Annotated in this window: 44 protein-coding genes and 1 pseudogene; 22 read left to right on the forward strand and 23 right to left on the reverse strand. The window is 62.4% G+C overall.

The genetic code is table 11. The features are described from left to right. Nucleotides 1-188: 188 nt before the first annotated feature. The 9 genes from proX (at nt 189) to QIW53_RS19695 (ending at nt 9,836) form a co-directional block, all read left to right on the forward strand. Nucleotides 189-1,217, forward strand: a complete 1,029-nt coding sequence (gene proX / locus QIW53_RS19655; RefSeq protein ID WP_371051301.1) for a glycine betaine/L-proline ABC transporter substrate-binding protein ProX — start codon at nt 189-191, stop codon at nt 1,215-1,217. 72 nt (nt 1,218-1,289) lie between these two features. Beyond that, entirely contained in the window at nt 1,290-2,609 is a 1,320-nt protein-coding gene (locus QIW53_RS19660; RefSeq protein ID WP_371051302.1) for an NAD(P)/FAD-dependent oxidoreductase, read from the forward strand. A 41-nt stretch (nt 2,610-2,650) separates the two neighbouring features. After that, a complete protein-coding gene (locus tag QIW53_RS19665; RefSeq protein WP_371051303.1) occupies nt 2,651-3,553 on the forward strand; it encodes a dihydrodipicolinate synthase family protein in 903 nt (300 codons plus the stop codon). Nucleotide 3,554: 1 nt separating this feature from the next. Beyond that, complete coding sequence (locus QIW53_RS19670; RefSeq protein WP_371051304.1) at nt 3,555-5,045, forward strand: aldehyde dehydrogenase; 1,491 nt, start codon at nt 3,555-3,557, stop codon at nt 5,043-5,045. A 259-nt stretch (nt 5,046-5,304) separates the two neighbouring features. Next, nucleotides 5,305-6,270, forward strand: coding sequence for an amino acid ABC transporter permease (locus QIW53_RS19675; RefSeq protein ID WP_192307984.1), 966 nt, complete (start codon nt 5,305-5,307; stop codon nt 6,268-6,270). Between the two features lie 15 nt (nt 6,271-6,285). Next, nucleotides 6,286-7,044, forward strand: a complete 759-nt coding sequence (locus QIW53_RS19680; protein ID WP_192307985.1) for an amino acid ABC transporter ATP-binding protein — start codon at nt 6,286-6,288, stop codon at nt 7,042-7,044. Nucleotides 7,045-7,116: 72 nt separating this feature from the next. After that, nucleotides 7,117-7,956 (forward strand): transporter substrate-binding domain-containing protein, encoded by an 840-nt coding sequence (locus tag QIW53_RS19685; RefSeq protein WP_371051305.1) that lies wholly within the window; start codon nt 7,117-7,119, stop codon nt 7,954-7,956. Between the two features lie 81 nt (nt 7,957-8,037). Next, nucleotides 8,038-9,339, forward strand: coding sequence for an NAD(P)/FAD-dependent oxidoreductase (locus QIW53_RS19690; RefSeq protein WP_371051306.1), 1,302 nt, complete (start codon nt 8,038-8,040; stop codon nt 9,337-9,339). A 26-nt stretch (nt 9,340-9,365) separates the two neighbouring features. After that, the gene (locus QIW53_RS19695; protein ID WP_192307989.1) at nt 9,366-9,836 is read left to right on the forward strand and encodes an Lrp/AsnC family transcriptional regulator; all 471 of its coding nucleotides are present in this window, start codon (nt 9,366-9,368) and stop codon (nt 9,834-9,836) included. 16 nt (nt 9,837-9,852) lie between these two features. Here the strand turns inward: QIW53_RS19695 and QIW53_RS19700 are convergent, their stop codons facing one another. Next, a complete protein-coding gene (locus QIW53_RS19700) occupies nt 9,853-10,926 on the reverse strand; it encodes an NAD(P)-dependent alcohol dehydrogenase (RefSeq protein ID WP_371051307.1) in 1,074 nt (357 codons plus the stop codon). 278 nt (nt 10,927-11,204) lie between these two features. Here QIW53_RS19700 and QIW53_RS19705 point away from each other — a divergent pair, with 278 nt between their 5' ends. After that, nucleotides 11,205-12,125 carry a universal stress protein gene (locus QIW53_RS19705; protein WP_371051308.1) on the forward strand — a complete coding sequence of 307 codons (921 nt, stop codon included), beginning with the start codon at nt 11,205-11,207 and terminating at the stop codon, nt 12,123-12,125. 25 nt (nt 12,126-12,150) lie between these two features. Here QIW53_RS19705 and QIW53_RS19710 read toward each other — a convergent pair whose 3' ends face one another. The 7 genes from QIW53_RS19710 to QIW53_RS19740 are packed head-to-tail and all read right to left on the reverse strand — an operon-like array spanning nt 12,151 to nt 18,445. Then, a complete protein-coding gene (locus QIW53_RS19710) occupies nt 12,151-13,518 on the reverse strand; it encodes a sensor histidine kinase (RefSeq protein WP_371051309.1) in 1,368 nt (455 codons plus the stop codon). Then, the gene (locus QIW53_RS19715; protein WP_201192377.1) at nt 13,515-14,177 is read right to left on the reverse strand and encodes a response regulator; all 663 of its coding nucleotides are present in this window, start codon (nt 14,175-14,177) and stop codon (nt 13,515-13,517) included. The genes QIW53_RS19710 and QIW53_RS19715 overlap by 4 nt, the downstream gene beginning before the upstream one ends. A gap of 11 nt (nt 14,178-14,188) precedes the next feature. Then, the gene (locus QIW53_RS19720) at nt 14,189-14,833 is read right to left on the reverse strand and encodes a tetratricopeptide repeat protein (RefSeq protein ID WP_371051310.1); all 645 of its coding nucleotides are present in this window, start codon (nt 14,831-14,833) and stop codon (nt 14,189-14,191) included. After that, a complete protein-coding gene (locus QIW53_RS19725; protein WP_371051311.1) occupies nt 14,830-15,639 on the reverse strand; it encodes an SDR family oxidoreductase in 810 nt (269 codons plus the stop codon). The genes QIW53_RS19720 and QIW53_RS19725 overlap by 4 nt, the downstream gene beginning before the upstream one ends. Continuing rightward, nucleotides 15,626-16,300, reverse strand: coding sequence for a TenA family transcriptional regulator (locus QIW53_RS19730; protein ID WP_371051312.1), 675 nt, complete (start codon nt 16,298-16,300; stop codon nt 15,626-15,628). Before QIW53_RS19730 ends, QIW53_RS19725 begins: the two co-directional genes overlap by 14 nt. Further along, nucleotides 16,297-17,778 (reverse strand): AMP-binding protein, encoded by a 1,482-nt coding sequence (locus tag QIW53_RS19735; RefSeq protein ID WP_371051313.1) that lies wholly within the window; start codon nt 17,776-17,778, stop codon nt 16,297-16,299. Before QIW53_RS19735 ends, QIW53_RS19730 begins: the two co-directional genes overlap by 4 nt. Beyond that, nucleotides 17,768-18,445, reverse strand: a complete 678-nt coding sequence (locus QIW53_RS19740; RefSeq protein ID WP_371051314.1) for a thermostable hemolysin — start codon at nt 18,443-18,445, stop codon at nt 17,768-17,770. The genes QIW53_RS19735 and QIW53_RS19740 overlap by 11 nt, the downstream gene beginning before the upstream one ends. A 201-nt stretch (nt 18,446-18,646) precedes the next feature. On the opposite strand from QIW53_RS19740, the gene QIW53_RS19745 reads away from it, so the two are divergent. Continuing rightward, complete coding sequence (locus tag QIW53_RS19745; protein ID WP_371051315.1) at nt 18,647-19,189, forward strand: cytochrome b; 543 nt, start codon at nt 18,647-18,649, stop codon at nt 19,187-19,189. A 72-nt stretch (nt 19,190-19,261) separates the two neighbouring features. Further along, a pseudogene (locus tag QIW53_RS19750) lies at nt 19,262-19,384 on the forward strand (DNA-binding response regulator); the annotation flags it as partial. Nucleotides 19,385-19,476: 92 nt separating this feature from the next. On the opposite strand, the gene QIW53_RS19755 reads toward QIW53_RS19750, so the two are convergent. After that, nucleotides 19,477-20,493, reverse strand: a complete 1,017-nt coding sequence (locus QIW53_RS19755) for a DNA-binding protein (RefSeq protein ID WP_371051316.1) — start codon at nt 20,491-20,493, stop codon at nt 19,477-19,479. A gap of 176 nt (nt 20,494-20,669) precedes the next feature. On the opposite strand from QIW53_RS19755, the gene QIW53_RS19760 reads away from it, so the two are divergent. Continuing rightward, the gene (locus QIW53_RS19760) at nt 20,670-21,620 is read left to right on the forward strand and encodes a site-specific integrase (protein ID WP_371051317.1); all 951 of its coding nucleotides are present in this window, start codon (nt 20,670-20,672) and stop codon (nt 21,618-21,620) included. Nucleotides 21,621-21,627: 7 nt separating this feature from the next. On the opposite strand, the gene QIW53_RS19765 is transcribed toward QIW53_RS19760, so the two are convergent. Continuing rightward, on the reverse strand, nt 21,628-22,092 hold the full coding sequence (locus QIW53_RS19765; protein ID WP_371051391.1) for an MEKHLA domain-containing protein: 465 nt from the start codon (nt 22,090-22,092) through the stop codon (nt 21,628-21,630). A gap of 142 nt (nt 22,093-22,234) precedes the next feature. On the opposite strand from QIW53_RS19765, the gene QIW53_RS19770 reads away from it, so the two are divergent. The 4 genes from QIW53_RS19770 to QIW53_RS19785 all read left to right on the forward strand — a co-directional run bounded on the left by QIW53_RS19770 (nt 22,235) and on the right by QIW53_RS19785 (nt 28,816). After that, the gene (locus QIW53_RS19770; RefSeq protein ID WP_371051318.1) at nt 22,235-22,801 is read left to right on the forward strand and encodes a hypothetical protein; all 567 of its coding nucleotides are present in this window, start codon (nt 22,235-22,237) and stop codon (nt 22,799-22,801) included. A 309-nt stretch (nt 22,802-23,110) separates the two neighbouring features. Further along, nucleotides 23,111-24,196, forward strand: coding sequence for an efflux RND transporter periplasmic adaptor subunit (locus tag QIW53_RS19775; RefSeq protein ID WP_371051392.1), 1,086 nt, complete (start codon nt 23,111-23,113; stop codon nt 24,194-24,196). Further along, nucleotides 24,193-27,378, forward strand: a complete 3,186-nt coding sequence (locus tag QIW53_RS19780; RefSeq protein WP_371051319.1) for an efflux RND transporter permease subunit — start codon at nt 24,193-24,195, stop codon at nt 27,376-27,378. Before QIW53_RS19775 ends, QIW53_RS19780 begins: the two co-directional genes overlap by 4 nt. Nucleotide 27,379: 1 nt before the next feature. Further along, nucleotides 27,380-28,816: an efflux transporter outer membrane subunit gene (locus QIW53_RS19785; RefSeq protein WP_371051320.1), complete on the forward strand. Its 1,437-nt coding sequence runs from the start codon at nt 27,380-27,382 to the stop codon at nt 28,814-28,816. 90 nt (nt 28,817-28,906) lie between these two features. On the opposite strand, the gene QIW53_RS19790 is transcribed toward QIW53_RS19785, so the two are convergent. From QIW53_RS19790 to QIW53_RS19820, 7 genes are all read right to left on the reverse strand, one after another. Beyond that, nucleotides 28,907-30,205 carry an MSMEG_0569 family flavin-dependent oxidoreductase gene (locus QIW53_RS19790; protein ID WP_371051321.1) on the reverse strand — a complete coding sequence of 433 codons (1,299 nt, stop codon included), beginning with the start codon at nt 30,203-30,205 and terminating at the stop codon, nt 28,907-28,909. Between the two features lie 49 nt (nt 30,206-30,254). Continuing rightward, nucleotides 30,255-30,584 carry an MSMEG_0570 family nitrogen starvation response protein gene (locus tag QIW53_RS19795; protein WP_201192319.1) on the reverse strand — a complete coding sequence of 110 codons (330 nt, stop codon included), beginning with the start codon at nt 30,582-30,584 and terminating at the stop codon, nt 30,255-30,257. Between the two features lies 1 nt (nt 30,585). Continuing rightward, nucleotides 30,586-31,617 carry a sll0787 family AIR synthase-like protein gene (locus QIW53_RS19800; protein ID WP_371051322.1) on the reverse strand — a complete coding sequence of 344 codons (1,032 nt, stop codon included), beginning with the start codon at nt 31,615-31,617 and terminating at the stop codon, nt 30,586-30,588. Further along, nucleotides 31,610-32,170, reverse strand: coding sequence for an MSMEG_0567/Sll0786 family nitrogen starvation N-acetyltransferase (locus QIW53_RS19805; RefSeq protein WP_371051323.1), 561 nt, complete (start codon nt 32,168-32,170; stop codon nt 31,610-31,612). Before QIW53_RS19805 ends, QIW53_RS19800 begins: the two co-directional genes overlap by 8 nt. Nucleotides 32,171-32,184: 14 nt before the next feature. After that, a complete protein-coding gene (locus QIW53_RS19810; RefSeq protein ID WP_371051324.1) occupies nt 32,185-33,267 on the reverse strand; it encodes an MSMEG_0568 family radical SAM protein in 1,083 nt (360 codons plus the stop codon). Further along, nucleotides 33,254-34,231, reverse strand: a complete 978-nt coding sequence (locus QIW53_RS19815; RefSeq protein WP_371051325.1) for a Nit6803 family nitrilase — start codon at nt 34,229-34,231, stop codon at nt 33,254-33,256. The genes QIW53_RS19810 and QIW53_RS19815 overlap by 14 nt, the downstream gene beginning before the upstream one ends. 84 nt (nt 34,232-34,315) lie before the next feature. Then, the gene (locus QIW53_RS19820; RefSeq protein WP_192308038.1) at nt 34,316-34,798 is read right to left on the reverse strand and encodes an MSMEG_0572/Sll0783 family nitrogen starvation response protein; all 483 of its coding nucleotides are present in this window, start codon (nt 34,796-34,798) and stop codon (nt 34,316-34,318) included. A 241-nt stretch (nt 34,799-35,039) separates the two neighbouring features. Between QIW53_RS19820 and QIW53_RS19825 the strand changes: the two genes are divergently transcribed. Continuing rightward, entirely contained in the window at nt 35,040-36,941 is a 1,902-nt protein-coding gene (locus QIW53_RS19825) for a sigma 54-interacting transcriptional regulator (RefSeq protein WP_371051326.1), read from the forward strand. Nucleotides 36,942-37,001: 60 nt separating this feature from the next. Here the strand turns inward: QIW53_RS19825 and QIW53_RS19830 are convergent, their stop codons facing one another. The 5 genes from QIW53_RS19830 to QIW53_RS19850 form a co-directional block, all read right to left on the reverse strand. Next, nucleotides 37,002-37,910 (reverse strand): LysR family transcriptional regulator, encoded by a 909-nt coding sequence (locus QIW53_RS19830; protein ID WP_371051327.1) that lies wholly within the window; start codon nt 37,908-37,910, stop codon nt 37,002-37,004. After that, nucleotides 37,910-38,830 (reverse strand): LysR substrate-binding domain-containing protein, encoded by a 921-nt coding sequence (locus QIW53_RS19835; protein WP_371051328.1) that lies wholly within the window; start codon nt 38,828-38,830, stop codon nt 37,910-37,912. The genes QIW53_RS19830 and QIW53_RS19835 overlap by 1 nt, the downstream gene beginning before the upstream one ends. Before the next feature lie 170 nt (nt 38,831-39,000). After that, nucleotides 39,001-39,630: a glutathione S-transferase family protein gene (locus QIW53_RS19840; protein ID WP_371051329.1), complete on the reverse strand. Its 630-nt coding sequence runs from the start codon at nt 39,628-39,630 to the stop codon at nt 39,001-39,003. 190 nt (nt 39,631-39,820) lie between these two features. Beyond that, the gene (locus QIW53_RS19845; RefSeq protein ID WP_371051330.1) at nt 39,821-41,872 is read right to left on the reverse strand and encodes a 2Fe-2S iron-sulfur cluster-binding protein; all 2,052 of its coding nucleotides are present in this window, start codon (nt 41,870-41,872) and stop codon (nt 39,821-39,823) included. Between the two features lie 187 nt (nt 41,873-42,059). Continuing rightward, a complete protein-coding gene (locus tag QIW53_RS19850) occupies nt 42,060-42,755 on the reverse strand; it encodes a tRNA (adenine(22)-N(1))-methyltransferase (RefSeq protein ID WP_371051331.1) in 696 nt (231 codons plus the stop codon). Nucleotides 42,756-43,033: 278 nt separating this feature from the next. Here QIW53_RS19850 and QIW53_RS19855 point away from each other — a divergent pair, with 278 nt between their 5' ends. After that, on the forward strand, nt 43,034-43,777 hold the full coding sequence (locus QIW53_RS19855; RefSeq protein ID WP_371051332.1) for an SDR family NAD(P)-dependent oxidoreductase: 744 nt from the start codon (nt 43,034-43,036) through the stop codon (nt 43,775-43,777). Between the two features lie 118 nt (nt 43,778-43,895). Here QIW53_RS19855 and QIW53_RS19860 read toward each other — a convergent pair whose 3' ends face one another. Then, nucleotides 43,896-44,924 carry a methyl-accepting chemotaxis protein gene (locus QIW53_RS19860; RefSeq protein ID WP_371051333.1) on the reverse strand — a complete coding sequence of 343 codons (1,029 nt, stop codon included), beginning with the start codon at nt 44,922-44,924 and terminating at the stop codon, nt 43,896-43,898. Between the two features lie 496 nt (nt 44,925-45,420). Between QIW53_RS19860 and QIW53_RS19865 the strand changes: the two genes are divergently transcribed. The 3 genes from QIW53_RS19865 to QIW53_RS27300 form a co-directional block, all read left to right on the forward strand. After that, entirely contained in the window at nt 45,421-46,026 is a 606-nt protein-coding gene (locus QIW53_RS19865; RefSeq protein ID WP_371051334.1) for an SCO family protein, read from the forward strand. Beyond that, nucleotides 46,026-46,514, forward strand: a complete 489-nt coding sequence (locus QIW53_RS19870; protein ID WP_371051335.1) for a copper chaperone PCu(A)C — start codon at nt 46,026-46,028, stop codon at nt 46,512-46,514. Before QIW53_RS19865 ends, QIW53_RS19870 begins: the two co-directional genes overlap by 1 nt. Before the next feature lie 296 nt (nt 46,515-46,810). Further along, the coding region (locus tag QIW53_RS27300) for a hypothetical protein (RefSeq protein WP_442439653.1) at nt 46,811-47,379 on the forward strand (569 nt) is incomplete at its 3' end.

The raw sequence follows: 47,379 nt of genomic DNA on the forward strand, positions 1-47,379 counted from the left end.
CCTGACCCAGGCGATGGGCGCACGAACCAACGCCGACCCGAGCCGGCGCTGGTACCACACCGGCCCCGTGGGCGTGGCGCTGCGCCTGGTCGGCAGCAAGCCGGCCAGCGCGCCGGGCAAGACTGCGTGAATGTTTTCCTTTTTGAATCTGCCGTACACCCATAACAACCACTAAAAGGTACGTGATGATGTTGAACAGCAATTTCACCCGCAACCTGCTCCAGTGCGCTGGCGCAGTGACCCTCACCCTGGCTTCGCTCACCGCTTTCGCTTCGGCCGACAAGCCTGGTCAAGGCGTCAAGGTCACGCCGATCTTCCCGTCGATTGCCGAGGAACGTTTCCGTGGCGAGGTGGCGATGGAAGGCCTGCGCGAGCTGGGCTACAACGTGCAGGAACCCAAGGAGACCGAGTACGGCGTGATGATGATGGCGCTGTCCGGTGGCGACGCGGACTTCACCGTGCACTTGTGGGACCAGTTGCATGACGAGTTCTACCAGAAGGCCGGTGGCGACAAGACCATGGTCAAGGCCGGCGACATCCTGCCCGGCGTGTTGCAGGGTTACCTGATCGACAAGAAAACCGCCGATCAGTACAACATCAAATACATCACCGACATGAAGAAGCCGGAAATCGCCAAGCTGTTCGACACCGACGGTGACGGCAAGGCGGACATGACCGGTTGCAACCCGGGCTGGGGCTGCGAACTGGTGATCGCTCACCACATGAAGGCCTACGACCTGGGTGGATCGATCAACGTCAACCAGGGTTCCTACTTCGCACTGATGGCCGACACCATCACCCGCTACAAGGAAGGCAAGCCGATCTTCTACTTCACCTGGGTGCCGCAATGGATCGCCAGCGTGCTGGTCGAGGACAAGGACGTGGTCTGGCTGGAAGTGCCCAAGACCGACCTGCCGGGCGGCAAGAACGACGTCAACACCATGTACAAGGGCAAGAACCTGGGCTTCGCCGTGGACAAGGTCGAGGCGGTGCTGAACAAGGACTTCGCGCAGAAGAACCCGGCGGCCCTGAAGTTCCTCTCGCTGGTGCAGATCACCTCGGACGACGAGAGTCAGCAGAACCTGAAGATGCAGGAAGGCGAGAAAAAGCCCAAGGACATTACCCGCCACGCCAAGGAATGGGTACAGGCTCACCGCGCCCAGTTTGACGAGTGGCTGAAGGCTTCACGGGCTGCTGCGATGCAAGCCAGCCAATAACCACCTCCCCGCGCCCTTTCCTGAAAGTCTGTTGCAGCCGGTGATGCCGGCTGCGACGGAGAAGGTTGGATCATGACAAAAATAACTTCGTTGCCGGCCGATGACGACAGCTGTGGCTGGTTCCTGACCAGCCGCCAGCGCACGCCGACTGCCGCTCACCAGGGCAATACGGTCGCACGTTGGGTCATCGTCGGTGCCGGCTTCACCGGCCTGGCAGCGGCGCGCCAGTTGGCCAGCCATTTTCCTGACGAGCAGATCATCCTGCTCGACGCACAACAGGTGGGCTTCGGCACCTCGGGACGCAACGCCGGGTTCGCCATCGACCTGCCCCATGACATCGGTGCCGAGGACTACATTGGCGACATCACCCTCGCCCGCAAGAACATGCAGCTCAACCTGAGCGGCAAGAATGCCCTGAAGGCGCTGGTCGAACGCTTCGACATCGATTGCCAGATGAAGCACTGCGGCAAATACCAGGCCGCCGTCGAGCCCCGTGGCATCGCGGTGCTGGACGCCTATCGCAGTGGCCTGGACAAGCTCGATCAGCCCTATGAAATGATCGAAGGCAGCGACCTGCCCGATCACATCGGCACCACCTTCTATCGCAAGGCGCTGTTCACGCCGGGCACCTCGCTGATCCAGCCGGCCGCGCTGGTCAAGGGCCTGGCCGACAGCCTGCCGGCCAACGTCACGCTGCATGAAAACACTGTGATCACCGATGTGGAATACGGAAGCCGCACCGTGCTGCGCCACGCCGGTGGCTCGATCACTGCCGACAAGCTGCTGCTCACCAACAACGCCTTCGGGCAGCACTTCGGTTTTCTCAAGGGGCGCATGCTGCCGGTCTTCACCTATGCCAGCCTGACCCGGCCGATGACCGAGCAGGAACAGGCGCGTCTGGGCGGCAAGCCGTACTGGGGCGTGATTCCGGCCGACCCGTTCGGCACCACGGTGCGGCGCACCCCGGACCATCGGCTGCTGATCCGCAACAGCTTCAGCTTCAACCCCGACGGACGCAGCCAGCACAAATACCTGGAACGCTTCGCCGCTCGCCATCGCGCCTCGTTCGACCGGCGTTTCCCGATGCTCCCTGAGCTGGCGTTCGAATACACCTGGGGCGGCGCCCTGGCGCTGTCGCGCAACCACGAAGGTTATTTCGGCCAGCTCGGGCCTGACGTCTACGGCGCGCTGTGCTGCAACGGCCTGGGGGTGACTCGCGGCACCGCCACCGGCCAGTTGCTCGCCGACTGGCTGGCTGGCGAGCGCAATGAGCTGATCGAGTTCCTGCTGAACTCGCCGGGCCCGAATGCCAACCCGCCACAACCCTTTCTTTCGATCGGCGTCAACCTGAACCTGGCCTGGGGGCAACTGCGCGCCGGCAAGGAAGGTTGATTCAAGTCGTTAACTCACCATCACCGCACTGAGGCTCACTCATGAAATTCGAAGGTATCTACACCCCGGCCATCACCCCCTTGGCGGCCGATGGCAGCATCGACAAGGCCGCGTTCGCCAACGTTCTGGAATACCTGGTCGAGTCCAGGGTCCACGGCGTGATCATCGGCGGTTCCACCGGCGAATACTACGCGCACTCCGCCCAGGAGCGCTTCGAGCTGGCCGCCCAGGCCAAGGACGTGCTCAACGGCCGCCTGCCGCTGATCGTCGGCACCGGTGCCATCCGCACCGAGGACTCCGTGGCCTATGCCGCTGCCGCCCGGGAGATCAAGGCCGATGCCCTGCTGGTCGGCACCCCGCCGTACGCGCTGCCGACCCAGGAGGAAATCGCCCTCCACGTCAAAGCCGTGGATCGCGCCGGCGGCCTGCCGATCATGCTCTACAACTACCCGGGCCGCATGAGCGTGAGCATGGGCGAAGCGTTCTTCGATGCGGTCGCCGATGTGAAGAACATTGCGGCCATCAAGGAAAGCTCCGGTGACATGGCCCAGTTGCACCGCCTGGCCATCCAGCGCCCGAACATCGCGCTGTCCTGCGGCTGGGACGACCAGGCCCTGGAATTCTTCGCCTGGGGTGCCACGAGCTGGACCTGTGCCGGCTCCAACTTCATTCCACGGGAACACATCGCCCTGTACGAGGCCTGCGTGATCGAGCAGGACTTTGCCAAGGGCCGTCGGATCATGGCCGAGCTGATGCCGCTGATGGACTACCTCGAAGGCGGCAAGTTCGTGCAGTCGATCAAGTACGGCAGTGAGCTTCAGGGCCTGCGCAGCGGTGGCGTACGCGCCCCGCTGCAGGGCCTGAACGACCGTGAAAAAGCCGAACTCAAGGACGTGATCACCACCCTCAAGCGCAATATCGCCCAGATCACCGGAGGTGCATGAAATGGCTGAATTGTTGAGCAAGGAGCAATACGCGGCGTTGGCCTGCCAACTGAAATTCCGTACCCAGGCCTTCATTGACGGTGAGTTTCGCGATGCGATCTCGGGCAACACCTTCGTCACCACCAACCCGGCCACCGGCCAGAAGCTGGCCGACGTCGCCGCCTGCGACGTGCAGGATGTCGATGTCGCCGTGGCGGCCGCCAAACAGGCTTTCGAAGATGGCCGCTGGGCAAAACTGTCGCCGGGCGAGCGCAAACATATCCTGCTGGACTTCGCCCGCCTGCTGGAAGAGAACGCCCATGAACTGGCCGTGCTGGAAAGCCTGGACAGCGGCAAACCGGTCAGTGAATGCCAGAACGTCGATGTACCGGAAACCATCCACACCCTGCGCTGGCATGCCGAGCTGATCGACAAGATCTACGACAGCACCGCGCCTACGGGTTCAGCGGCGGTGACCCTGGTGGTGCGCGAAGCCATTGGCGTGGTGGGCCTGGTGCTGCCGTGGAACTTCCCCCTGTTGATGCTGGCGTGGAAGATTGCGCCGTCGCTGGCCGCCGGTTGCTCCATCGTGGTCAAACCGGCCAGGGAAACCACCCTCAGCGCCCTGCGCGTGGTCGAGCTGGCGCACCAGGCCGGGGTTCCGCCAGGGGTGTTCAACATCGTGCCCGGTGGTGGTCGCGAGGCCGGCGAAGCCATCGGCCGGCACATGGACGTGTCCATGGTCAGCTTCACCGGGTCTACCGAGACCGGGCGTCTGTTCCTCCGGTACGCCGCCGACTCCAACCTCAAGCGCGTGGTGCTGGAGCTGGGTGGCAAGAACCCGGCCGTGGTCATGAACGACTGTGAGGACCTGGACGAAGTGGCCCAGTTCGTCACCGCCGGCGCCTTCTGGAACATGGGCGAAAACTGCTCGGCCTCCTCGCGCCTGATCGTTCACAAGGACGTGAAGGACGACCTGCTCGGGCTGATCGCCAAGCACCTCAAGGACTGGAAACTGGGCGATCCGCTGGACCCGGACAATCGCCTGGGGGCCATGGTCAGCAAGGCGCATTTCGACAAGGTCAGCTCGTATCTTGAGCATGCGGCTGAGCACAAGCTCAAGGTGGTCGAGGGTGGTTCGACCGAATCCGGGGTATTCGTGCAACCGACCATCATCGATGGCGTGGGCCGCGATGATCGACTGTTCGTCGAGGAAATCTTCGGCCCCGTGCTGAGCGTGACCTCGTTCTCGACCCTCGATGAAGCGATCGAACTCGCCAACGACACGGTCTATGGCCTGGCCGCCTCCGCCTACACCGGCAGCCTGCGCAATGCCCTGCGTCTGTCGCGGGAGATCCGCGCCGGCGTGGTCACGGTCAACTGCTTCGGCGAAGGCGATGCCTCGACACCGTTCGGAGGCTACAAGGAATCGGGCTTTGGTGGACGTGACAAATCGATCTGGGCCCACGATCAGTACACGGAGTTGAAAACCATCTGGATCAACGCTTCGTAGGGAGCCTGAACTTCCATCGCGGGCAGGCTCGCGCCCCACTGGGGCAATACCTGCCCGCGTTGGACGTCACGCGGCAACGCATGGCGAGCAACACGAAAGGTTCAGGCTGTCGACCCTTTCCCCCAGTTGTAGAGGCTTGACCCCTACATCTGCGTCAACTAACCCGCTACTCCACCATTTCGCCGGGTCCCGCCCGGCATTCTGCGCGCACATAATGGACTTACAACAATAAAGGGGATCCCCCTAAGGCGTGTAAGCCATGTACAAAGACCTTGTCGTCAAACCACGCAGGACCGATAGCGCCGTCTTCATGGGATCGGTCGCTGTCGTGATTTTCGTCATCACGCTGGCCTGCGGTTTGGGCGAGGGTCGCCTGTCCCAGTTGATGGGCCCCATCGTCCTGGATCTGCAGGCCCCGCTGGCGCGTGACATCGCCGTTGGCTTCACCTTCACCCTCACGGTGGTGTTGAACCTGTTCATTCTCGGCCGGCTGCCGTTGCGCACGCAGATCATCACGGTCTGGTGCGAATTGCTGGCACTGTTCCTGTTGTTCTTCGACACCTTCAACCTCTCCTACAGCTTCATCGCCACCAAAGTCGGCTTCATGATTACCCAAGGGGTATTCACCACGGTCTACGTGTCCGCGATCTCGATTGCCATCGCGTTTGTCCTGGCGTTGCTGGGGGCGACGGCGCGGTTGTCTTCCAATGGTTTCGCCATTGCCATCGCCAGCTTCTACACCTCGTTCTTCCGTGGTGTTCCATTGCTGATCCAGATCTACCTGATCTACCTGGGCATTCCTCAGCTCGGCTATGTGGTCGGGGCCGTACCTGCCGGGATCCTCGCGCTCTCGCTGTGCTATGGCGCCTACATGACGGAGATTTTCCGTGCCGGCATCAGCAGTATTCCGCGCGGCCAGTGGGAAGCCTCACGGGCGATCGGACTCAATCCGTTCCAGGCCATGACCCGGGTGATTCTCCCGCAGTCCATGCGCCTGATCATTCCGCCGACGGGCAACCAGTTCATCTCGATGCTCAAGGACAGTTCGCTGGTGTCGGTGATCGGGGTCTGGGAGCTGATGTTCCTGGCACGGACACAAGGCCGCGCCGAGTTTCGTCACCTGGAAATGCTCATCACCGCCGCCGTGCTCTATTGGCTGCTGTCGATCGTGCTGGAAACCGTCCAGGCGCGCCTGGAAAAGCACTTCAACCGTGCCCACCGTTGAGTCAGGAGCCTTAGGATGAATCAGCTTGCAACCGCGCTCTGCCCTGCCGTTTCGATCAACGACATGCACAAGTGGTATGGGGAATTTCATGTGCTCAAGGGCATTGACCTGCACATTGCCAGCGGCGAAATCGTGGTGGTCTGCGGGCCGTCCGGCTCCGGCAAGTCCACCTTGATCCGCTGCCTGAACCTGCTGGAAGACTTCCAGAAAGGCAGCGTGTTCATCGAGGGCGTCGAGTTGACCCGGGAAGCCACCCGCGTGGCCGACGTCAGGCGTCAGGTCGGCATGGTGTTCCAGCAGTTCAACCTGTTTCCGCACATGACCGTGCTGGAAAACCTCATGCTGGGGCCGCGCCTGGTGAGCAAGCTCAGTGAGGCCCAGGCCCGTGAACTGGCCTGCGAATACCTCGCCCGGGTACGCATCGGCAACCAGGCAGACAAGTATCCCGGCCAACTCTCCGGGGGCCAGCAGCAACGTGTGGCCATCGCCCGCGCCCTGTGCATGCGCCCGCGCATCATGCTGTTCGACGAACCGACCTCGGCGCTGGACCCGGAAATGGTCAAGGAAGTGCTGGATGTGATGGGCGAGCTCGCCCAGGACGGCATCACGATGGTGTGCGTCACCCACGAGATGGGATTCGCCCGGCGCGTCGCCGACCGGATCATCTTCATGGACCAGGGCTGCATCATCGAACAGGCCAAACCCAAGGAGTTTTTCGACAACCCGCAGCACGAACGCGCCCGGGAGTTTCTATCGCAGATTCTCAGCCACTGAGAAGCATCAGCCGTACCGCCCCAAGTCATCGACAAAAACAACAACAAAACCCGCGCCCCTGGAGGCTTACCCATGATCTCGCTTACCCGTTTCTTCGCAGTCGCCGCTGTCGCCACCGCCGTCACGACCACCGCAGGTGCTGCCTGGGCCGGCGCGACCCTCGACCGCGTGCATGACACCAAAGTGATAAAAGTCGCCACTGCGGCGAACTGGCCACCGCAGTCGTTCCTCGGTCCGGACAACAAGCTGCAGGGCTTCGATATAGACGTCGCCACCGAAATCGGCAAGCGCCTGGGAAGCAAGGTCACCTTCGTCACGCCCGAATACGGCATCATCACCGCCGGACGCTGGTCGAATCGCTGGGACCTGTCGGTCGGCTCCATGACCCCCACGACCGAGCGCAGTCGGGTCCTCGATTTCCCGGCGATCTATTACTACACCCCTTATGTCTTCGCGGTGCACAAGGATGCCGCCGGGGCCAAACCGGCGGACCTGAACGGCAAGGTGATCGGCGTCGAAGCCGGGACGACGTCGGAGGATTACATCAACCGTCGCCTGAAAATCGACGCGGCCGATGTGCCGGCCTTTACCTACGACGTCACGCCCGGTGAAATCCAGACCTACGGCGACAGCATGGGCCCGCTGGATGACCTGCGCATGGGTAACGGGGTGCGCCTGAATGCCACCTTGTCCGCGCTGCCGACCATCGTTGCCGCCGTCAAGAATGGCTATCCGATCGTGCAGGTCGAAGGCAAGCCTGCCTACTACGAACCGCTGGCCATCGCCGTCGACAAGGGTGACGACGCCTTCAACAGTGCGCTGACCAAGATCGTCGCGGACATGAAAACCGACGGCACCCTCAAGCAACTGTCGGAAAAATGGTACGGCGCCGACCTCACCCAGGTGCAATAACCCCTCCATGCGTTGCCGGGCGCCCGTCTTGAACGCGGCGCGCGGCTTGCCTGTGCCGTGAAAATAAGGACAACGCACTTCATGTACATCAACAACTATTACACCGCCACCATGCAATACGCGACCGAGCACGCGGCGCTGACAGGTGCTGCGAAAGCCGACGTGTGCATCGTCGGCGCCGGACTCGCCGGTCTCAGCACCGCCTGGGAACTGCTCTCGCGTGGCAAGTCCGTGGTGCTGCTCGACGCCGGTCGCGTGGCCTGGGGAGCTTCCGGGCGCAACGGCGGTTTCGTCCTGCAGGGTTGGTCCGAGGGCCTGTCGTCCATCGAGCGTCGGTGCGGCAAGGCGAACGCCGCAGCGCTGTTCAAACTGTCCCTCGAAGGGGTCGACACAGTTCGCGACATGATCGCCCGGCATCAATTCCCGGGCTGCGCGCCAACGCCTGGAAAACTCAGCGTCGTGCGCTATGAGGATGGCGACAACCTGCAGCGACTGCGCGACAAAATGGCCACCGACTTCGATTTTCACCTCGAGTACCTGGATCGCCAGGCCGTGCGCGAGCGCTTGAAGACCGACCGCTATTTCCAGGCGCTGCGCGATGTCCACGGCTTTCATTTCCACCCGTTGAATTATTGCCTGGGGCTGGCCCAGCTCATTGCGCGCAACGGCGGCAGGATCCATGAGCATTCAGCCATGGTCCGGGTGCAGAGCGAGCGCGGACGGCACCGGGTGATCACCGATCAAGGCAGCGTCGATTGCGCCCATGTCGTGTATTGCTGCGGTGGCTACGGTGGCCCCGAGTTCGGCAAGCTGCGCCGCGCCTTCCTGCCGATTGCGACCTACGCCGTTCTCACCGAACGCCTGGGCGAGCGCCTGGCGGACACAGTCGCGACCACCGACGCGGTGGGTGACAATCGCCGGGCCTCGGACTATTACCGGATTGTCGACGGTGACCGCCTGCTCTGGGGCGGCCGGATCACCACCCGCAACCTGCAGGATGAAAAGCGCCTGGGCCAGTTGCTGACCGACGACATTCTCGATGTCTATCCGCAGTTGCGCGGCATCCGGATCGATAAGGCCTGGTCCGGGCTGATGGGCTATGCGCGGCACAAAATGCCGCACATCGGCCCCATGGGTCAGGGCTTGTGGACATGTACATCGTTTGGCGGCCATGGTATGAACACCGCGCCGATTGGCGCACGCGTCATTGCCGAAGCCATCTGCGGCGAGACCGATCGCTACCGCCTGTTCGATGCCTATGGCCTGCAATGGAACGGTGGCCCGCTCGGCCCGGCAGCCGCACAAACGGTTTACGCCGGCCTGAAGATGATGGATATGTTCCAGGAAACCCGTTCGCAACGCCGAGCGGCCGTTAAAAACTGAAGCCTCGCGAGGTCAAGCCAGTGTCCATGGATGTGCAGCGTTCCGGTCCCCTGTTCAACCTGACCGACAAGGACAGGCAATTGCTCGGCCTCTTGCACGCCAACGCCCGGGAGCCCACCGCTTCGCTGGCGCGCAAGCTCGGGGTGTCGCGCTCGGCGGTGCAGGAGCGAATCACCCGCCTGGAAAAAGCAGGCGTCATCACCGGCTACAGCGTACGCATCGATCAGGACCGGCTGCAGCAGACCATCAACTGCTTCACCATGACGTCCTGCACCAACAAGAGCTACACCGATGTCATGACCTCGCTGCGCAAGATGGAGGCGGTGCAGGCCGTGTACGCGGTCTCGGGCGAGTCGGATTTCATCATCCACCTGGTCACGGCGACCCTGAGCGAACTCAACGCCGAGCTGACCCGGATCAACATGATCAAGGGCGTGGCGCACACCGCCTCGCACATCGTGATGGAAACCAAATTCAGCCGGAAGTTGACGCTGTAGGCCCTGGCTTATCGCCTCACGGTGTAATCGCGATCTTCATCACGCCATCGCGTTGATGCGCGAACAACTCGTAGGCCGCTTCAATATCGTCGAGTTTGAAACGGTGGGTCACCAGTGGCGACAGGTCCACGCCGCCACTCTGGACCACCGCCATCAGGCGCCGCATGCGCTCCTTGCCACCCGGGCACAGGGTGGAAACGATGCTGTAGTCGCCCAGGCCGGCGGCGAAGGCATCCAGGGGAATGCGCAGGTCGCTGGAGTAGACGCCAAGACTGGACAGACGACCGCCCGGGCGCAGCACCCGCAGCGCAGATTCGAACGTACTCTGGGTGCCCAGTGCCTCGATGGACACATCGACGCCACGGCCATCGGTGAGCGCCATGATCTGCTCCACCACGTCGCCGTCCTTGAAATTGACGACATGGGTCGCACCCAGCCGGCGAGCCACGCTCATGCGCTCGGCCACGGCATCCACGCCGATGATCATGGTCGCGCCCTTGAGTCGCGCTCCTGCAACCGCGCACAGGCCGATGGGGCCCAGGGCGAACACGACCACGGTATCGCCGATGTTCACCTCGCCGCGCTCGGCCCCGGAGAACCCGGTGGACATGATGTCCGGACACATCAGCACCTGCTCGTCACTGAGCCCGTCGGGAATCGGGCACAAATTGGCCAGGGCGTCCGGCACCAGCACGTACTCGGCCTGGCAGCCGTCAATGATGTTGCCGAATTTCCAGCCACCGGTGGCACGAAAGCCATGGCGCGTGTCGGGTCCATCCTGGGAACCACAGCCACACAGGCAGGCATAGCTTTGCCCGCTGGGCGTGATGGCCCCGGCAATCACCCGCTGTCCTTCAACAAAACCCCGCACCTGCGAGCCCAGTCGTTCTATTACACCCACCGGCTCGTGGCCCACGGTCAGCCCCTTGGCCACCGGGTACTCGCCACGCAGGATATGCACATCGGTGCCGCAAATGGTCGTGGTGGTGATCCGGACCAGTGCATCCAGCGGTCCGACTTCAGGAATGGGTTTGTCTTCCAGCACGATCCGGTTCTTTTCGACGAAAACAGCCGCTCTCATGGTTGCCATGGTGCTCACTCCTTTTAGCGTGCGTAAACCAGCGTTCGGCACGAATCCGCAGACTGCGCCGTGGACCCGGACGAAGGATTGATAATGGTCAACAAATGCGTCACTGGCTGGCCTGCGAACGACCGCACGTCGGACAGCCAGGTGATTCCCTCACCGGCTTGACACGGATCAAGCCCGGCGACCGCCACAGGGACAGGCTGAAGACGAGGCTTCAAGACCCGGGAATGCCGGGACCATTGGAGCCTGTGATTGCACGGTCACCTAGCGGAGATTGAATCATGTCTGATCAACCACGTTTCATGCTGGTCGTCCCGCCCCTGATGGAAAACAGCCCCGCCTTCGACCGGGCGGCCGCCCTGGCCAAGGCGGCGGGTGCTGCCCTGCACATCGTGGCGTTTGATTATCTGGAAGGCCTGGCAACGGCCGCACTGGTCAACGAGCAGGCGCTGGAACAGATGCGGCTGGGATACGTCGAGCGTCATCGCCGATGGCTCGAAGACCAGGCCAGGCCGTTGCGCAAGATTGGTGTTGCGGTGACGACGGAAGTGGTGTGGGTAGAGGCGCCGTTAGAGGAAATACTCATCCACCTCCAGGAACAGCCGATGGCGGCCCTGATCAAGGCGCTGGAGCACGAATCAAGGCTCTCCCGCCTGTTTTTCACGCCCCTGGATATCCACCTGCTGCGCGAATGCCCGGTGCCCGTGCATTTTGTCAGCCACCTGCACAACGCCCTGCCACGCAAGGTCGTTGCCGCAGTCGATCCGTTCCATGCCTATGGCCAATACGAGGACCTCAACGACAGGATCCTGCGCGAAGCCTGCAAACTGGCGAGCACCTGTGATGCAGAACTGGATGTGATCTACGCCCACGATCTTTCCAGCATCAGTGCGGATGAAATCGGCTTCGGCAATGGCTCGGCATTTTTCACCTCGACGGCCGCCAGCACCCTGTACGACGCGCAGGCCGAGGCCTTTCACGAACTCGCCGAACGCAATGGCATCCCTTCGGAACGCCGGCACATGATCATGGGCAGCCCGGCGAGGGTGCTGTCCAGCTACGCCGCGGCCCATGACACCGATGTGATTGTCATGGGCCGCGTTGGCCACCGTGGCGTGGAACGGCTGGTGGGCAGCACGGTGGAACATTTGTTGTACAAGCTGCCCTGCAGCGTGTGGGTGGTCTCCCCGGAGCCGTCCTGAGCCGTCACGGCGGTCGCTCACGGCATCAAGAGCGACCGATTTCCAACGACGCACGCAACCCGCGAGGCGAACGGTTTTCCAGCCTGACCTGCCCACCGAAGCGCTCGGCAATGGTCTGCACGATGGTCAGGCCCAGTCCAGCGCCGTGGTCATTGCCTCGGCTGTAGAAGCGCTCGAACAGCCGGTCCCGGTCCTGCTCATCGATGCCCGGCCCCTCGTCCTCGACGATCAGCTCGTAGCCTCTTTCTGTGCGGGCCAGCCTGATGGTGATGACCCCGTGGGCGGGAGAGAAGTTGGCCGCGTTGGTGACAAGGTTGTTCAACGCAATGTCGATGGCTGCCGGGTCGACCCTGACAAGGCCGATGTCGTCAGCGACATCGAGCACCGGCTCGATGTCCTTGCTCAACAACCAGGGCGTCAGCTGAATCAGGCTGCCGCGAACCGTCGCGGCCAGGTCAATGGGCTCAGGCGGCTTGCTGTCCGCCCGGGGTTCGATGCGCGCCATGGTGAGCAACTGGTTGACCAGCCGGGTAGTCCGGTCCACGCCGGCAATCAAGTGTTCAAGCGATGCCCGACGGTCCTGTTCACTGCCCTGCTCCAACAGGTTCTGGGCATGCACCCGGAGCACGGCCAGGGGCGTTCGCATTTCATGGGCGGCATCGGCGATGAAGCGCCGCTCACGACCCATCACCTCCTGGATTTGCGCCAGCATCCGGTTGAGCGCTGCCTGCATGGGTTCAAGCTCGGTAGGCAGTGGCGTCAACTGCAGGGGTTCGAGGGAGCCGGGAGGCCTGGCCCGCAACGTAGCGGCCATATTGACCAAGGGTTTCAACCCCAGGCCGATGGCCAGCCAGATCATTGCCGCCAGCAGCAAGCTGCCCAGAATGTTGGGCCACAGGGTGTGACGCACGATCCGGTCCACCAGGTCGGCGCGCACATCGTCGCGCTCCCCCACCCAGATGCGCAGGCCGTTGTGCCGGTCTTCGAGGAGGAAGGCCCGCCAATGACGATTGTTCAGGTCGACGAGGTCGCTGAAACCTGCCGTTCGCGGCGGGGTCTTGAACGAAGGCGCACTCGCGGTGTGCACCAGCACTTCATCCTTGGGATCCCAGACCTGGAACGCGATCTTCGTTTCATAGGGATGCCCGTCAACCTTGGGCTCCGCTTCGCTCAGGGCCTGGTTGAAGGCCTGATACAGGTCGGCGTGCTCCTTGCCGGTCAGGGGCATGCGCATGATGCCTTGCAACAGGCGCGCGTTCTGCGCCAGTTGTGCGTCATAGACTTCGGCGATTTCGTGGTTGCTGTCGTGCAGGTTAAGGACACTGATGAGGGTCAGTCCGACCAGCATCAGGCCGATGATCAGGGTCAGCGTGCGGCGTCTGATCGAGGTCAATGGCGCTCCTCCACCAGGTATCCGACCCCGCGAACGGTACGGATGAGGTCAGCGGAAAATTTCTTGCGCAGGTGGTGGATGTGCACCTCCAGGGTGTTGCTCTCGGCCTCCTCGCTCCAGCCGTACAGCAATTGCATCAGATGATCGCGGGTCATGATCCTGCCCGGTGGCGACAGCAGCTCGTGCAGCAACTGGTACTCCTTGGGCGTCAGCGCCACCGGTTCGCCGTTGTAGCTGACCTGCTGTGTGCCAGGGTTGAGGCGGATCCCGGCGTGTTCGATCAGCGCCTGGGCGCGCCCGGCGCTGCGCCGCAGGAGCGCGCGGATGCGGGCCTTCAGCTCGGCCAGGTCGAACGGTTTGATCAGGTAGTCATCGGCCCCGGCGTCCAGGCCGGCAATGCGGTCTTCGGTGGCATCGCGCGCGGTCAGGATCAGCACCGGCAGAGTGGAGCCGCTGCTGCGCAGGCGCCTCAGCACGTCAAGGCCGTCCATGCGCGGCAGGCCCAGATCGAGGACCGCCAGATCAAATATTTCACTGAGCAACGAATGCAGGGCGCTGCTGCCGTCCAGCAACCAGTCGACGGTATAGCCTTCACGGCTGAGGGCCTGATGAATGCCCTCGCCCAGTGCCGTGTCATCCTCTATCAGTAGTAAGCGCACACGGACTCCTGTCAGCCGAGTTTTTTGTTCACATCCACCAGCAACGCCTCGATCTCCTTGCGGCGACCGGCATCGGCCGTTTCGCGACCGGGACGAGGGGCTGCCGTCAGGGCTTTTTGCAGCGCCGTCCTGGCTTCAGCGTAGCGCTTCTGGCGGTAGAGGTGGTCGCCCCAGAAGTACAGGCTGTCGATGCCGTCGGGGTTTATTTGCAAGGCCTCCTTGAGCAACTGCTCGGCCTTGTCCGAGTCACCGAAGCCGATAGGCCAGCCGGGCACGCGATCATACAACGCGGCGAGACTGGTGTAGGCAGAACCTTGCAGGGCCCTGGGGTCCAGGGCCAGGGCTTTTTCCAGGTCCGCCCTGGCCGCCTTGACCTTGCCCAGCGCACCGAGGCCGCCCTGTGCACCGGCCCAGCTGCTGTTGACGATACCGGACCAGATCCAGGCCTCCGCCACGTTCTGGCGTTCCTGGGTGAAACTGGAGGCTTGGGCGGCCAGTTTTTCGAAGGCTGCGGTGCGTTGCCCCTCAGGCAATTCGTACTGGATGTGTGCCCAGCTCTGCTGGATGGCACTGAGGCGTTGCTGGTCAGCGGCCTCCAGTGCCCAGGCGCCCTGCCCCAGGGCCCCCAACAACAGGAAAGCGGCGATCTTCTTCATGGCTTGGGTTTCTCCGGGTCGGTTTTCTGGCTCAGGCGGCGGATCAGTGGCAGTTGTTTGCGCAAGCCACGGTCCACCAGATGGGGCAGCAGGCTGTTGAGGCGTACGAAAAAGCGCTCCGGCCAGCCCAGGTACACATCGCGTCGATCGACGGCAATCGCGTGAATCACGGCGCTGGCCACGGTGTGCGGATCGTCGACATTCGCCTTCAATGCGTCGTTCAGGGCCTGGGCCGCCGCGCTGTTCATGGTGGTGCGGGTGGCACGCGGGGCGACATAGAGCACACTGACCCGGGTGTCCGCCAACTCGCGGCGCAGGGCTTCGGAAAACCCGCGCAGGGCGAATTTGCTGGCGCAATAACTGGCATAGCCGGGGTAGCCAATCGAGCCATACGTCGAGCCGACATTGACCACCATGGCACTGTCCGCCTGTTTGAGCAGGGGCAGCAGCAACCGGGTCAGGCAGATCGGCGCACTGATGTTCACGGCCAGCAAAGCGTTGATCTCACTGTCGTCCAGCTGTTCGAGCATGGCGAAATGATTGACCCCGGCGGCATTGATCAGCAGGTTGATGCCGCCAAGGGTGTTGGCTTGTGCGTACACTGCGCGACGCTCGGCGGCCACCGTCAAGTCGGCGCCAATCCAGCTCAGGTGCTGCGGATAGCGCTCGAGCAGCGGCGCCAACGGCTGTCGATGCCGGGCCACGGCCAGCACCCGGGCACCACTGGCGCACAGGGCGGTGGCGATGGCCAGACCGATGCCCCCGCTGGCGCCGGTCAACACCACGCGCGCGTCAGACAGGCGCATGCGCGATCTCCCCGTTGCGCGGCAGCTCGCGGAACATGTCGCTGTAAAGTCGGTACACCACCTTGGACGCATGGATGACCGCAGCTTGATCGTCCGGGTTGTCGAGCTTGTCCATCAGGGCGCGGTAGGTCTGCATGTGCTCGATATCCAGCGAACCATGGGAGCTGAGATAACTGAAGGCGGTTTCCGGCAGTGCCAGACGCTCGCGAATGCTGCCAGCGGCGTGGGTCGCCAGGGCAATGCTGGTGCCCTCCAGCACGTTGACCATGCCGAACAGGCCCACCGGGTTGCTCCTGGCAATCAGGTCATAGAGGTAGCTGACCATCAACTCGATGGGCAGGCACGGCTGACCGTCGCGCACACTCGCCCGCTCACCGCCGCAGGCCTCGATGTCGTTGAGGATCCATTGTTCGTGGCCATATTCGTCTTCGATGTATTCGCACACCGCCTTGCGCAACCATTCCAGTCGCGATGGCAGGCGAGCACCGCAGGCCATCATCAACGGCACGGTATGACGGACGTGGTAATAGGCCTGCGCCAGGAATGCGCGATAGCTTTCCAGGCTGACAACGCCCGCCAGCGCATCGCGGATGACCGGCAAGTTGAACAACTCGATGCGTTCCTGTTGCGTAGCCGCTTGCAGCCTGTCAAAAAAACTCATGGTGCGGTTTCCTCGGGAAGTGGGGAGTCGGTCAGTTGCGCCCGATAGCGCTCGATAATGGCGTCACGGCGCGGTCGCCCATTGGCGGTCAGCAAACCGTTGGCGGAGGTGAAGGGTTGATCGAGCCGGGTCCAGTGATGGACCTGGGCATAGTCTGGCAACGCCTCGTTGGCCTGGCGGATGGCGTCGGCCAGTTGTTGGTCCGTGCAGTCCGCGCGGTGCGGCCAGAGCAGCGCATGGTTGTGTGGCATCGCCTCGCCGTAAACGAAAGCCTGAGCGATGTGGTCGCGCTGGGTCAGTTCGGCCTCCACCCACTCCGGGTTCACGTTGCGCCCGAAGCTGGTCACGAACTGATGTTTCTTGCGCCCCTTGAGGTAGAGAAAACCCTCGGCATCGAACTCACCGATGTCACCGCTGGGCCACCATGGATCGGCGGTTGGCGGCTCACCCAGGTAGCCCAGCAGGATCGAGCCCTTGATCAGCACTTCACCGTCCGGCGCCAGGCGCACCTCAAGATGGGGCAACGGCCGTCCGACACTGCCGGGGCGCTGCGCCTGCGGACGATTGAGGCACACCACCGAGGCGCATTCCGACAGGCCGTAGCCCTCGAAAACCGGCAGCCCTACCCGTTCTGCGCGATGCAGCAAGTCTTCGGACACCCGGGCACCGCCCACAGCGGCAAACCGCAGGCTCCGTGGATCGAAGGCCTGGTGTTCGGCCGCGCTGACCAGCATCAGCAACAACTGCGGCACCAGGATCAGGCTCTGGGGCGCCCGACTGGCCAGACAGCCCAGCAATTGCGGCACATTCACGCTGCTGGCTCCTTGAATCCCCAAGGTGTTCTGGCTGGGCAGGCTCAGGGTAGCGCCGGCATACAACGCGGCATAACACCCAATGTTCTCCAGCAGGATTGCCAGGGGCAGCAGCGCCAGATGGTGGTGCGGCTGGGTGGGCTCACTGGCCAGAAACAACTCGCGGGTGACACGCAAGAGGCTGTCGGCACTCAGGCAGACCCCCTTGGGCGTCCCCGTGGTGCCCGAGGTGAAGGTCAATTTGGCGGTGCCCTCCGGCATCCGGCTCGTGCCACTGAAGGTGCGGCACCAGAACCCGCCGTCCCACTCATAACCCGCCGTTTGCAACTCATCGTGCAACGCTGGCTCGGCGATCACCCGCTCGGCCTGACTCTGTTCCAGGCAGTGCTGACGTTGCGCCGGACTGAAAAACGGCGGCAAGGTCACACAGGTCAGGCCTTCGAACAAGGCGGCCAGGTCCCAGAGCATGGCTTCGACACCATTGTCCAACGCCAGCGCAACCACCCTGACCTGCTCATCGCGCAGGCGTTGCTGGCGATAGCTCACTTCGGCATGCAGCGCTGCGTAATCCACCTTGAGTCGATCGCCCCACAACGCCACGGCATTGGTTTTGCGCTCAGCGTGGTTGCGCAGTGCCTGCTTGAATCCTTCCAGTTCAGGCGACATGGCAGGTCCCCTCGATGGACGTCGCCAGGCCCAGGCGGCCGAACAGGCCGATGTTGCCCAGATGGAGGAATCCAGCGCGGATATTGCCCACGTGCACCCAAGGCTTGCTTTCGTAATAGCTGCCCCAGGCATGGCGATCCTCGCCCAGGCGCGCGGGGTCGGCGGCGCACAGGGAAACCGGCTTCAACCCCAGGCGATGAAAGCTGTTCACCAATCCCAGGTTCCCGGTAAAGGCCACCCACTCCAGCCCGCCCATGGCCAGCAGGTACGTCATGGCAATGATGCTCATCCGTGCACTCCCGGTATCGCTGGCCGCCAGATTGCCGACCTCCACGACGGCAGACCGCGCCACGCACTGGCCGGCGGCAGCACTGATCAGCGGATCGATCGCCTCGTCCAGGTAACCTTCCAGAAACAAGGGCCCGGAACTGGCCAGGCGTACGCCCACCACGGCGCTCAGCGCCCCGGACGCATCGCTCATGCCGAACAGCTGCGGCATGAAATGGCGAATGTCCGCACCGTGAGCCGTCCGAAACCGTTGCTGGATAAAGGATTCGAAGACGCCGCGCTCGGCGTCGCCCGGCAATGCTCTGACAAGCTGCAGCTGCGGTGCTTCGGCCTGGCCAAACTGCAGCGGCAGCTGCACGTTCCAGTTGTAGTCGGACATTGGAAAACACCTCCCCGGATCAATTGGGGAGAAGTATCAAAGGGATTTCTTAACGAAGTCTGAAGGTGGGGAAAAACAGGGGCATCGCTGATCTTCAGATTCGCTTAAGGCTCGGCGGGCAATGTGGCCGGCGCCGGTTCAGAGACAACCGGACCCGGCTGTCCGAATGAGTCGGCAGCCAACGACCGCAAGAGGCCCCCAATGACCCGCGACAACACCCCGCAGCACTACGGGAAGCTCTCGATAACCCTGCACTGGCTGATGCTGGCACTGTTTGTCGGTGTGTATGGCTGTATTGAAATAAAAGGACTGCTGCCGCGAGGCGATAGCACGAGGAGCCTTTTCCTTGGGCTGCACGGTGTGTTCGGCCTGGGCATTTTTGCCCTGGTGTGGCTGCGTTTGCTCGGGCGCCTGACGCCGCGTCCCCCCATCACGCCGAAGCCACCCGCCTGGCAGACCGGTGTTTCGCACCTGATGCACCTGGCGCTCTATGGTCTGATGATCGGCACACCGGTGCTGGCCTGGTTGATGCTGGCCGCCGGGGGCAAACCGGTGCCCTACTTCGGCTTCAGCCTGCCGGCACCGATAGCGCTTGACCCGGATTTGGCCAAGCAGCTCAAGTATTGGCACGAACTGCTCGGCAGTACCGGTTACTGGCTGATCGGTCTGCACGCGGCGGCTGCGTTGTTTCACCATTATTATGTTCGCGACAACACCTTGCGCCGGATGCTGCCGAGAGGTTGAGGTTACGACCTGCTGAAACAGCAACAGCCTCAATGCCTGTTCAAACAGGGCCTGCCCGACACTTTGCTCTTAGTCCTGACGGGTGGCCCACGTCACGTGAACAAACACCTTGAGCATATCTACATCAAGCTGGGTGTGGAGACACGGACGGCTGCAACTTCGGTAGCGCTGGCCGCGATGACGAGAGAGGGTTGATCAGGGCGCCGCTCGAGAGCATTTCAACGATGCGCTCATGAGCGGATTTCAGACTCGATCGCTGCTCCGACACCTCACTACCCTGCACACTTTTATTCGTCATTGGTTTCACCTGGTTGGGATTGATTCATGAGTTGCTGCAACGTCGCGACCTCGGCGCGGGATTGCTCCAGCGCGCGCTCGGCCTCGATCGCTTGTTGATGTGCCTGTCGATGCGCCTGGGCGACAGCGCTTTCGAGCTGTTTGATGTCCTCGCGTGACGCAGCGACCTGCCCTTGCAGCAGGTCCCTGGCCCCTTCGGCCCGGGCGAGTGCCGTCTTGAGGTCGGCGTGTTCGTCCGCCAGGCGCTGCATTGAATCGGTTTGGCTGGCCATGGCCTTCGCCTGTTGTCGGGCTTCGCTGAGCAAGCGCTCGTTGTCCCGGTTCAGTCGGGTCAGCTCGTCCTGCTTGACCATCAAGGTCTGCTGCAACTGGCGCAATTCGACCTGAACCTGCTGCAACTGACCTTCGTGCCGACGCTGCTCCTGATCGCGCTGTTCCTTGACCGCGTTGCGGTAGTGCTCCAGCGCCTCGCGGGCGTGCAGGTGTTTTTCTTCCAGGGAGCGGATCTGCTCGTCCTTCTCCTGCACTCGCAGCTCCAGGTCGATGCCGTGCTGACTCAGGCGGGCATTGCGGGTGATTTCAGTCTGCAGGCTGGTCTGGCACAGCTGCAGTTCCTCGGCCTGAGCCGCCAGCGCACTTTTCTGGATATCGGATTCACGTTGCAGGGCGGTGACCTGCGCCGCCGCCGCTGCAAGCTGTTGCTCCAGCGCTTCGCGTTGCTCATCGAAATCCGCCCTGGCCTGGGCGATCTCGACCTTGCCCTCCTCCGTCAGACGTTCGAGCAGGCGGGCGACCAGCGCCGTCAGTTCTTCACTCAAACGCTGCTCAGTCGACTGGGGCCGAGGATCACCCTCATCGATCTCCCGCAAATAGCGGTGAATGGTGGTCTTCGAGCCGGTGTTTCCCAGTTCGATGCGCACTGCATCGATGCTCGGGTTTTCCCCGCGTGCCAGCAACGACTCCCGCGCCTTCAGCACAACCACCTTGTTTACACCACCGCGTGCCATGTTCACTCCTACGATTTCATACTGTACTACGTAACACGTAAACACATACTACGTTGCGTATGAACTTAGCACAAATGAATGCTTCGTCTTTGGTAAGATAATTGAGCGTTATCGCATCAGATGAGCGTTTTTCGTCTTTCAACATCCGCCGACGGCAAGCTTGCAGGCATATCGAAATGAACAAGGTTGATCGCTATCTCCAGGCCGGCACTCGGGAAAACACCCGACGCAGCTACCGTGCAGCGGTGGAGCACTTCGAAGTGACCTGGGGCGGGTTCCTGCCGGCCACCGGCGATGGCATCGTGCGCTACCTCGCCGAGTACGCGGACAAGCTGGCTATCAGCACGTTGAAGCAGCGGCTGGCGGCGCTGGCCCAGTGGCACATCACCCAGGGCTTTCCGGATCCGACGAAGACGCCCACCGTCAAACAGATGATCAAGGGCATCCGGGCGTTGCACCCCGCCCAGGAAAAACAGGCCGCCCCGCTGCTGCTGGTTCATCTGGAACAAGCCGTGGCCTGGCTGGAGCGAGAGGCAGCATTGGCGGCCGAACGCGGACACTGGCCCGGCGTGTTGCGCCATCGTCGGGACATCGCGCTGGTGCTGATTGGATTCTGGCGCGGATTTCGCGGGGATGAACTGGCACGCCTGCAGGTCGAACACACCCAGGCCCAGGCCGGCGCCGGTATCACCTTTTACCTGCCGCAAACCAAAGGCGATCGACAACACCTGGGGGCGACTTACCAGACGCCGGCCTTGAAAACGCTATGCCCCGTTGAGGCCTACATCAACTGGATCACCGCTGCCGGCCTTGCTCGTGGACCGGTGTTCAGGAAGATCGATCGCTGGGGCAATCTTGCCGAGGACGGTATCAACGCCAACAGCCTGATCCCCCTGCTTCGGCGCATTTTCAGGCAGGCGGGCGTTCCGGCCGACCTCTACAGCAGCCACTCGATGCGTCGCGGCTTTGCGACCTGGGCCTCGGCGAACGGTTGGGACATCAAGGGCCTGATGAGCTATGTGGGTTGGAAGGATGTGAAATCGGCGCTGCGTTATGTAGACTCTACCGCGTCATTTGGCGGGTTGGCGGTTCAGGTGTCCGCCACACCGCCGCGAATGATCGGTTGAACGCGCTTCAGCAGTCCTGTAACCGGCCCACCGGCGCAGGGTGTGGCCAGAACAAAGCCGCCTGCCCCTGCCGCACACCCTCTGCGTCCAGCACTTCCCAGACAATGCCGTCATGGATCATGAACGGTTGGCCATGGCGGTCTACCCGGTAGCCGGTGTAGCCCGAGGCAATGCCCTTGGCCGTCACCACCTCCAGCAGGGTCTGGCGCGCCGCCCGGTCAAGGCTCGAGGCGCTGAACCGCGAAGGCATGGCGCAAAACACCTCTGGTTCATATTTGAAACAGCTCAAGGCGCATGCATTGGTGTAGATGAAATGCGGGTCGGCATCATTATTGTGCGCTACCAGGCTGTAGGGCGCTTGGTCATGTATCCATTGCTCGCGCGAACCCTCGAAGGACTCGGAACAGGGCAAACCCTGCCCTGTCCATCGGCGGTAGGAATCGTCCAGTTGCTGAATGATGTGGGTCGGAATCAAAACGTGCACTTCCTGTAGATGGCCTGCGGTGGCACATGATTAACCACATCGGAGATCCATGGCTATGCTTTGACGACTGCGCCCTGTGTCCTGCATTCCATTGCGCAGTCCTTCTTCCCTCACATGGAAACGCAGGCCCATGAAACCTATCCGTTTTCTCACCTATGCAGCGGCTCTCGCCTCAATTGTCAACCTGGCCCACGCCGCCGAAATCCCGCTGGAAAGCAAAACGCTGGAGGGCCAGATCAGTACCCGGGTGCTGGCCGTTGATCCGGCCAACTACCAGGTGACCATCGAAGACGCCCAGGCCAAACCGCTGACCCTTCAGCTCACTGATCAGGCGAAAAACCTGCACAACCTGAAAGTCGGCGACCAGGTCGATATCCAGGTGCTGCGTTCGGTCGCCTACGTGCTCGACACCAATGTCGGCGAACAACCGGGCGTGACCCATGAAGCCATGGTTGCCCGCGCCACCAAGGACAACCCCAACCCCGGCGGCGAGGCCGTTCGCCAGGTCAAGGTCACGTCCAAGATCACGGCCATCGACCTGAAGAAGCATGAAGTGACCTTGCTGCCTCCCGACGGCCCCGTTCGGGTCGTCAAAGTCGAAGACCCCGAGCTTCAGACCCGGATGAGCAACCTCAAGGTCGGTCAGACCGTGGATGCCATCTTCACTGAAGTCCTGAACGTCAAGACCTCACGCTGATCGACGCTTTTCCTGTGGCAGCGCGCCTGCTCGCGATGCGGTACCTGACGATGCGTGCGGCCATGGTTAGCGCAACGGCGCAGATTGTAGGGACTGCGCCGGGTTTCACGGTTGTTAGCGCCGCGCAAATTTTGTGACTACGCTTGCTTTCGGGGACCTTCAAGGAGCGGGCAGATGAGTGTGAATTCATTCGTTGTCAGGCAGCGCTTGAGCGTGCCGATTGTCGTTCTGACAGGTCTTTCGAGCCTGCTCGCCGGGTGCGGGAAAGAACCCGCCGCCCCGGTTCGCCAGCCTCCCGACGTCACCGTCATGACCATCAAGGCCTCCGACACCCCGGTGACCTTCGAATTCGTCGCCCAGACCCAGAGCTCCCGTGAAGTGGAGATCCGTGCGCGGGTCGCCGGCTTCCTCGACAAACGCCAATACACCGAAGGCGACCTGGTGAAAACCGGCCAGGTCCTGTTCCAGATGGATCGCAAGCCGTTCGAGGCGGCGCTCGCGTCGGCCCAGGGCCAGATGGCCCAGCAACAGGCGCGCTGGGAAGTGGCCAAGGCCACCCTCGCCCGCGTCCGTCCGCTGGCGGCGCAGAATGCCGTGAGCAAGATGGACCTGGACAACGCCGTCGGCGCGGAGCGCGAGACCAAGGCCGCCGTGCTCGCGGCGGAAGGCGCGGTGCGCACCGCGCAGTTGAACCTGAGCTACACCACCATCACCTCGCCGCTCAATGGTCTGTCCAGTGACGCGAAAAAACAGGAAGGCAGCTACGTCACGCCCGGTGAATCGGGGCTGCTGACTTCGGTTTCGCAGATGGACCCGATGTACGTCAACTTCAGCCTGTCGGAGAACGAAAACCTCAAGTACCGCGATGAAATCGCCGCCGGGCACCTGAAATTTCCGCCGACAAGCGACTTTGTCGTGGAGGTGATACTGGCTGACGGCACTGTGGTGCCCGAGAAAGGCAAGGTGAACTTCCTGGCGCCGTCCTACAGCCAGGAAACCGGGACCTTCCTGGTTCGCGCCGTGCTGGCCAACCCCAACGGCCTGCTGCGCCCTGGCCAGTTCGTGCGCGCGCTGGCCAAGGGCGCGTCGCGACCGGATGCGATCCTGGTGCCGCAAAAGGCCGTGCTCGAAGGTGCCAAAAGCCAGTTTGTCTGGGTCGTCAATGGCGAAGGCAAAGCCGAACAACGGGTGGTCGAGGTCGGCGAATGGCAAGGCGACAACTGGTTCATCAACAAAGGGCTGCGCGCTGGCGAACGTATCGTGGTCGACGGTACCCTCAGGGTTTCGCCGGGCGCCGCGTTGAAAATCGCCGAAGCTTCGACTCCCGCGCCCGTGCCCACTGGATCCGGCCAGACGATAAAGGCCGGGACGCCAGCGGGCGGTAAAAGCCCATGAGCATCTCCCACTATTGCATCGACCGGCCGATCTTCGCCTCGGTCATTTCCATCGTCATCACCCTGGCCGGTGCGGTGGCCATGCTCGCGCTGCCCGTCGCCCAATACCCGGACATCACGCCGCCGCAAATCACTGTCGCGGCGACCTACCCCGGCGCAGATGCGCAGGTGGTGGCCAACAACGTCGCCGCACCCATCGAGCAACAGGTCAACGGCGCCGACAACATGATCTACATGAACTCGTCGAGCTCGGCGACGGGCAACATGACCCTCAACGTGTTCTTCGAGATCGGCACCGACCCGGCACTGGCCCAGGTCGACGTGCAGAACCGGGTCAACCTGGCGTTGCCGCAACTGCCGTCCGCCGTGCAGAGCCAGGGCATTCAGGTGCAGAAGAAATCCTCGGCCTTCATGATGGTGCTGGCGGTGTACTCCGCCGGCGACCGCTACGACAGCACCTACGTCGCCAACTACGCCAACCTCTATGTGCTCGACGCACTCAAGCGCATTCCCGGTGCCAACCAGGCCAGCATCTTCGGCACGCCGGATTATGCGATGCGCATCTGGCTCAAACCCGATCGCATGGCGCAGCTGGGCATCACCGCTGCCGACGTGCAAAAGGCCGTGGCCAACCAGAACCAGCAGTTCGCCGTCGGCCGTGTCGGCCAATCGCCGACCGGCGCGCCGGTGGAGCAGTCGTTTGCGGTCACGACCCAGGGCCGCATGACGGAACCTGCCGAGTTCGAGAACATCATCCTGCGCGCCAGCAACCAGGGCGCGGCCATCGTGCGTCTCAAGGACGTCGGCCGCGCCGAGCTGGGGCAAAAGGACTACTCGCTGCGCAGCACCTATCAGGGCAAACCGGCGACGCTGATCGCCGTGTACCAGCAACCCGGCGCCAACGCCCTGGACGTATCGGCGGCGGTGACCAAGACCCTGGCCGACATGAAGGCGACCTTTCCCGAGGGCATCGAATACAAGATCGTGATGGACACCACCGCCTTCACCCGCGCGTCGATCAACGAGGTGATCCACACCTTTTTCGAAGCGCTCGTCCTGGTGGTGATCGTGGTGTTCCTGTTCCTGCAGAGCCTGCGCGCCACGCTGATTCCGGTGATCGCGGTGCCGGTATCGATTGTCGGCACCTTCATCGGCATGCTCGCGCTGGGCTTCTCGGTGAACATGCTGACGCTGTTCGGCATGGTGCTGGCCATCGGCATCGTGGTCGATGACGCGATCGTGGTGATCGAGAACGTCGAACGCAACATGCACGTGCACAAGATGACGCCCAAGGATGCCGCCAAGCGGGCGATGGACGAAGTGGCGGGCCCGGTGGTCGCGATCGTGCTGGTGCTGTGCGCGGTGTTCATTCCGGTGGCGTTCATGGGCGGCATCACCGGCCAGCTGTATAAACAGTTCGCGATCACCATCGCCATTTCCGTGGTGATTTCCGGTCTGGTGGCCCTGACCTTGTCACCGGCCCTCGCGGCGTTGCTGCTCAAGCCGCAGCAGGGCGAAAAAAATGCATTTTTCCGTTGGTTCGAACGCAGTTTCGAACGCATGACCGAGGGCTATTCGCGCGCGGTGGCGTTCATGATCAAGCGCTTCGTGGTCGCGTTGCTGCTGTTCGCCGGCATGATCGTGCTGATTTTGCTGATGGCCCAGCGCATACCCAGTGCCTTCCTGCCGCCCGAAGACCAGGGTTATCTGCTCGGCGCGGTGATCATGCCCGACGCCGCCAGCCTGGATCGCACCGGCGCGATGGGTCAGGTGGCCAGTGATTTCTTCATGAACGATGCTTCCGTCGAAGGCGTGGCCATCGTCAACGGCTACAGCCTGCTGGACGGCCAGAACAAGAACAACGCCGCTGCGTTCTTCGTCGGTTTCAAGGATTTCGAGGAGCGCTACAAGGACTCGGACACCATCCGCCAGCAAAGCGCCCCGGCGGTGATCCAGAAAGCCGCGCATGCCTTTTCCACTGTCCAGGAAGGCATCATCCTGCCGGTCAATCCGCCGTCCATTCCTGGCCTGGGCACCACCGGCGGCATGGAGGTGTGGGTGCAAAGCAAGGGCGATGCGGGGGTCGATCAGTTGGCGGAAATGGTCGGCACCCTGATTGCCAAGGCCAAGGACCGCCCGGAACTGGGGGCTATCACCTCGACCTTCAACGTCCATTCCCGGCAACTGATGGTCGATGTCGACCGGGAAAAGGCCGAGTCGCTGGGGGTACCGGTCGAAGATGTCTACAGCGCCATGCAAACCATGTTCGGCTCGTTGTACGTGTCGCAATTCAACAAGTTCAGCCGGCTGTGGCAAGTGATCCTGCAGGCCGAACCGTCCTATCGCCTCAAGGCCGAAGACTTGCAGCAAATTTACGTGCGCAACCGAAACCTCGACATGGTGCCACTCAAGGCCGTGCTGACCTCCCGCTACGTTACAGGTCCCGACCTGCTGACGCGTTTCAACAACTTCCCGGCGGTCAAACTCACCGCCAACGCAGCGCCCGGCTACAGCTCCGGGCAGGCGCTGAATGCGCTGGAAGAGATCAGCGCCGAGATCATGTCCAGCGACTATGCGCTGGCACTGAGCGGCGAAGCCTTCGAAGAGAAAAAGAGCGGTGGCGCTTCCTCACAGGTGTTCATCTTCGGCCTGGTGATGGTGTTCCTGATCCTGGCGGCGCAATACGAGAAATGGTCGTTGCCGGTGGGTGTACTGCTGGCGGTGCCCTTCGCGCTGTTCGGTGCCCTGCTCGCCGTGCTGATTCGCGGGCTGAGCAACGACGTGTACTTCCAGATCGGCCTGACCATGCTGGTGGCGCTGGCCGCGAAAAACGCCATCCTGATTTTCGAGTTCGCGGTGCTCAACCGCGAAGCCGGCATGTCGGCCTATGACGCGGCGATGACCGCTGCCAGGGAACGTCTGCGGCCCATTGTCATGACCTCGCTGGCGTTCATCCTCGGCTGCGTGCCGTTGGCGATTGCCGTGGGCGCGTCGGAAAACAGCCGTCACTCCATCGGCACCGGGGTGATCGGCGGCATGCTGGCGGCGACGGTGATCGCGGTGTTCTTCATCCCGCTGTTCTATTACCTGGTGGAGCGAATGTTCGGCAGCAAGGATGCCGAACAGCAGGAGTCGGGCCCGGTTCCCCACGGCGCGGCACAGCGTCGGCTTGAGGAGGACTGACATGCGCCCTTCTTCGCTCGTTTTGCTGCTGGGCTTGAGCCTGACCGGTTGCATGGTCGGCCCGGATTATCACGCGCCCGAGATCGAAACCCCTGCGGCCTACCGCTATGCGGACAAGGAAGCGAGGAACCTGTCCAACACCTTGTGGTGGGAGCAGTTCCAGGATCCGGTGCTCAATGAGTTGATTCGCAGTGCCCTGCTGGAAAACAAGGACATCAAGATTGCCGCCGCCCGCGTGGAGCAATTCCAGGGACGCTACGGGCAAACCCGTTCGCTGTATTTTCCCCAGGTCGGGCTGGGTGCACAGGGGCAGCGCAACCGGGCGCCACGGGACAATGGCCCGGCTCCCCTGAGTTCGTCCATCGATCCCATCTACAACAATTACCAGGCGCTGCTCAGCGTCGATTGGGAACTGGATGTCTGGGGCCGACTGCGCCGTCTCAACGAGTCTGCCCGCGCCGACCTGCTGGCCTCCGAGGAAGGCCGGCGTAGCGTGATTCTCAGTCTGGTGGCTTCGGTGGCCAGCAGCTACGTGACCCTGCGTGACCTCGACCGGGAACTGGAGATCGCCCGCACCACCGCCAAGGCGCGGGGTGATTCCTTTGAAATCTTCAGGCTGCGCTTTGGCGCCGGGACCATCTCGGAAATGGAACTGGCGCAGAACCAGTCCGAGTACCAGCGCACCCTGGCATCGGTGGCGCAACTGGAGCCGCAGGTGGCGCAGCAGGAAAACCTGCTGGCCGTGCTGCTGGGGCGCAATCCGGGTCCGATCCTTCGTGGCCGCGATCTGGGCCAACTGACGCTGCCGACGGTGCCGGCCGGCCTGCCCTCGGACTTGCTGGAGCGCCGGCCCGACCTGCGCCAGGCCGAGCTCAACCTGATCTCGGCGAACGCGCAGATCGGCGCGGCCAAGGCGCAGTATTTCCCCACCATTTCCCTGACCGGCGTGCTGGGGTCGGTCAGCGACCAATTGTCGAACCTGTTCACCGGCCCTGCGGCAACCTGGTCCTACGGGGTGGCGGCGAACATGCCGATCTTCACCGGCGGCGGCATCGCCGGGCAGGTGCAACAGGCCGAGGCGTTCCAACAGGAAGCGCTGCTCAGCTATCAGAAAGCCATTCAAGCGGCCTTCGGTGACGTGGAGAACGCGCTGGTCGCCTCCAGCAAATCCCGCGAGCAAATGGCCCGCCAGGCCAGCCAGGTCGAGGCGCTGCGCACCTACGCCCACTACGCACGCCTGCGCTATGACAACGGCTACACCAGCTACATCGAAGTGCTCGACGCCGAGCGCAGCCTGTTCGATGCCGAACTCGATTACACCCGCACCCGAGGCGCCGTGTTCACCTCGATGATCGATCTGTACAAGGCCACCGGCGGCGGCTGGGTGAACGAGGCGGACCGGCTGACGGCGTCGCAGCCCTCTCCCGCGCAGCCATGAACCCAGCGCAAGCCACCAACGCCTCGGCAAGGCTCGACCGCGCCCCGAACCTCCCGCATATTGTCCAGAGACCGGGGCTTGCGCAGAAAATCACTTCGCGACCGCTTGCCTCACCTCGGCAGGTGCTTCACGCGACACACGGATGCGATCCACCAGGAACTGCGCATCCTTGGCCACCCCGGAAAAACGCCCGGAACCCCAGGTGTACAGCCACGGCAACCCCAGAAAGTACAGGCCGGGCTGGGCCGTGACACCGCGCTGGTGGGCGGGATGGCCGCGACCGTTGAAGACCGGCGCCTCGAGCCAGCTGAAATCCGGACTGAAGCCGATGCACCAGATGATGCTGGTAATGCCTTCCTGCTCGAGGTCCAGTTCGTTGCACGGCTGTTCCGGAGTCCAGACCGGCTGGTAACGCTCACCGAGTGGCGCCTCGATCGCGTGCTCTTCGATGTACTTGTCTATCGAGGCGTTGATGCGGTTGTACACGGCATCGGCGCTGTCCAGGCTCTGCACCAGGTTGTTGGCGAATTGCAGGCGCGTACCCTGCAACCCGTCCAGGCGACCGAACAGCCGCATGCCTTCGCGGGCGAAGTGGCGCAGATCAATATCGCGCCCGCCATCGCGGCCCGTAACGTAGTGATTGGTGTTGTCGCGCACGCCTTCCCGCAGGGGGTGTGTGTCGACGCCGATATCGTAGTAGCCCATCTGCGCCAACCAGTCGACCACGTCCCGGCCCCGATAGAAACGCGCGCAACGCGGAGCATCGCCCACCGCCAGGTAGACCTTGCGCCCGGCCAGGTGCAAGTCCTCGGCAATTTGCGCGCCCGATTGCCCGGAACCGACCACCAGCACGTTGCCTGCGGGCAACGCCTGGGGATTGCGGTACTGCTCGGAATGGATCTGGTTGACGGCCACCGGCAAACGCTCTGCCAGGCGTGGAATGATCGGCGTGTGGTAACCGCCGGACGCCACGATCACCTGGTCGGCGCTGAACTCGCCCTGTGAGGTGTGTACCTGGAAGCCGCCCTCGGCGCGAGGAATCACCCGCTGCACGGCAACCCCTTCACGTACTGGCGCATTGACCTTTTTGACGAATCCGGCCAGGTATTGGTTGATTTCGTCCTTTCTCATGAACCCGTGCGGGTCGGTGCCTTTGAAGTCGTCGTTGTAGCTGTAGCCCGGCAAGGCGCATTGCCAGTTCGGGGTCACCAGGCTGAAGGCGTCCCAGCGCTGGTTACGCCAGGTATGGGTCACGCTGTGCTTTTCCAGGACCAGGTGATCGATGTTCTCGCGTTGCAGGTAATAGCTGGCGGACAACCCGGCCTGACCGCCGCCGACGACGATCACGCTGTAATGCAGGGGTTTGATTGAGGTAAGTGGGCGGGTCATGTGCGGCTCCGGTCATCGGTGATGAAAGGGTGAGAGAAAGATCGATCAGTCAGAATGAGCCCCAGCCCGCACCGATCACCTGGCCGGCGCCTTCGGTACGCATGCTGAGAATCTCCACCTGCCCTTCGCCAGGATCTGGCAGGTAGCTGGCCTGGCCCTTGAGCGAGTTCAAGGTGTCCATGGCCGAACTGCAATAGAACCCCTTGACCTCCCTGACCCGCTCCGAGGCGTTGTTCAACGCACTGTCCAGGCGTTGCAGGAAGTCCGTGAGCGGGTAGCTGGCACCCTCTTCCAGGTACTGGAAAATCACGGTCGAGGGCGAGTAGCCGGTGGCTTCCCGGCCATTGGGCCAGCGAATCTTGAAATTGACGGCGGGCATGTCAGTGCTCCTGTTGTGCAAGGTTTAAAGGGCTGAGGTCGAGATGGGAGTAGCTGAAGCCGGTGAAGGCCTGCTCACGCAAGTTCCAGAACGGCGCCTGCTGCAGGCCGAGGCGAGTACGCAATGCGCCGTCGGCGGTGACCTGGCCAATGCGTGCGCAACACACGCCTTCGAAAGCGAATGCGCTCTGCACCTGAGGCCAGTCCCGCTCATCGAGGGTCATCAGGAACCCGTAGCTGGGAAACACCTGCAGCCAGCGAAGCCATTCGGCCCCCGGCGGACGCGGCAGCGCGCACAGGTCGATGGTCGCACCGCAACCGGTGGCTTCCAGCAGCATCAACAGGCTGCCGAGCACCCCGGCATTGCTGATGTCTTTGGCGGCGTGCAGCAGTCGGGCCTCGGCCAGGCGTGGCAGGACGTCGAGCTTGCTGCGCAGGCGTTCGGCGGGTACGCCTTCGAAGGCTTTCCAATAGGGGCTGTCGGCATGCCAGACGCCGTCGAGGTCCACCGCCATGGCGATGATCTGGCCGGGGGCGACATGCAGGGTCGACAGCAAGGTGTGCGCAATGCCAGTAATGGCCACGGCCAGCGCGCTCGGATGGCCGGAGGCGAGGCTGGTGTGCCCACCGGCCAGCAACAGACCATAGGCGGCGCAGGCGGCGCGAATACCTGCCAGCATCTGCTGCGCCGCTGCGTCGTCGTGATGCCAATAGGCATTGACCACCGCCGTCGCCCGCCCGCCCATGGCGGTGATATCGCTGACATTGGCCATGACCGCCGACCAGCCGGCGAACCACGGCGCCGCCTCGACGAACGCCGGCAACATGCCTTCAATGGCCAGTAGCTGAAAATGCTCGCCACAGGCGATGGCGGCCGTGTCATCGCCCGGCAGCGCGTAGAGCTGCTCTCGGCTCAGCGAGTGCCCGGCAGCCCCGATGGCGGCGGCGGGCTGCTGGATCGCCTGCTTGGCGCGCATCGCCGGGGTATTGCGCAACGTCTCGAGCAGCGTCGACAGATCCACGAACTCAGTCATGTCGGGCCACCTTCAATGCCCGCAGCGACACCTGGCGCGGCATCAACGGGTAGCGCGGCAGATCCGCCTGCATCAGGCAATGGGGCTGGCCGAGCAGTTCCAGGGTTTCAAGGGTTTGCCAGCCCAGGCCATGGAAATACCCTTCGTTTTGCACCTGCACCGTGGCCCGGAACACTTCGCACCCCAGGTCCTGGGCGCGCGACACGGCCTCATTGACCAACGCGGTGCCAATCAGGCTGTGGCGTCGATACGCCGGGGCCACACAGAGCCGGCCACCAAACCAGAGCCCCGGTTGCGGTTGATAGATGCGCACCGCGCCCACCACCTGATCGGCCATGCCGCAGCTGCCAGCGAGGGCGACGATGGCAATTGCCTGGAAATCGTGGCGGTCCTTGTCCTGCGCCAGGAGCTGTTGCTCATCGGAAAACACCGAGCGACGCAGCGCGTAGTAGGCCTGTTTCTCCCAGTGTTCGCTGGCCGGCTTGACCAGCAATTCACCGGCGCGGAATGGTTCAAACGTACTGTCGACCAACGCATAGGCGAGATTTGGCATGGACGTTCTCCGGCTTATTCGTAGCTTTTCAGGGCCGAGCACGCGCCGCACTTGGCGCAACCGGCGTTGATCCGATCAGAGTGCAGGCCGTGGCGGCGCAGGCTCGCGCCGATCTGCGGATACAGGCGGGCCATCATCGCGCTGTCGGGTTTGGGGTGATGGGCCAGCGGCGTGCCGTCGATGGGCACGAATGGCACCACGAACGGGTACACCCCCAACGCACACAGACGCTCGCTCATCTCACTGATGGCCACTTCGCTGTCGCCCAACCCGGCGAGGATGTAGGTGCTGACCTGACCACGACCGAACACCTCGACCGCAGCGCTGAAGGCTTCGAAATAGCGACTGAGCGGCACCTGGGCCTTGCCTGGCATGATGCGTTGGCGAACGTCGTCGGTGACCGCTTCGAGGTGCATGCCCAGCGACACCACGCCGCTGTCGGCCAGGCGCCGGAACCAGCGGTCGTCGTCCGGTGGCTCGCATTGCGCCTGAATCGGCAGATCGACCGCTGCCGTCACGGCTGCCGCCGACTCACACAGGATCGCCGCGCCACGGTCGGAGGTTTGGGGCGTGCCGGTGGTCATCACCATGTGCTTGACCCCGTCGAGTTCCACCGCGGCTTTTGCCACTTGCGCCAGTTGCTGCGGACGTTTGCGGGCGATGGTCTTGCCCGCCGCCAACGACTGGCCAATCGCACAGAACTGACAGGAGCTGCCGCGATCGTTGAAGCGGATGCAATGCTGCAATACGGTGGTGGCCAATACGTCGCTGCTGTGCAGGGTGGCGATTTTCCAATAGGGAATACCGTCCGCCGTACTCAAGCCGTAAAACTTCGGCACACCAGGCATCTGCACCTGCCCGACCTGCAAACCTTCGCGAAAAATCAGCGCCTGGCGGCCATCGTCAGTCGGCTGTGCTTGATAAGGTGAGTCCTGGGACGCTTGGTTGAGGATCGGCACCATCATTGTCCGCGCGCCCAGACTCAGCGCCTTGTGGTCCGATGGTCCCGCGCCGCCCTGGCGCGACAGACCGTTTTGCCCGGCGGGCCAGCGCACGCCATGGCATTGCAGCTCCGCCAGCAGTTCATTGGCCTGCATGATCGAACTCCTCGGTGACAGCCACCGCCGGGTGCGGGGTGCGCTCATGGACATGCGCGGTGGGCGTGCGGTCGATCAACAGGCTGAGCAGCTCGGGGCGGCTGTAATGGCCAACCGAATCCATCATCCGCTTGCGTTTGTCGATCAGTGCCAGATCCAGGTCGGCTATCACCACGCCTTCACCGCACCGCAATGGCTCGGCGAGCAGCTTGCCCTCCGGCGACACAATGGCCGTGAAGCAGCCGCCCGAGATCGGACCGGGACCGCAACCGGTGTCCTGCATGATCAGCCCTTGCTGGTCGGCATCCAGCCAGGCCGTGGCGTTGACCACGAAACAACCCGACTCCAGCGCGTGATGTCGGATGGTGACTTCGATCTGCTCGGCAAAAATGTCTCCCACCAGCGACCCGGGGAACATGGCTGCATGGATTTGTTCACCGTCAGCCATCAGGGCGTAGCGGGCCAACGGGTTGTAGTGTTCCCAGCACGCCAGCGAGCCGATCCGGCCGACGCTGCTGTCGATGGCCCGCAGGCCGGAGCCGTCGCCTTGCCCCCAGACCATGCGTTCGTGGTACGTCGGGGTGATCTTGCGTCGATGCTGGATCAGGCTGCCGTCGGCATCGAAGAGCAATTGGGCGTTGTAGATCGTGCCGCCGTCGCGCTCATTGACGCCGATCGACACGACCATCCCCGCCTGTTTGCAGGCCTCGCCGATGGCCAGGGTCGCGGCCGATGGCACGGTGACGGATTGATCGAGCAGCTTGAGATGCTGTGCGCCCATGGCAAACGCTGGCTGCACGAAGGAAAAGTAGGGGTAGTAAGGCACCACCGTTTCCGGGAACACGGCAAACTGCACGCCTTGCCGGCCCAGGGCGATGATCTGCTGGCAGACCTTGTCCACGGTGCCTTCGCGGCTGTAAAGCACCGGGCTGATCTGTACGGCGGCTGCGCGAATGATGGCCATGATGGGTCCTGAAGTCAGAAGTGTTCGAAAGATTGACGCGGTCCTGTGGGAGCGGATGTGTCCCCTCCCACAGAAGCTGTGCCGTCAGGCCGTCCAGGTGTCGATGATCATTGCGCCTTCACGGCGCATCAGCAGGCGCAGGTCCATCACGTCCAGCGGGTTGATCGGGCGGATGCCTTCGATCAGGGCTTTTTCGGTCTGGCCGTACAGCGCTTGCAGAGCGAAACGGCAGGCGTAGACCTCACCGCCCTCCTCCATGAACTGCACCAACTGCTTGTTGACCGCCAGGTGTCCGGGGAAGGCTTCCGCGCCCAGGGTCGGAAAGCCGCGCTGCACGCCCAGCTGCACGCCTGGCCCGTAGAGCAGCACTTTGGTTTCAAAGCCCTTGCGCAGCAGGCGCTTGGCCTGAAGCATGTTGACCAGGCCGATGGAGCCTTCGAACGCAATGGTGTGGAAGGTGATCAGGACTTTCTCGCCCGGTTCGGCTTTGACGTCCTCGAAGACTTTCTCTTCGTAATTGACCAGGAAGTCGCCGTCTTTGTAATGGGGGATATCCACGCTTGGCATAGTGTCGCTCTCCGGTTTCTGGGTAGTGGAACGCCAGCCTGTCTGGCCGCCGTGTTACAGGAGATAGAGCGAACGCCGTGCCAGGAAATAAAACAGTTTTTTACTTGCAGGCAACTTGTTGAAATTTAAAGAAATACCCTTCTGATCCGGTTTTTTGACAGGCAACTGATGCTTTCGCGAGCTCACGCATTCCCGTAGAAATACGAATATTCGTAGTGCCACAGCACGAGATTTCGTAGCCATGAACGAAGCAGACTCCCTTAGCGGTTGGGCCGACCTGGCCTACTCGTCGCGGCACATGGTGTTCGAGCATTGCGCCGAAGCCATCGCGCTGCTCAATCCCTTCACCGACCGCCTGGGCGATCTCAACATTGCCGCCTGCAAACTGCTCGGCTATCCCCGACAGGAATTGCTCGAACTGCCGGTCAGCAAGCTGTTCGGTCATCAACTGGCCGACCTGATCGTTTTCACCCAGGCGGTGATGGACAAGGGGCGCGGCTGGAGCGACGAGTTGAGTTGCAACTGCAAGAGCGGCGAACGTATCGAGCTGGAGATATCGGCCACCACCCTGCAGATCAGGGGCGAGCAACAGCTGATTCTGGTAATGCGCGAGCTCAGTCGCGAAAAGTACCAACGTGACCAGGCCGAGACCGAACGCACCATGCGCGGCGGACTGATCGAGTGGCGCAACATCCTCAACCTGTTCCAGGAAAACGAGCGCGACAATCAGCTGTTGCTCAGTTCCGTGGGCGATGGCATCTACAGCATCAACAGCGAAGGCCTGGCCACCTTCGTCAACCCCGCCTGCGCGCGCATGCTCGGCTGGGAACCACAGGACATGATCGGCAAGAACATCCACCGCATTCATCACCACACCCACACCGATGGCAGCCCTTACCCGGTTGAAGAGTGTCCGATCTACAAAGCCGTGCGCGACGGCGTCATCCACGAGGGGCGTCAGGAAATCTTCTGGCGCCGTGACGGCACATCGTTCCCGGTGGAGTTCACCAGTACGCCGGTGATTTCCGATGGTCGCATCGTCGGTGCCGTGGTGGTCTTCCGCGACATCACCGAGCGGCGCAGTACGGAGAACCAGCTGCAAAGCGCCCTGGAAGAACTCCAGGTGCTCAAGCAGCGCCTTGAAGAACAGAACGCCTATCTGCAGGAAGAGATCCACATCGAGCACAACTTCCGCGAAATCGTTGGCCACAGCGAACCGATCAAGAAGATCATCCGCCAGATCGATGTGGTCGCCCCTACGGACGCCAGTGTGCTGATCAACGGCGAGTCCGGCACCGGCAAGGAATTGATCGCCCGGGCGATTCATCAGGCCAGTCGACGCAACGCCCACCCGCTGATCCGGGTCAACTGCGCGGCGATCCCGGCCGAGCTGTTCGAAAGCGAGTTCTTCGGCCACATCCGGGGCGCCTTTACCGGCGCGGTACGCGACCGGGTCGGGCGCTTCGAACTGGCAGACGGCGGCACGCTGTTTCTCGATGAGATCGGCGAGATCCCCCTGGAACTGCAGAGCAAGCTGCTGAGGGTGTTGCAGGAAGGACAGTTCGAGCGCGTTGGCGAAGAGCGCACGCGCAAGGTCGACGTGAGGATCATTGCCGCGACCAATCGCGATCTGCGCGAAGAGGTCGCCGCCCGGCATTTTCGTGAAGACCTGTATTTTCGCCTGAACGTTTTTCCCATCCAGTCGCCGGCGCTGCGTGAGCGCCTGATGGACATCGGCGCCCTGGCGGCGCACTTCCTCAAGCAGACCGGAAAACGCTTGAACATGCCGGGAAGACGCTTGCGCAACAGCGATATCGAACGCCTGCAACGCTACTCGTGGCCGGGCAATATCCGCGAACTGCAAAATGTCATCGAGCGCGCGCTGATCACCTCGATCGGCGCGGACCTGAACCTGGACCTGCCCGATGAACCGAAAACCGGCTCGCCCGTTGCGCAGCCACCCTCGCCCACGATCATGACGGATGCGCAGATTCGCGACCTCGAACGCAACAACATGCAGGCTGCGTTGAAAGCAGCGGATGGCAAGCTGTTCGGCAAGGGTGGCGCGGCTGAGCTGCTGGGGCTAAAACCCACGACCCTGGCATCGAGGTTCAAGCGGCTGGAGATCAAGCTGTCGGATTGAGCTGCGCCGGCGTCGTCCATTTCAACGTCGAGGGTTGCGCGGGCGGCGCCGTGTGCTGGACTAGCCGTCGAGCCGCATCGCCGGATGCTCGCGTAACCGATCGACGACATAGTTGACGAAACTGCGCACGCGCATCGAGGCGTTGCGTCTTTCCCGGTAGACCACGTGCACCGGCATCGACGGCGGGTCATAGGCGTGCAGCACCCTGCGTAATCGGCCTGCCTTCAAATAGTCGTACAACGGATAGCTCAGGCAACGGGTGACCCCGGCGCCATTGGCCGCCGCATCGATGGCTGTTTGTAACGTGGCGCAACTCAGGCGCGTGCGTGCCTTGACGATGAAAGGCTCGCCCTGATTCTGAAACGGCCATTGCACGCTGTTCTGGTTGGGCTGCGTGGCGATCAACCGATGGTTGCAAAGGTCTTCGGGAATGTCAGGCTCACCATGCAGCGCAAAGTAATCGGGGCTGGCACAGACAATCGACTGGACATGCCCAACGGGCCGGGCAATCAACGATGAATTGGGCAGGTTCCCCACCAGCACCGCCACGTCCACCCCTTCCTCGTACAGATTGGCGGTGCGGTCGTGGTAGCGCGCGAAAATACCGACCTCGGGGTACAGATCCATGTAGCCGGTCAGCACCGGCGTCATCACGTAACGGCTGAACAGCAAGGGCAACCACACCGTCAGGTTGCCTTGGGCCTGGACATGCAGACCTTTGGCAGACGCCTCGGCCTCGTCGACCGCCTTGAGGATGCGTGAAGCATCGGCCATGAACGCCGCGCCGGCTTCGGTCAGGGTGATGCCCCGGGTGCTTCGCAGCAGTAACGTGACGCCCAGTCGCGCCTCCAGCCGGGCGACCGCGCGCATGACCGTCGGCCCGGACACGTTGAGACGCCGTGCCGCCGACGCGAGGCTGGGGCGTTCGGACAGCGCAGTGAACATCAGCATCTCATGGTAGCGATCCATCACGTTGGGCCTTGTGCACTGGGGATCAGGGCTTCATCACGCTCCAGCCGTTCAACGAGGAAGTCGACGAAGGTCCGAACTTTCGCGGCCACCCGGTTGCTCTTCTGATACACCACATGAATCGGCAACGCCGGCGGTTCGAAGTCCTCGAGGACCAGTTCCAGTTCACCGGCGCCGACACGGCTGGCCACCTGGTAGGACAGCACCCGTGTCAGGCCCCAGCCGCGGCTGGCAATATTGATCGCGGCCTGATTGGCGGTGACGACCAGGCGCGGGTTGAAACGAAAACTCAGGGGGGTGGAATCCTTCATGAACACCCAGTCGCTGAGCAAATGGCTGGCAGAAGACATCACGATGTTGGCCGAACTCAAGTCTTCAGGGTGTTTCGGGCGGCCATAGCGCTCGAAATAGGCGGGAGCGGCGCAGATCACCTGGCGCACCTCACCGACCTTGATCGCATTCAGGTTGTTCTCTCGCAAATGACCGATGCGGATCGCCACGTCGATGCCTTCATCGGCCATGCTGACCACGCGATCGACGAACATCGCGTTAAGGTGCACCGAGGGGTATTGGTCCAGGTAATCGGCCATCAGCGGGGCAATGTACAACTCGCCGAACAATACCGATGCCGTCACGGTCAGCAGCCCGCAAGGCACCGAGTAGCTGCCGGCGGCTGCCTCTTCGGCTTCGTCGAGTTCGCCCAGGATGCGCCGGCAGTCTTCCAGGTAACGTTGCCCCGCTTCGGTCAGGTGCAGGCTGCGAGTGGTTCGAGACAGCAACTGAGTGCCGATCCGTTCTTCCATCGCGGCAATGGCGCGGGTCACGCTCGGTGGCGAAATCCTCAGCGAACGTGCAGCGGCAGCAAACCCCTCTTCCTCTGCAACGGCCATAAAAATCTGCATTTCCTGGAAGCGATCCATGGGCAACCCGATTGTGATTGAGGTTCTGCGGCGCGTACTGAGCAATCCGCCAGTATTGTCGTCGATGGCGACTTTCGCACGCTTGGGGATGAAAGAAGTGCGCTGGGGTAGCGACTTGAACGGGGATGGGGCTGGCCGGAAAAACCTTGCGACCAGCCCCGCGACCAGACTCAGGCGTGTTGCAAGCCCACCGCCGTGCGCTGCATGCCGACAAAACGTGGCAACGCTTCGACACGTGCCAGCCAGGCACGGACATTCGGGTAATCGCTCAACGAGACATTGCCCTCCGGCGCGTGGGCCACGTAGGTGTAAGCGGCCACATCGGCAATGGTCGGTTGGTCACCGGCCAGGAATTGGCTTTGGCCCAGCTCCTCTTCCATCACTTTGAGCAAGCCGTGAGAGCGGCCAATGACGTCTTCGGCGTTGTAACCGGCACCAAACACGGTGATCAAGCGCGCGGCGGCTGGCCCCGAGTTGATCTGGCCGGCGGCCACGGAAAGCCAGCGCTGGACCTTGGCCCTGGCGAGCGGATCGCTGGGCAACCACTGGTCGTTGTCATATTTTTCGGCGAGGTAGATCAGGATCGCGTTCGAATCCGCCAGCACGACGCCGTCGTCATCGATCACCGGGACCTGACCAAAGCGGTTCAGCGCGAGGAATTCAGGGGTCTTGTGCGCACCCTTCATCAGGTCCACGTCGACCAGTTCGGTGGGCAACCCCAGCAGGGACAGCATCAATTCGACACGGTGAGAGTGGCCGGACAATGGATGACGGTACAGCAGGATCGCTTTCTGGGACATGACGAACTCCTTGTTGGCTTCTGATGGCTCGGCACAGGCGTGACGATGGGGCTATCCTCCGCTCCCGTAACAAACAGCGGAATCACCAGCATTTACAATCCAGCATTTCATTTTCTGGAATGGTGAAACTGGACGAATGCATTTTTTGAAAGACACCTCCGCTCCCACAGGATTTGTTACAAGACTGGCCTCAAATATCCAGAATCAACGTCTCGCTACCCTCTGCCGGCACCGAGCAGCAGATCAACACTTCATCCGCCGCCAACCCTTGCTCAGGCGTGTTCAGGTAATGCACCTGGCCGCTGCTCAATTTCGTTTTACAGGTGCCGCAAGAACCGCCGCGACAACTGAACTCGGGGCTCAGGCCACGCGCTTCGGCCAGTTCCAGCAGGGTTCCGTTGCCAGGTTCCCAGCGCGCTTCCTTGCCCGAAGTGGCGAACAGCACTTTCACCGCTCCGGTCGCCGCGGGCACCTGCGGCGCTGCCGGGACACTGACTTCGGCGTCACGCACCAGCGTGGACGGGCCAAAGGTTTCGGCATGCAGGCGATCGTCGGGAATGCGCAACTTGCGCAGGCCGTCGTACAGCGCCTGGGTGAAACTGCCCGGCCCGCACAGGTAGAAGTCGTAGTCATCGAGCGGCAACAGCGCCTTGAGCAGTTCGATATCGATCCGGCCCGCCACGTCATAACTGTCCTCGGCACCGGAAGTGGGCGGTTGGCTGACCACGCGCAGGACCTGGACCTGGCCCCCCGCCCGCGCCACCAGCTCATCGATTTCAGCACGGAACGCCAGGTCGGCCACCGAGCGGCTGCTTTGCACCAGCCATGTCGGGCGCATGCGGCTGATGCGTTTGCCCTGGTAAACCACTTCGCGCAGCATCGACAACAGCGGCGTGATGCCCACGCCCGCCGCCAGCAACACCAGTGGCCGACGTTCGGACGCCTGGACGGTGAAATGCCCCTGGGGCGCCCTCGCCTCGATCCAGTCGCCGACCTGGATGCGGTCGTGCAGGTGCGATGAGATCAGGCCGTCGCGCTTGACACTGATGCGCAGGAATTCATCCGACGAGGCACTGGAAACGCTGTAGGTCCGAATCGACGGCGCCGGCTGCCCGTCCAGCGACAGCCGGATCGGCAAGTGCTGGCCCGGCTCGAAACCCGGTATCCCGAGCCCGTCATCGGGTTCCAGGTAAAACGAGCGAATGCTGCGGCTTTCATCGACGACGCGGGCCACCCGCAGGGGGCGCCAGTGGTTGCGCAGCGATTCCGCCCGCAAGCGCTCGGCCGCCTGTTCCCAACTGCCGGTCATCAACGAATTGGGTGACTCGCCTTCGTCCTCGTCCACCCAACGCAGCGGGATCGCCGCCTGACGGTAAACAATGCGTTGCGGCTTGAAACGCCACAGGCGTTCGGCCCCCTGGAACGCGGCGATTTCAGGATCGTCCAGAAGCACTTCGGCAGTACCGCTCATTTGCAGCAGGTCGCCGCTCTGGAAATCGATGAACAGCAGCCCGGCGCGAGGGTTGAGCAGGATGTTGCCCAAGGTGTTGAAAAACAGGTTGCCGGAGAAGTCCGGGATGGTCAGCGTGCCGTCCTCGTCCATCCGCACAAAACCGGGCTTGCCGCCCCGATGGGACGCATCGACCTGATTCTGGCCATCGCGCTCGACGTAAGTCGCGACATAAAACGAGTCTGCGCCGCTGATCATGCGCTGCACCTGCGAATCCGCCAGGGTCAGTTCAAGCAAGGTGTCGGCGACGTCGTCGACGAAACCATACTGACGCAGGTTGATGTAGCGCGGGCAATTGCCGTAGGCCTGGGTGACGCCGATTTCTATACCCTCACCGTAATCACGCAGCACATTGCCATTCATGCGGTTGCGCCGGCGGGTATGCAACTCGATGCCGAGCATGCCGATGGCATCGCCGGCCTTCATCCCCGTCTCGGCCGGGTCATTGGGTTGTGGCTGAAGATCGATGTGCAGGGTTTGTGGTGTCGGGGAACGCATGAAACCGGGCTCGCCGGTGCGCAGAGTGGCCCAGACATCGCCCTGGGGATCCACGGCGCCCAGCACCACGAAAGGCAGCTGGTGGTAGAACTCGCGATGCTGGTCCGGCATCCAGGTCCGCGCCAGTTGCCGCTGGCCGACGCCCACCATCATGTCGACGGCGCCCACCGTACGTTGCAAGGTCAGCTCACCCTCGTGCCAGGGGGAGGATGGTGCATTCGAGACTTGGTCCATTGCCGCTCTCCTCGCGCCCGCAGCGTCAACCATCACGTCAGCGGCCAGGGTGATGAATGCCCCCTGCTGTGTTCAGGGGGCTGGGTGAGGGCTCATCTTCCCCTTGAAGTGCCGGCGGCGGAATGGGCATGAATTGCAATCCACTATTTCAGCAAATGAAATGGTGAAGGCGCCTAGCGACGGCGGATCAGGCCAGCAGGTTGGCAATCCACCGGGTCTGCTGGTGGATTTGCTGCACTTTTTCTTCGGGTACGCCCTGCCGCGCGCGCTGAAATTGCGTCAAGGTGCGCTGTTTCTCGCGCAGCAGGCGCTGCCATTTATCGAGGAACGCCGGACTGCGGGCCTGCATCTGCACCGGGCCGAAGTACAGTTGTTCGGCCGTGTAGTGCACCGGCTCGCCGCGTTCGGCCACTATGACTTCATAGTCGAAGCGGTTTTCCCGCAGCACTTCCTCGAACAGGATGCGGTAGCCATGGGTCATCAGCCATTGGCGCAGCGGCTGCTCACCGCCATTGGGCTGCAGGATCAGGCGTTCGTGGCCGCTGAGGCGGGCCTTGCCGCTGTCGAGGATGTCACGGATGGTTTCACCGCCCATGCCGCACAGGGTAATCGCGGTGATGGCGTCTGCCGGCTCGATGGCTGCCAGGCCATTGGCCAGGCGCACGCTGATCCAGGCTTGCAGATCGTTCTCGCACACAGTGCGCTCGGCGGCGCGAAACGGCGTCGCGGCCACTTCGCCGGCCACCGCCGCCGTGATGGCGCCACGGTGCATCAGCGCCACCGGCAGGTAAGCGTGATCCGAGCCGATATCGGCCAGGCGTGCACCGGCCGGCACATGCGCCGCCACACGCTCCAGTCGCCTGGACAATGTCTGTTGGTTCAACGACAACCCTCTTCAAGACGAACGACCGCTTGCTCGGCCAGACAGGCCGGCAATTCTGTCGGGCATCGCGGCGCAATTCAAATTTTTACGATCAGGCACACGACTCGACCACGCGCGTCTTAATGACTGCAAAGGGTCTTAACGACCGCAAAACATTGCAGTCATTACGACTGCATGCGGGCTGCGGCCCTTGATCCACGGGGCTCCGGCATTTGGCCCACATCTTGAATTGTCAGGTTGGGATTCAACCCACTCATGTTCATTCAGGATAAATAGCGATGAGTAACGATTTCGAAGGACGCCTGGCAGTGGTCACCGGTGCCAGTTCCGGTATTGGTCTGGCGGTAACCGCCCGCCTTCTTGCGCAGGGTGCACGGGTACTGGCCATGTCGCGGAACATGGGCGGGCTGGAAGAACTGGCTCGGCACTTTGCCGGGCAACTGACCTGGGTCTCTGGCGATGTCACCCGGGCCCAGGACCTGGACCAACTGGCGCAACACGCGTCGCGTCTGGGCCCGGTGCATTATCTGGTGCCCAATGCCGGCATCGCCGAGCTGGCGGACTGCCTCGACCTGCAAGCCTTCGATCGGCAGTGGGCCGTCAACGGCGCCGGCGCGCTGAATACACTGGCGCACTTGCGCGGGAACCTGGCCAATCCGGCGTCGGTGGTGTTCATCACGACCTTCCTGACCGGTGTGACCTTCCCGGGCCTGGCCGCCTACATCGCGTCCAAGGCCGCCCTGCAAGCCCATGCCCGGACATTGGCGGTCGAACTGGCGCCCCAGGGCATCCGCATCAACATGGTATCCCCGGGACCGACGGCCACGCCGATCTGGTCGACCCTGGGCCTCAATCACCACGACCTGGCGAACGTCGCCACTCAGGTGAACAAACGCCTGATCGGTGGCGAGTTCCTCGAAGCCGGCGCGGTGGCCGACGTGGTCCTGTTCCAGCTGAGCAATGGCGCCAGAAGCGTCTACGGCCAGGATTGGGTGGTCGACAGCGGTTACACCGTTCGCTGATGCCCCGTCGGAGCGAACTTGCTGGAGATGGGCGGCGGCGGGCGTGAACGCCCGCGGCGCCTGGAAAAGCCATCGCGAGCAGGCTCGCTCCCACAAGGGCTGCTCAGGGCTGGTCAGGTCATTCGGGCAGTTGCTGCTCGATCACCCCGTACCAGCCCATGCCGGGATAGGTTTCAAACCCGGGCGTGAGTGCATAGCCCTGCAGGGCGTTAGTGGGCTGTACGCTGTAGCCACAGGCCTGACCCGCTTTGGTGGTCAGGGCAATTCGCTGCCCGAGCGAAGCCTGGGGATTGGAGCTGGCCAGGATGTTATGGCTGGCATCGACCATCATCACGCAACTTCGTGAGCGCTCTTCCTCGGTCAGCCGCACGCCATCGATGATGGACCTGGCCTGGTTCTCCCAATCGAAAAAGATCCCGATCACCCCGATCACCGGACTTTGGGCATTGCTGCGTACCGCCGCGCTGAAGGCACAGGTTTGCGCGCCCTCGAGCAAGGGTTCGATGGAGACGTTCCCGGCATGGTATTGATCGCTGCGGCTGTGTTGCAGCGCCATCCTGAACCAGGAGGCGTCGCTGACGTTGGCGCCGACGGTCTTGCCATAAACGCTGGAGCGGCCGCTGGCAATCACACGGCCACGGGTGTCTGCCAGCCAGATATCCAGATACACCGTGTAGCTGTCGAGAATGATGCCCAGGCGTTCACAGGCATAGGCGCAGTTCTGTTCGTCGGCCGATTTCAGCGCATCGACCAAAGAGGCATCGGTCGCCCACCAGCGGACATCACAGGTCCGCTCGTAGAGATTGCGATCCATGATTTCGATCATGTTCAGCGACAGGTCGGCCAAGCGCTGTCCGCGCACGTCAAAGCACATGCCCTCCCCCAGTGCGGTCAACTCATTGACGGATGCCTGGAGGTCTTCGGTCATGGTGCCGGCGATCCTCGAGATCCGCTCGGAGATCACCTTGACCTCTTCAGCCACCACGGCAAACCCCTGGCCGGCCTTGCCTGCGTGGGCGGCCTCGATCAAGGCATTGATTGCAAGCAGGCGGGTCTGGCGAGTGATCATCTGGATGTCGCTGATGCCACGGTTTGCCAACGCTTCGACTTCCCGCGACAACGTGACAATTCGTTCTGGTTCGATCATTTTCTTTGTGCTTCAAAGAGGTGTTGGTCGGCGGCAGCCTTATCAAGTCGAAGCTTTGCATGAGTCGTACCGGCGCAACGGAGTGCTCGGCAGGCTCAATGATTTCTAGTTATTCAGCCAATGTGCATTGGTCTGTTCAGGCGAGAGCTGTGTATTTGTAACGTGTCCACCCTCCAATGATGGCACTGTGAAATTAATCTGCCGACTCTAGTTCAGCTGATTCGATTCAGGCAAGGGCCTGCGAGGTCTTCTACACAGGTTTTTGGCACGAAAGTCCATCATGGTAAAAAGACCTGCGACAGTACGCCGCACAATCACCCCGAAACACCCGCCCTCAGGGTGATTGGCCTGCCAGTGGCGGCCTGTCGCAAGCGTTGGAAGGTCCCGGAAAACGGTAGAATTGACCCACTATGACCCGCACGCAGGGTTGCGCCCCTGCCGGCGTCAATCATTCGCTATGAGCCCCGGGACCGGGCTGTTCAGAAAGGCTGTGCAAATGACTGTTTTGTTGACCCGCCGCAAGGTGGTTGCAGGTATCGGTTTACTCGGCCTGGGCTTGCTCACAGGCTGCGACAACAGCGTCCGTCTGTCGTACAAGTACGGCAAGGACCTGAGCGACAAGATCCTCGGGCGCACATTCAAGTTGAAAGACTCCGAAGGCAACCTCACCACGCTTTCGAGCTTCCGGGGCATGATGCCGATGGTGTTCTTCGGCTTCACCCAATGCCCGGCGGTGTGCCCGACCACCCTCGCCCGCGCCGCACAGATCAAGAAATTGATGGGCAAGGACGGCGACCTGCTGCAAGTCGTCTTCATCACCCTGGACCCCGAGCGGGACACCCCGGAAATGCTCGACGCCTACGTCAAGACCTTTGACCCCACCTTTGTCGCACTGCACGGCACGCTGGAAGAAACAGCGGCGACGGCCAAGGAGTTCGGCGTGTTCTACGAAAAAGTCCCGAGCGGCTCCACCTATACCATTTCCCACACCGCGACCAGCTACGTTTATGACACCCGGGGCACCCTGCGCCTTGGGTTGTCTCACTCGCTTTCGGCACAAGAGTGCACGGAAGACTTACTGACCGTCATGGAGGTCTGCTGATGAACTCGAACGCCTTGCAATCCCGCTTCACCACACGGGTGGGGCAACTGGTGCTGGGCCTGTCGATGCTGGGCCTGGCGGGCTTCGCTTGCGCCCAGACCCAGGTCGAAGACGCCTGGGTACGCGCCTCGGTAGCAGGACAGCAATCCACCGGCGCCTTCATGACGGTCACCGCGAGCAGCGACAGCAAGCTGATCAGCGCGCAGTCACCGGCCGCAAAAACCGTGCAGATCCATCAGTCGACCATGAAAAACGACGTGATGAGCATGCAAGCCGTGGAATTTGTCCCCTTGCCCGCCGGCAAAGCGGTCGCGTTCAACTCCGACAGCTATCACGTGATGCTGATCGACCTGGTCGCCCAGGTAAAGGAAGGCGACAAGGTACCGATGGTGCTGACCGTCGAGCACGATGACGGCAAAAAAGAAGTGATCAACATCGAGGCGCCGGTGCGCGCGCTGAACATGATGGACCACAGCAAGATGCATTGATCCGTTGATAGAAGGGAGTGGTGCCCAGCCACCGCTCCCGCTTCCGCCCGTTCTTCTCGCCTCGATCAAGCCGCACCGCCCCCCTGAACGTCGTCTGAACTGGAAACAGTTCGCAATAAACCTGCGCCTTTTCCGTGATGACCTACACTCTATGGGTTGTCTTTCCGGTTTCATGAAACATATCGACACGCGTGCCCTTCGGCACCTGTGCCAATCGCCAACGTTAACAGCCAAGAGTCTGCGTCTTTTTCGGACATGCTCAATCGCTTTGTGGCTGATGGGTCGTGGAGAACACCATGAAATACAAATTTCTTTCAGGCGTTGTTTTGGTCGTCTCGGCAACGGTGGCAATACCGGGTTGGGCTGCGGAACTGGCATCAGACGGCGCGGATCATGTGGGCGCTGGGGCGGTAGCGGCGGATGGCTCGGATAATGTCGGCGCCAACAAGCTTGCGGCGGATGGTGCGGACAAGGTGGGTGCCAACAAGCTCGCCGCTGATGGCGCGGACAAGGTGGGTGCCAACAAACTTGCGGCTGACGGTGCAGACAAAGTCGGCGCCAACAGACTCGCCGCTGACGGCGCAGACAAGGTCGGGGCCAACAGACTCGCCGCTGACGGTGCAGACAAAGTGGGTGCCAACAGACTCGCGGCGGATGGTGCAGACAAAGTCGGCGCCAACAGGCTCGCGGCGGATGGTGCAGACAAAGTCGGCGCCAACAGGCTCGCGGCGGATGGTGCAGACAAAGTCGGCGCCAACAGGCTCGCGGCGGATGGTGCAGACAAGGTGGGGGCCAACAGACTCGCCGCTGACGGCGCAGACAAAGTGGGTGCCAACAGACTCGCCGCTGACGGCGCAGACAAAGT

The sequence above is a fragment of the Pseudomonas fluorescens genome, from assembly GCF_041354075.1.
Lineage (GTDB): Bacteria > Pseudomonadota > Gammaproteobacteria > Pseudomonadales > Pseudomonadaceae > Aquipseudomonas > Aquipseudomonas fluorescens_CE.

Coding starts and splice junctions, on each gene's coding strand:
- proX (WP_371051301.1), top strand. CDS start 189: ATGTTGAACAGCAATTTCACCCGCAACCTGCTCCAGTGCGCTGGCGCA.
- QIW53_RS19660 (WP_371051302.1), top strand. CDS start 1,290: ATGACAAAAATAACTTCGTTGCCGGCCGATGACGACAGCTGTGGCTGG.
- QIW53_RS19665 (WP_371051303.1), top strand. CDS start 2,651: ATGAAATTCGAAGGTATCTACACCCCGGCCATCACCCCCTTGGCGGCC.
- QIW53_RS19670 (WP_371051304.1), top strand. CDS start 3,555: ATGGCTGAATTGTTGAGCAAGGAGCAATACGCGGCGTTGGCCTGCCAA.
- QIW53_RS19675 (WP_192307984.1), top strand. CDS start 5,305: ATGTACAAAGACCTTGTCGTCAAACCACGCAGGACCGATAGCGCCGTC.
- QIW53_RS19680 (WP_192307985.1), top strand. CDS start 6,286: ATGAATCAGCTTGCAACCGCGCTCTGCCCTGCCGTTTCGATCAACGAC.
- QIW53_RS19685 (WP_371051305.1), top strand. CDS start 7,117: ATGATCTCGCTTACCCGTTTCTTCGCAGTCGCCGCTGTCGCCACCGCC.
- QIW53_RS19690 (WP_371051306.1), top strand. CDS start 8,038: ATGTACATCAACAACTATTACACCGCCACCATGCAATACGCGACCGAG.
- QIW53_RS19695 (WP_192307989.1), top strand. CDS start 9,366: ATGGATGTGCAGCGTTCCGGTCCCCTGTTCAACCTGACCGACAAGGAC.
- QIW53_RS19700 (WP_371051307.1), bottom strand. CDS start 10,926: ATGGCAACCATGAGAGCGGCTGTTTTCGTCGAAAAGAACCGGATCGTG.
- QIW53_RS19705 (WP_371051308.1), top strand. CDS start 11,205: ATGTCTGATCAACCACGTTTCATGCTGGTCGTCCCGCCCCTGATGGAA.
- QIW53_RS19720 (WP_371051310.1), bottom strand. CDS start 14,833: ATGAAGAAGATCGCCGCTTTCCTGTTGTTGGGGGCCCTGGGGCAGGGC.
- QIW53_RS19725 (WP_371051311.1), bottom strand. CDS start 15,639: ATGCGCCTGTCTGACGCGCGCGTGGTGTTGACCGGCGCCAGCGGGGGC.
- QIW53_RS19730 (WP_371051312.1), bottom strand. CDS start 16,300: ATGAGTTTTTTTGACAGGCTGCAAGCGGCTACGCAACAGGAACGCATC.
- QIW53_RS19735 (WP_371051313.1), bottom strand. CDS start 17,778: ATGTCGCCTGAACTGGAAGGATTCAAGCAGGCACTGCGCAACCACGCT.
- QIW53_RS19740 (WP_371051314.1), bottom strand. CDS start 18,445: ATGTCCGACTACAACTGGAACGTGCAGCTGCCGCTGCAGTTTGGCCAG.
- QIW53_RS19745 (WP_371051315.1), top strand. CDS start 18,647: ATGACCCGCGACAACACCCCGCAGCACTACGGGAAGCTCTCGATAACC.
- QIW53_RS19755 (WP_371051316.1), bottom strand. CDS start 20,493: ATGGCACGCGGTGGTGTAAACAAGGTGGTTGTGCTGAAGGCGCGGGAG.
- QIW53_RS19760 (WP_371051317.1), top strand. CDS start 20,670: ATGAACAAGGTTGATCGCTATCTCCAGGCCGGCACTCGGGAAAACACC.
- QIW53_RS19770 (WP_371051318.1), top strand. CDS start 22,235: ATGAAACCTATCCGTTTTCTCACCTATGCAGCGGCTCTCGCCTCAATT.
- QIW53_RS19775 (WP_371051392.1), top strand. CDS start 23,111: ATGACCATCAAGGCCTCCGACACCCCGGTGACCTTCGAATTCGTCGCC.
- QIW53_RS19780 (WP_371051319.1), top strand. CDS start 24,193: ATGAGCATCTCCCACTATTGCATCGACCGGCCGATCTTCGCCTCGGTC.
- QIW53_RS19785 (WP_371051320.1), top strand. CDS start 27,380: ATGCGCCCTTCTTCGCTCGTTTTGCTGCTGGGCTTGAGCCTGACCGGT.
- QIW53_RS19790 (WP_371051321.1), bottom strand. CDS start 30,205: ATGACCCGCCCACTTACCTCAATCAAACCCCTGCATTACAGCGTGATC.
- QIW53_RS19795 (WP_201192319.1), bottom strand. CDS start 30,584: ATGCCCGCCGTCAATTTCAAGATTCGCTGGCCCAATGGCCGGGAAGCC.
- QIW53_RS19800 (WP_371051322.1), bottom strand. CDS start 31,617: ATGACTGAGTTCGTGGATCTGTCGACGCTGCTCGAGACGTTGCGCAAT.
- QIW53_RS19805 (WP_371051323.1), bottom strand. CDS start 32,170: ATGCCAAATCTCGCCTATGCGTTGGTCGACAGTACGTTTGAACCATTC.
- QIW53_RS19810 (WP_371051324.1), bottom strand. CDS start 33,267: ATGCAGGCCAATGAACTGCTGGCGGAGCTGCAATGCCATGGCGTGCGC.
- QIW53_RS19815 (WP_371051325.1), bottom strand. CDS start 34,231: ATGGCCATCATTCGCGCAGCCGCCGTACAGATCAGCCCGGTGCTTTAC.
- QIW53_RS19820 (WP_192308038.1), bottom strand. CDS start 34,798: ATGCCAAGCGTGGATATCCCCCATTACAAAGACGGCGACTTCCTGGTC.
- QIW53_RS19825 (WP_371051326.1), top strand. CDS start 35,040: ATGAACGAAGCAGACTCCCTTAGCGGTTGGGCCGACCTGGCCTACTCG.
- QIW53_RS19830 (WP_371051327.1), bottom strand. CDS start 37,910: ATGGATCGCTACCATGAGATGCTGATGTTCACTGCGCTGTCCGAACGC.
- QIW53_RS19835 (WP_371051328.1), bottom strand. CDS start 38,830: ATGGATCGCTTCCAGGAAATGCAGATTTTTATGGCCGTTGCAGAGGAA.
- QIW53_RS19840 (WP_371051329.1), bottom strand. CDS start 39,630: ATGTCCCAGAAAGCGATCCTGCTGTACCGTCATCCATTGTCCGGCCAC.
- QIW53_RS19845 (WP_371051330.1), bottom strand. CDS start 41,872: ATGGACCAAGTCTCGAATGCACCATCCTCCCCCTGGCACGAGGGTGAG.
- QIW53_RS19855 (WP_371051332.1), top strand. CDS start 43,034: ATGAGTAACGATTTCGAAGGACGCCTGGCAGTGGTCACCGGTGCCAGT.
- QIW53_RS19860 (WP_371051333.1), bottom strand. CDS start 44,924: ATGATCGAACCAGAACGAATTGTCACGTTGTCGCGGGAAGTCGAAGCG.
- QIW53_RS19865 (WP_371051334.1), top strand. CDS start 45,421: ATGACTGTTTTGTTGACCCGCCGCAAGGTGGTTGCAGGTATCGGTTTA.
- QIW53_RS19870 (WP_371051335.1), top strand. CDS start 46,026: ATGAACTCGAACGCCTTGCAATCCCGCTTCACCACACGGGTGGGGCAA.